This is a genomic window from Tardiphaga sp. 862_B3_N4_1, from assembly GCF_051811085.1.
In the GTDB taxonomy this organism is placed as follows: Bacteria; Pseudomonadota; Alphaproteobacteria; order Rhizobiales; family Xanthobacteraceae; genus Tardiphaga; species Tardiphaga robiniae.
In genome coordinates this window covers 2,309,331-2,366,033 of the sequence record NZ_JBPWQB010000002.1, presented here as the reverse complement: position 1 = coordinate 2,366,033, position 56,703 = coordinate 2,309,331, and the positions used below count along the sequence as shown (strand labels likewise).

General features: G+C 61.7%; 55 protein-coding genes, 1 tRNA gene, 1 other RNA gene and 1 pseudogene (2 of these 58 running past the window's edge). 29 read left to right on the top strand and 29 right to left on the bottom strand.

The genetic code is table 11. The annotated features are described in order from the left end of the window. Positions 1-105, top strand: the 3' portion of a protein-coding gene (locus AB8B02_RS28445) for a slipin family protein (RefSeq protein ID WP_439065801.1). The gene continues 660 nt to the left of window position 1, outside the view; only the last 105 of its 765 coding nucleotides appear in the window; its start codon lies off the left edge, out of view; the stop codon is at positions 103-105. Positions 106-203: 98 nt separating this feature from the next. Here the strand turns inward: AB8B02_RS28445 and AB8B02_RS28440 are convergent, their stop codons facing one another. The 7 genes from AB8B02_RS28440 to coxB form a co-directional block, all read right to left on the bottom strand. Then, positions 204-407 carry a hypothetical protein gene (locus AB8B02_RS28440; RefSeq protein ID WP_089262760.1) on the bottom strand — a complete coding sequence of 68 codons (204 nt, stop codon included), beginning with the start codon at positions 405-407 and terminating at the stop codon, positions 204-206. 136 nt (positions 408-543) lie between these two features. After that, positions 544-837 carry a GYD domain-containing protein gene (locus AB8B02_RS28435; RefSeq protein ID WP_089262762.1) on the bottom strand — a complete coding sequence of 98 codons (294 nt, stop codon included), beginning with the start codon at positions 835-837 and terminating at the stop codon, positions 544-546. A gap of 36 nt (positions 838-873) precedes the next feature. Further along, positions 874-1,239 (bottom strand): cytochrome C oxidase subunit IV family protein, encoded by a 366-nt coding sequence (locus tag AB8B02_RS28430; protein ID WP_175368598.1) that lies wholly within the window; start codon positions 1,237-1,239, stop codon positions 874-876. A 9-nt stretch (positions 1,240-1,248) separates the two neighbouring features. Next, complete coding sequence (locus AB8B02_RS28425) at positions 1,249-1,971, bottom strand: heme-copper oxidase subunit III family protein (protein ID WP_093759781.1); 723 nt, start codon at positions 1,969-1,971, stop codon at positions 1,249-1,251. Between the two features lie 16 nt (positions 1,972-1,987). Then, positions 1,988-2,692, bottom strand: a complete 705-nt coding sequence (locus AB8B02_RS28420; RefSeq protein WP_439065800.1) for a cytochrome c oxidase subunit 3 — start codon at positions 2,690-2,692, stop codon at positions 1,988-1,990. After that, positions 2,689-4,464, bottom strand: a complete 1,776-nt coding sequence (locus tag AB8B02_RS28415) for a cbb3-type cytochrome c oxidase subunit I (protein WP_439065799.1) — start codon at positions 4,462-4,464, stop codon at positions 2,689-2,691. The genes AB8B02_RS28420 and AB8B02_RS28415 overlap by 4 nt, the downstream gene beginning before the upstream one ends. An 80-nt stretch (positions 4,465-4,544) precedes the next feature. Then, entirely contained in the window at positions 4,545-5,378 is an 834-nt protein-coding gene (coxB, locus tag AB8B02_RS28410) for a cytochrome c oxidase subunit II (RefSeq protein ID WP_089262772.1), read from the bottom strand. A gap of 255 nt (positions 5,379-5,633) precedes the next feature. On the opposite strand from coxB, the gene AB8B02_RS28405 reads away from it, so the two are divergent. Together AB8B02_RS28405 and AB8B02_RS28400 are read left to right on the top strand one after the other, a co-directional pair. After that, the gene (locus AB8B02_RS28405; protein WP_439057040.1) at positions 5,634-5,819 is read left to right on the top strand and encodes a hypothetical protein; all 186 of its coding nucleotides are present in this window, start codon (positions 5,634-5,636) and stop codon (positions 5,817-5,819) included. 160 nt (positions 5,820-5,979) lie between these two features. Beyond that, positions 5,980-6,891: a DUF2189 domain-containing protein gene (locus tag AB8B02_RS28400; protein WP_320446564.1), complete on the top strand. Its 912-nt coding sequence runs from the start codon at positions 5,980-5,982 to the stop codon at positions 6,889-6,891. 152 nt (positions 6,892-7,043) lie between these two features. Here the strand turns inward: AB8B02_RS28400 and AB8B02_RS28395 are convergent, their stop codons facing one another. The 6 genes and pseudogenes from AB8B02_RS28395 to AB8B02_RS28370 all read right to left on the bottom strand — a co-directional run bounded on the left by AB8B02_RS28395 (position 7,044) and on the right by AB8B02_RS28370 (position 11,676). Continuing rightward, on the bottom strand, positions 7,044-7,916 hold the full coding sequence (locus AB8B02_RS28395) for an amidohydrolase family protein (RefSeq protein WP_231078253.1): 873 nt from the start codon (positions 7,914-7,916) through the stop codon (positions 7,044-7,046). A gap of 12 nt (positions 7,917-7,928) precedes the next feature. Continuing rightward, the gene (locus AB8B02_RS28390) at positions 7,929-8,321 is read right to left on the bottom strand and encodes a RidA family protein (RefSeq protein WP_439065798.1); all 393 of its coding nucleotides are present in this window, start codon (positions 8,319-8,321) and stop codon (positions 7,929-7,931) included. 22 nt (positions 8,322-8,343) lie between these two features. Beyond that, positions 8,344-9,153, bottom strand: a complete 810-nt coding sequence (gene hpaH / locus AB8B02_RS28385; RefSeq protein ID WP_374725708.1) for a 2-oxo-hept-4-ene-1,7-dioate hydratase — start codon at positions 9,151-9,153, stop codon at positions 8,344-8,346. After that, positions 9,150-10,010, bottom strand: coding sequence for a fumarylacetoacetate hydrolase family protein (locus AB8B02_RS28380; RefSeq protein WP_439065797.1), 861 nt, complete (start codon positions 10,008-10,010; stop codon positions 9,150-9,152). Before AB8B02_RS28380 ends, hpaH begins: the two co-directional genes overlap by 4 nt. Before the next feature lie 89 nt (positions 10,011-10,099). Beyond that, complete coding sequence (locus AB8B02_RS28375; protein ID WP_068732840.1) at positions 10,100-10,708, bottom strand: flavin reductase family protein; 609 nt, start codon at positions 10,706-10,708, stop codon at positions 10,100-10,102. Between the two features lie 3 nt (positions 10,709-10,711). Beyond that, positions 10,712-11,676: pseudogene (locus AB8B02_RS28370) on the bottom strand (Bug family tripartite tricarboxylate transporter substrate binding protein). Positions 11,677-11,810: 134 nt separating this feature from the next. Here AB8B02_RS28370 and AB8B02_RS28365 point away from each other — a divergent pair. Further along, complete coding sequence (locus tag AB8B02_RS28365; protein ID WP_414716817.1) at positions 11,811-12,599, top strand: IclR family transcriptional regulator; 789 nt, start codon at positions 11,811-11,813, stop codon at positions 12,597-12,599. 436 nt (positions 12,600-13,035) lie between these two features. Then, positions 13,036-17,862: an NAD-glutamate dehydrogenase gene (locus AB8B02_RS28360; RefSeq protein WP_439065796.1), complete on the top strand. Its 4,827-nt coding sequence runs from the start codon at positions 13,036-13,038 to the stop codon at positions 17,860-17,862. A 453-nt stretch (positions 17,863-18,315) separates the two neighbouring features. Here AB8B02_RS28360 and AB8B02_RS28355 read toward each other — a convergent pair. Both AB8B02_RS28355 and AB8B02_RS28350 read right to left on the bottom strand, forming a co-directional pair. Then, positions 18,316-18,392, bottom strand: a tRNA-Arg gene (locus AB8B02_RS28355). Positions 18,393-18,542: 150 nt separating this feature from the next. Beyond that, positions 18,543-19,970 (bottom strand): ATP-binding protein, encoded by a 1,428-nt coding sequence (locus AB8B02_RS28350; RefSeq protein WP_089263645.1) that lies wholly within the window; start codon positions 19,968-19,970, stop codon positions 18,543-18,545. Between the two features lie 446 nt (positions 19,971-20,416). Between AB8B02_RS28350 and rpmH the strand changes: the two genes are divergently transcribed. The 12 genes from rpmH (at position 20,417) to AB8B02_RS28290 (ending at position 30,127) form a co-directional block, all read left to right on the top strand. Then, a complete protein-coding gene (gene rpmH, locus AB8B02_RS28345; protein ID WP_011471298.1) occupies positions 20,417-20,551 on the top strand; it encodes a 50S ribosomal protein L34 in 135 nt (44 codons plus the stop codon). A gap of 24 nt (positions 20,552-20,575) precedes the next feature. Continuing rightward, on the top strand, positions 20,576-20,938 hold the full coding sequence (rnpA, locus tag AB8B02_RS28340) for a ribonuclease P protein component (RefSeq protein WP_089262790.1): 363 nt from the start codon (positions 20,576-20,578) through the stop codon (positions 20,936-20,938). 73 nt (positions 20,939-21,011) lie between these two features. Beyond that, on the top strand, positions 21,012-22,880 hold the full coding sequence (gene yidC / locus AB8B02_RS28335) for a membrane protein insertase YidC (protein WP_439065795.1): 1,869 nt from the start codon (positions 21,012-21,014) through the stop codon (positions 22,878-22,880). A gap of 135 nt (positions 22,881-23,015) precedes the next feature. Then, positions 23,016-23,666 carry a ribosome biogenesis GTP-binding protein YihA/YsxC gene (gene yihA, locus AB8B02_RS28330; RefSeq protein WP_089262794.1) on the top strand — a complete coding sequence of 217 codons (651 nt, stop codon included), beginning with the start codon at positions 23,016-23,018 and terminating at the stop codon, positions 23,664-23,666. Then, positions 23,666-24,043, top strand: a complete 378-nt coding sequence (locus AB8B02_RS28325; RefSeq protein WP_439065794.1) for a DUF423 domain-containing protein — start codon at positions 23,666-23,668, stop codon at positions 24,041-24,043. Before yihA ends, AB8B02_RS28325 begins: the two co-directional genes overlap by 1 nt. A gap of 92 nt (positions 24,044-24,135) precedes the next feature. Beyond that, positions 24,136-25,032, top strand: a complete 897-nt coding sequence (argB, locus tag AB8B02_RS28320; RefSeq protein WP_068732793.1) for an acetylglutamate kinase — start codon at positions 24,136-24,138, stop codon at positions 25,030-25,032. Positions 25,033-25,175: 143 nt separating this feature from the next. Further along, the gene (locus AB8B02_RS28315; protein ID WP_439065793.1) at positions 25,176-26,177 is read left to right on the top strand and encodes a DUF1036 domain-containing protein; all 1,002 of its coding nucleotides are present in this window, start codon (positions 25,176-25,178) and stop codon (positions 26,175-26,177) included. A 23-nt stretch (positions 26,178-26,200) separates the two neighbouring features. After that, positions 26,201-26,908 (top strand): pyrimidine 5'-nucleotidase, encoded by a 708-nt coding sequence (locus AB8B02_RS28310; protein ID WP_120288255.1) that lies wholly within the window; start codon positions 26,201-26,203, stop codon positions 26,906-26,908. Positions 26,909-27,009: 101 nt separating this feature from the next. Next, the gene (dapD, locus tag AB8B02_RS28305; protein ID WP_231078267.1) at positions 27,010-27,855 is read left to right on the top strand and encodes a 2,3,4,5-tetrahydropyridine-2,6-dicarboxylate N-succinyltransferase; all 846 of its coding nucleotides are present in this window, start codon (positions 27,010-27,012) and stop codon (positions 27,853-27,855) included. Between the two features lie 69 nt (positions 27,856-27,924). Beyond that, complete coding sequence (locus AB8B02_RS28300) at positions 27,925-28,401, top strand: DUF805 domain-containing protein (RefSeq protein ID WP_093759806.1); 477 nt, start codon at positions 27,925-27,927, stop codon at positions 28,399-28,401. Then, a complete protein-coding gene (dapE, locus tag AB8B02_RS28295; protein WP_439065792.1) occupies positions 28,401-29,570 on the top strand; it encodes a succinyl-diaminopimelate desuccinylase in 1,170 nt (389 codons plus the stop codon). Before AB8B02_RS28300 ends, dapE begins: the two co-directional genes overlap by 1 nt. Beyond that, entirely contained in the window at positions 29,567-30,127 is a 561-nt protein-coding gene (locus AB8B02_RS28290; RefSeq protein ID WP_089262806.1) for a phosphorylase family protein, read from the top strand. The genes dapE and AB8B02_RS28290 overlap by 4 nt, the downstream gene beginning before the upstream one ends. On the opposite strand, the gene truA is transcribed toward AB8B02_RS28290, so the two are convergent. From truA to def, 3 genes are read right to left on the bottom strand one after another with little or no spacing between them, the layout of a single operon-like run. Next, positions 30,124-30,864, bottom strand: a complete 741-nt coding sequence (gene truA, locus AB8B02_RS28285) for a tRNA pseudouridine(38-40) synthase TruA (RefSeq protein ID WP_184513178.1) — start codon at positions 30,862-30,864, stop codon at positions 30,124-30,126. The genes AB8B02_RS28290 and truA overlap by 4 nt on opposite strands. Next, complete coding sequence (gene fmt, locus AB8B02_RS28280) at positions 30,864-31,796, bottom strand: methionyl-tRNA formyltransferase (protein ID WP_439065791.1); 933 nt, start codon at positions 31,794-31,796, stop codon at positions 30,864-30,866. Before fmt ends, truA begins: the two co-directional genes overlap by 1 nt. Positions 31,797-31,835: 39 nt before the next feature. Then, complete coding sequence (def, locus tag AB8B02_RS28275; RefSeq protein WP_089262812.1) at positions 31,836-32,357, bottom strand: peptide deformylase; 522 nt, start codon at positions 32,355-32,357, stop codon at positions 31,836-31,838. Between the two features lie 231 nt (positions 32,358-32,588). Between def and AB8B02_RS28270 the strand changes: the two genes are divergently transcribed. Further along, a complete protein-coding gene (locus AB8B02_RS28270) occupies positions 32,589-33,803 on the top strand; it encodes a DNA recombination protein RmuC (protein WP_439065790.1) in 1,215 nt (404 codons plus the stop codon). Positions 33,804-33,997: 194 nt separating this feature from the next. Here the strand turns inward: AB8B02_RS28270 and AB8B02_RS28265 are convergent, their stop codons facing one another. Then, positions 33,998-34,294 carry a GIY-YIG nuclease family protein gene (locus tag AB8B02_RS28265; protein WP_120288249.1) on the bottom strand — a complete coding sequence of 99 codons (297 nt, stop codon included), beginning with the start codon at positions 34,292-34,294 and terminating at the stop codon, positions 33,998-34,000. Positions 34,295-34,525: 231 nt separating this feature from the next. Between AB8B02_RS28265 and AB8B02_RS28260 the strand changes: the two genes are divergently transcribed. Next, complete coding sequence (locus AB8B02_RS28260; protein WP_439065789.1) at positions 34,526-35,893, top strand: AmpG family muropeptide MFS transporter; 1,368 nt, start codon at positions 34,526-34,528, stop codon at positions 35,891-35,893. Positions 35,894-35,904: 11 nt separating this feature from the next. Here AB8B02_RS28260 and AB8B02_RS28255 read toward each other — a convergent pair whose 3' ends face one another. The 5 genes from AB8B02_RS28255 to ffs form a co-directional block, all read right to left on the bottom strand. Beyond that, complete coding sequence (locus tag AB8B02_RS28255) at positions 35,905-36,351, bottom strand: hypothetical protein (protein ID WP_439065788.1); 447 nt, start codon at positions 36,349-36,351, stop codon at positions 35,905-35,907. Between the two features lie 16 nt (positions 36,352-36,367). Then, on the bottom strand, positions 36,368-36,970 hold the full coding sequence (gene recR, locus AB8B02_RS28250) for a recombination mediator RecR (protein ID WP_089262818.1): 603 nt from the start codon (positions 36,968-36,970) through the stop codon (positions 36,368-36,370). 1 nt (position 36,971) lies between these two features. Further along, positions 36,972-37,292 carry a YbaB/EbfC family nucleoid-associated protein gene (locus tag AB8B02_RS28245; protein WP_089262819.1) on the bottom strand — a complete coding sequence of 107 codons (321 nt, stop codon included), beginning with the start codon at positions 37,290-37,292 and terminating at the stop codon, positions 36,972-36,974. 21 nt (positions 37,293-37,313) lie between these two features. Continuing rightward, on the bottom strand, positions 37,314-39,191 hold the full coding sequence (locus AB8B02_RS28240) for a DNA polymerase III subunit gamma/tau (protein WP_439065787.1): 1,878 nt from the start codon (positions 39,189-39,191) through the stop codon (positions 37,314-37,316). A 170-nt stretch (positions 39,192-39,361) separates the two neighbouring features. After that, positions 39,362-39,458: signal recognition particle sRNA small type (gene ffs / locus AB8B02_RS28235), an RNA gene on the bottom strand. A gap of 180 nt (positions 39,459-39,638) precedes the next feature. Between ffs and AB8B02_RS28230 the strand changes: the two genes are divergently transcribed. The 6 genes from AB8B02_RS28230 (at position 39,639) to AB8B02_RS28205 (ending at position 44,629) form a co-directional block, all read left to right on the top strand. Beyond that, a complete protein-coding gene (locus tag AB8B02_RS28230) occupies positions 39,639-40,061 on the top strand; it encodes an HIT domain-containing protein (protein WP_068732762.1) in 423 nt (140 codons plus the stop codon). Positions 40,062-40,066: 5 nt separating this feature from the next. After that, the gene (gene nudC / locus AB8B02_RS28225; protein WP_439065786.1) at positions 40,067-41,005 is read left to right on the top strand and encodes an NAD(+) diphosphatase; all 939 of its coding nucleotides are present in this window, start codon (positions 40,067-40,069) and stop codon (positions 41,003-41,005) included. A gap of 16 nt (positions 41,006-41,021) precedes the next feature. Beyond that, positions 41,022-41,954 carry a sugar kinase gene (locus AB8B02_RS28220; protein WP_439065785.1) on the top strand — a complete coding sequence of 311 codons (933 nt, stop codon included), beginning with the start codon at positions 41,022-41,024 and terminating at the stop codon, positions 41,952-41,954. 78 nt (positions 41,955-42,032) lie between these two features. Then, positions 42,033-42,542: an Lrp/AsnC family transcriptional regulator gene (locus tag AB8B02_RS28215; protein ID WP_089262825.1), complete on the top strand. Its 510-nt coding sequence runs from the start codon at positions 42,033-42,035 to the stop codon at positions 42,540-42,542. Positions 42,543-42,687: 145 nt separating this feature from the next. Next, a complete protein-coding gene (locus tag AB8B02_RS28210) occupies positions 42,688-43,722 on the top strand; it encodes a YeiH family protein (RefSeq protein ID WP_439065784.1) in 1,035 nt (344 codons plus the stop codon). A gap of 10 nt (positions 43,723-43,732) precedes the next feature. After that, positions 43,733-44,629: a LysR substrate-binding domain-containing protein gene (locus AB8B02_RS28205; RefSeq protein WP_439065783.1), complete on the top strand. Its 897-nt coding sequence runs from the start codon at positions 43,733-43,735 to the stop codon at positions 44,627-44,629. Between the two features lie 59 nt (positions 44,630-44,688). On the opposite strand, the gene AB8B02_RS28200 is transcribed toward AB8B02_RS28205, so the two are convergent. From AB8B02_RS28200 to hrpB, 3 genes are all read right to left on the bottom strand, one after another. After that, the gene (locus tag AB8B02_RS28200; RefSeq protein WP_439065782.1) at positions 44,689-46,188 is read right to left on the bottom strand and encodes a phosphomannomutase/phosphoglucomutase; all 1,500 of its coding nucleotides are present in this window, start codon (positions 46,186-46,188) and stop codon (positions 44,689-44,691) included. Between the two features lie 144 nt (positions 46,189-46,332). After that, the gene (locus AB8B02_RS28195; RefSeq protein WP_093759832.1) at positions 46,333-46,851 is read right to left on the bottom strand and encodes a TIGR02281 family clan AA aspartic protease; all 519 of its coding nucleotides are present in this window, start codon (positions 46,849-46,851) and stop codon (positions 46,333-46,335) included. A gap of 141 nt (positions 46,852-46,992) precedes the next feature. Beyond that, complete coding sequence (gene hrpB / locus AB8B02_RS28190) at positions 46,993-49,467, bottom strand: ATP-dependent helicase HrpB (protein WP_439065781.1); 2,475 nt, start codon at positions 49,465-49,467, stop codon at positions 46,993-46,995. Between the two features lie 202 nt (positions 49,468-49,669). Here hrpB and AB8B02_RS28185 point away from each other — a divergent pair, with 202 nt between their 5' ends. Beyond that, positions 49,670-50,734, top strand: coding sequence for an acyltransferase family protein (locus tag AB8B02_RS28185; RefSeq protein ID WP_439065780.1), 1,065 nt, complete (start codon positions 49,670-49,672; stop codon positions 50,732-50,734). Between the two features lie 3 nt (positions 50,735-50,737). On the opposite strand, the gene AB8B02_RS28180 is transcribed toward AB8B02_RS28185, so the two are convergent. Continuing rightward, complete coding sequence (locus AB8B02_RS28180) at positions 50,738-51,343, bottom strand: hypothetical protein (protein ID WP_439065779.1); 606 nt, start codon at positions 51,341-51,343, stop codon at positions 50,738-50,740. Between the two features lie 139 nt (positions 51,344-51,482). Here AB8B02_RS28180 and polA point away from each other — a divergent pair, with 139 nt between their 5' ends. Continuing rightward, positions 51,483-54,518, top strand: a complete 3,036-nt coding sequence (gene polA, locus AB8B02_RS28175; RefSeq protein WP_439065778.1) for a DNA polymerase I — start codon at positions 51,483-51,485, stop codon at positions 54,516-54,518. Positions 54,519-54,637: 119 nt separating this feature from the next. Continuing rightward, positions 54,638-55,273: a LysE family translocator gene (locus AB8B02_RS28170; protein WP_439065777.1), complete on the top strand. Its 636-nt coding sequence runs from the start codon at positions 54,638-54,640 to the stop codon at positions 55,271-55,273. 219 nt (positions 55,274-55,492) lie between these two features. On the opposite strand, the gene AB8B02_RS28165 is transcribed toward AB8B02_RS28170, so the two are convergent. Next, on the bottom strand, positions 55,493-56,119 hold the full coding sequence (locus AB8B02_RS28165) for a glutathione S-transferase family protein (protein ID WP_439065776.1): 627 nt from the start codon (positions 56,117-56,119) through the stop codon (positions 55,493-55,495). A gap of 176 nt (positions 56,120-56,295) precedes the next feature. Here AB8B02_RS28165 and pyrE point away from each other — a divergent pair, with 176 nt between their 5' ends. Next, positions 56,296-56,703, top strand: partial view of an orotate phosphoribosyltransferase gene (gene pyrE, locus AB8B02_RS28160; protein ID WP_439065775.1) — the 5' portion only. Its footprint extends 156 nt past the window's final position; the window shows 408 of its 564 coding nt (coding positions 1-408); it begins with the start codon at positions 56,296-56,298; its stop codon lies beyond the right edge, outside the window.

The following is a 56,703-nucleotide window of genomic DNA, read 5'->3' as shown; positions in this document are numbered from 1 at the left end:
GCGGCGTTGCACGACATTGCAGGCGAGCGGTCATCGACTGTGGTCTTTCCGTTGCCGATGGATCTGCTCAGCCATATGACGCTGCGGCCGGGCAGAGTACCGTGAGTTTATTTCTTGTGCTTCTGCGCCAGCTTCAGCTTGAGTCTGTCATGGCCCGAACGAACCATGGCTTGCGCTGGCTTGCTCATCACCCCAGTTTACCATCAATGAGTATCCTCGGCGCGCTCGTCGACAGGCACATGTGACGGGTGTCGTGCGTCGCCGCGCCGGTTTTGTGGACGCACGTACATTGTCATCGCTTCCGGGAGCTCCGCCTTGACTTTCAGAGCGGCGACAAGCGCGTCCTCGGCGTCCACGACGACATGGCCCGCCTTGCCCTTCAGCTTGAATCCAACGGTAAATTGCATCTGCGCATCACCTCGTCTTCACTGCAATTGTGTCCTCGCCTACTTTCTGCCAGCGGGCGCCATCTCGGCCGTCGTTCCTGTCGACATATCATTTGACCGGCGCGTAGCACCTCGCGGACGCGTTTCCGATCCGCAATCAGTCCAGCGACTTGATGATCTCCCGGTAGGCCGTTTCGGGAAACGCTTTCAATGTATGCGTTCGAATGTTTCCCAGCATACCCAGCTGCAAGTTGAATCGCGCGGCGACGGCATCGTCCGGCGCTTCGTAAACCGCGACGATGTCATAGTCGCCCATGGTCAGAAAAAACGATTTGAACTCGCCGTCCATATCCTTGAGCGCTTTCTTCGCCAAGTCGAGACGACGCGGCGAGTCCTTGACATGCTGAACACCTTGATCAGTCCAGTTTGCAAGCATGATATATGTGGTCATGGAAGTCCTCCTTACGCACGAGACCCCCGCTCATCTTCACGCCCCAGTCTTAAAGAAAATGATCCGACTCAACAACGTGTAGTCCGATTCAAACACCATGATCCCAACAAAAACCAACAACACCAACGGCGGGAGCAGGATGGCATAGGCCAAAGCCAGACGCTCCCACGCCATGTGCATGAAGACCGCAACAATCAAGCCCGCCTTCAACATCATGAACAGCACGATGAGAGACCACCTCAGATATCCCTGCAGGTTGAAGTAGTCGACGAGGTAAGAGCATGTACTCAAGACAAACAGCCATCCCCAGACCACGAGATAAAGCTTGATCGGGTGCTGGTGTCCCTCGGCATGTGCTGCGGGAGTTGCATGAGGTGTTGCATGTAGCGTGACTTCAGCCATGTTTTTCCCTCACCAAAGATAGAAAAAGGCAAAGATAAACACCCATACCAAATCGACGAAATGCCAATACAGGCCAGTGATTTCGACGATCTCGTAGTTCCCCTTCCTACTTGTAAAAAATCCCCGACGTTCAGTCTCGAAATCTCCGCGCCAAACCTTTCGCGCAATGATGATCAGGAAAATCACGCCAATCGTTACGTGCGTGCCGTGGAATCCTGTAATCATGAAAAAGCATGAGCCGAATTGCTCTGCCCCCCACGGATTTTCCCAGGGCCTCACCCCCTCCATGATCAGCTTGGTCCATTCGAAAGCCTGCATTCCGACAAATGTCGCACCGAACGCGGCGGTCACCAGCATCAGAATCGCCGTTTTGCGGCGGTCGTGGCGGTAGCCGAAATTGACGGCCATAGCCATGGTCCCGCTACTGCTGATCAGCACGAAGGTCATGATGGCAATCAGAATGAGCGGGATGTGTTGTCCTGCAATCGTCAGAGCGAAGACTTCACTCGGGTTTGGCCAGGGCACCGTCGTGGACATGCGCGCCGTCATGTACGACAGCAGGAAGCAACCGAAGATAAAGGTATCGCTGAGGAGAAAGATCCACATCATGGCCTTTCCCCAGGATACATTCTTGAATGCCCGTTGATCCGAGGACCAGTCGGCGACAATACCTTGCCAGCCTGCGGTCGTCGTTCGGCGCTTTTCGATGTTTGTCAGCACAGTCTCTGTCATCGCATCGATGCCTTCCCTATGTCAGCAACTGGCGACAGATGGTGACGAAGTCATCCGCCCAGCCTGTCAGCAGAGCGAGCAGGATCAACCAGACCAAAAGCAGGAAATGCCAATACATCGTGCACAGTTCCACACTCAAACGCAGGCGCGGGATTGCAACACCACGCCATGCCTTGACGATGGTTCTGCCCAGAGCGACGAGACCGCCGAGCAAGTGCAGCCCATGGACTGCGGTGATCAGATAGAAGAAGGCGTTGGCAGGATTGGCCGCCAGAAAGTAGCCCCCGGTGTTGAGCTGCTGCCACACCAGCAACTGACCTATCAGGAAAACAACGGCGGAAACGCCGCTTGTAAGCAGGCCGGTCAGCACATTTTCGCTGTCGTCGCGATGTGCGGAAACCTGCGCCCATTGCAGTGCGCCACTGCTCACGATCAGAACACCGGTATTGAACCACAGCAACCCGGGCACGGGCAGCGACCGCCAGTCGATCAGTTGCATGCGCATGGAGTAAGCGCTGACGAAGAGCGCAAATAACGACCCGACGACCGCGAGAAACACACCCAAACCTATTTTCGCCGCCGGCAACGACATCGAACTTCCGCCGGGAAAATCGCCGACCGCCCCCTCCTCCAGCCAGGGCTTGGCCGCAAGCCGTTGCTGCGAGAGCCACCATCCCGCAATGGCCGCTATTCCAGCCATGAACAGGACGATGGCCGTCATGGATGCGCTCCCTTCGGCGTCAAGCTGGCCGGCGGTTCATTCTGGGGGATGAAATCCCGTGCTGCGCCGGGCACGCTATAATCATAGGCCCAGCGATAGACGACCGGGAGTTCCTTACCCCAGTTGCCATGTGCCGGCGGCGTCTGCGGCGTTTGCCACTCGAGCGTGGTCGCGTTCCACGGATTGCCGCCGGCGTCCTCGCCCTTGGACAGGCTCCGGATCATGTTGAATACAAATACGAGCTGGGCAAAGCCGACGATGAGCGCAGCGATACTCATGAATGCATTCAGGTCATGGGCCGACGCCGGGACGAATGCTGTCCCGCCGATGTCGTGATAGCGGCGCGGCACACCCAGCAGCCCGAGATAATGCATGGGGAAGAAGATCGCGTAAGCTCCAAGGAACGTGACCCAGAAATGGAAGCGCCCCAGCGTCTCGTTCAGCATCCGTCCCGCCACTTTCGGATACCAGTGATAGATCGCACCAAACACGACCATGATCGGCGCAACCCCCATGACCATGTGAAAATGGGCGACCACGAACATGGTATCGGACAACGGAACGTCCACGACGACGTTGCCAAGGAACAGGCCAGTCAGGCCGCCATTGACGAACGTGATAATGAATGCGAGCGCGAACAGCATCGGAACGGTGAGGTGAATGTCGCCACGCCACAGGGTCAGGATCCAGTTGTAAACCTTGATCGCCGTGGGGATCGCGATGATGAGGGTCGTTGTTGCGAAGAAAAATCCGAACTTCGGATTCATGCCACTGACATACATGTGGTGCGCCCACACCACGAAGCTCATCGCTCCGATTCCGACAATCGCCCACACCATCATGCGATAACCGAAAATATTCTTTCGCGCATGAGTGCTGATGAGGTCAGAGACAATGCCAAAAGCAGGTAACGCAACGATATAGACTTCGGGGTGGCCGAAAAACCAGAACAGGTGCTGGAACAACAGCGGACTGCCACCGCCGTACTTCCCGAGCTGACCCATCTCCACGAGCGTTGGCATGAAGAAGCTGGTGCCAAGAAGCCGATCGAACAGCATCATCACCGAGGCGACGAACAAGGCTGGAAATGCGAGCAAGGCCATCACGGTCGCTGTAAAAATGCCCCACACCGTCAAAGGCAGCCGCATCAGCGTCATTCCGCGCGTGCGACCCTGCAGCACCGTCACGACGTAATTCAAGCCGCCCATGGTGAAGCCGATAATGAACAGGATCAGCGACACCAGCATCATGATGATGCCTGCTTCCTGTCCGGGGCTTCCGGAAAGAATGGCCTGCGGCGGATACAGCGTCCAGCCAGCGCCGGTCGGCCCACCCGGTACAAAGAAGGTCGCAACCAGCACCAGCACGGCAAGCAGATAGATCCAGTAGCTCAGCATGTTCGCATAGGGGAACACCATGTCGCGAGCACCGACCATCAACGGGATGAGATAATTCCCGAAGCCTCCGAGAAACAGCGCCGTGAGAAGGTAGATCACCATGATCATGCCATGCATGGTGATGAACTGAAGATACTGGCTCGGATCGATAAACGAAAACGTTCCGGGAAATCCGAGCTGCAGCCGCATCAGCCACGACAGCACCAGCGCGACCATACCGATGGCCATTGCTGTCATCGCATACTGGACCGCAATGATCTTGGCATCTTGCGAGAAGACATATCGCGTCCACCAGCTTCGCGGGTGATAGAGATCGACCTCACCCACTTCGGCCGGCGGAATTCCTGCGAGTACGTCAGACGGGACATCAACCATTAAAATGTCCTCCCGGATTTATCCTCTGATCGTCGCTCATCGTAAGTGTTACAACGTGCAACGCCGCCGCGCCGGTCCTGCTATTTGCCGCGGGTCTTGTAAGTCGCCTTCGTGATGGGTCGGTGGCCGGATAACGCTGCGAATGTCTGCTGCTTCTCCAGCCATGCATGATATTCGCTCTCTTCCTGGACGATGACGTTGCTCCGCATTTGCGCATGCGCGATGCCGCACAATTCCGCGCAAAGAACCTCGAATGTTCCTGTGCGCGTGGGAGTGAACCAGAAGTATGTGACCGAGCCCGGCACCATATCCATCTTCGCCCGGAACTCAGGCACGTAGAAATCGTGCAGAACGTCGATTGAACGGAGCAACACCTTGACCGGCTTCCCGATCGGGAGATGCAAATCGTCGTTCTCAACCACGACGTCGTCCTGACCATTGGGATCGTTCGGATTCAAGCCCAGTGGATTCTCGGCACTGACGTTGCGGGCATCGACCGTCCCGAGCCGGCCGTCTTTTCCTGGCAGCCGGTAGCTCCAGCGCCATTGCTGGCCCATGACCTCGATCTCTGTTGCATCGGACGGCACCGTCACAAACTGATGCCAGACAACCAAACCGGGCGCCAACATCGCTCCGACACCGATCGCGGTCCCTATGGTGAGCCACCATTCGAGCCTCTTGTTTTCGGGCTCATAGGCCGCTTGTCTTCCTTCCTTGTGATGAAAACGGAAGATGCAATAGGCGATGAATGCGACGATCGCGAAGAAGACCGCTCCGGTGATCCAGAACGTCATGGTGATCGTGTCGTCGATGTAACTCCAGTTCGATGCGATCGGCGTCCACCACCATGGGCTAAGGAGGTGAAACAGCACCGAAGCGACTGCGACCAAAAGCAGTATGAATGCTACAGCCATCCCTTGTTCATCCTTGCCTCTAGAGGCTGCGGACAAGACTTAGAAAAGGGCGCAGTTCACGTCTGCATCGATGGCTGATTTCGAACTCGCCATCACAATGCTGGCCGCCTTGCCCTCTAACCGGTCGCAACATCGAATTCGAAAAGTTGCGATCGCTGGTGTCATCGAACTACGGGCACTTGCCACTACAGGATGTTCCCCGGCAGGCTTGATTGTCAATAGACCGGCTTATTCCTCGCGACAGACGATAGCACCATGATCGAACCGCTGAGCAATGGCACGCACAACGGATTCCTATATCGCACTGCAATGCACGACGCCGTGCATCCGCACGACAGACAAAGTGATGCGTCAATTGCCATCAGCCAGGCGGTGAAACGTAAACCTTACAAAGGAAGAATTCACCGAACAGTGCGTGCTATTCTTTCCGGATTGCGCTAAACTTGCTGCACAGGTTGCGACAGGTTTTGCTCGGCAAAGCTCTCTTCGTTGAACTTGGCCGTCTTCCAGAACCAGTCGCGATTTCTGCGCACGAAGGCGAATGCTCGTCATTTGAAAATGACCCGATCTCGCCGGTGCGAACGCATGGGAGATCGTGACCATGGCTACTCCGTATTCTGACAAGATCTCGCAGACAGCACCTGGCGCTTCCGATAGCGTTGCCGCGCCCGTCATTCGCAAGATCGGGTTGTCCGATCTGCATGATGCGTTGCGGCTGGGCTGGGAGGACTTCAAGGCGGTTCCGAGTCACGCCATTATTCTGTGCGTCATCTATCCTGTTCTCGGGCTTGTGCTGGCCAGAATGACCTTGGGCTATTCGGTGTTACCACTGCTTTTCCCGCTAGCCGCGGGCTTTGCGTTGATCGGTCCTTTTGCAGCCCTCGGTCTCTATGAACTCAGCCGCCGCCGCGAACGCGGCGAAGAGGCGTCGGCGTGGCATGCACTCGGCGTGCTGCGCTCGCCGTCCTTTGGAGCCATGCTTGGCCTCGGCACGCTCCTGCTCATTCTGTTCGTGGTCTGGGTGACCACTGCGAATGCGATTTACGTTTCCAAGTTCGGCAATGCCCCTGCGGCCAGCATTCCTGATTTCGCATCGCGCATCTTCACAACCACAGAGGGGCACCAACTGATCGTCCAGGGCTGCGGCGTCGGACTATTGTTCGCTATCATGGCCCTGTGCGTTAGCGTCGTGGCGTTTCCGCTGATGCTCGACCGACATGCGAGCGTGACAGACGCAGTTCAGACCTCGCTGCGGGTCGTGATGAAAAATCCTGTGACGATGGCCGCATGGGGTCTGATTGTTGCCGCGCTGCTGGTGGTCGGTTCGCTGCCGTTATTCGTAGGTCTCGCCGTTGTTCTGCCGCTACTCGGTCATGCCACCTGGCATCTTTATCGCAAGGTGCTGGAACCAGACCCGAATCCTCGGCAGGACCCTCCCCGTCCGCCGAAAGGGCGGCGCTATGCGGCCGATTTTCCGGTCTCTCTCTTCCCGTGGGGCCGTGATAAGCCGTAGATCGAAACAAACGACCGGGACGCGCGTTCAGGCTTCGCAATCAGTCGAACCACCCGCGCCCGCGCGGATGAAACCCAGCTCGGATGAGGGGCGATCTCGGATATCCGCCGGAAGCGGACTCCGCTCCCGGCAGGGTGTCCGCCCACTATCTATTAAGAGAACCCAAACAGCTTTGCCGGATTTGTGACCAGTATCTTTTCCAGCAAGGCATCGTCCGGCGCGTAGCGATAGAGCAATTCAAGCAGGTCGGCGTCGTTCGGCGGCTGGACGACCGATACGGGGTGCGGCCAGTCGCTTGCCCAGACGCAGCGATCGGGCGCGGCTTCGAGATAGGCTTGCGCGATAGGAACGACGTCGTCCCACGGCGGGCCTTTTTTGGACGTCTTTTCGCCGAGCGAAAGCATCACCCAGAAATTGCCCTTAGACAGCAGATCGAGAACCGCACGCAAATTCGGATCGTTCTTGCCGAGGGTTGGATCCGGGCGGCCCATGTGATCGATGAGGACCGGTACCTTGAGAGACGCGATCTTGTCGAGATTGGCGACGATGCCGTCCTTCTCCGGCTGGAATTTAGCGTACCAGCCGAGTTCGGAAATACGTGCGATGGCGCGCTCGTAGTCGCTGTCCGAAAGCACGGCGCCGAGCTCCTTGCGGAAGCTGAACCGCGCCCCGCCGACGCCGGCGTCATTCAGCTTGGCGAGATATGCATCGTCGCGTTCGGCGAAAACCAGCGCATTCGCGCAGGCCTTGTAGTTCGGCCCCATCGCCGCCAGCCCGTCCAGAACCACCGAATGATCGGCGCCATATGTCGTCGTCTGCACGATGATGCCACGCTCGATACCAAGCGCCTTGTGTACCCGAAGTGCGGCCTCCCAGGTCGCCGTCGGCATCTGATAGGCAGCGCCGGACCGGACGGGATAGCGCTCCACGGGACCAAGCACATGGAACTGACTGTCGATGCTCTTCGGCGGCGGCTTGCGGGATGGCGTGCGCGGGTTTGGATCAAATGGAAGATAGTCGGGCATCTGTCTGCTCCTTTAATCGATCACCGCAGTGAAATCGCATTGCACCAGGGCGCCGCCCTCCATCTCCATGGAGAGCGCATGACGGGCCGGGCGCGAATGTTCGTCCGGAAACATCTTGAGCCACTCGACATTGACCGGCCCACGATTGCTGCGATCCTTGAGCCAGAGCGTCATCTTGATGATGTCGTCGGTGCTGCCGCCCCCGGCTTCCACGATCGCCTTCATATGCACGAACATGTTGGCGCACTGGCTTTCTAGATCGGGCGGCATCTCGCTTGTCTTGGGATCGCGGCCGAGGATGACGCCGGACATCAGCAGATTGTTGATGCGGCAGGCATTGGGAATCGGATTTGCGTGCTTAAACTCGCCGATATGAACGCTGCGGCGGCGCCTGGAAGATGTCATGGCTGCAGTCTCCGGATAACGGTCAAACGAATTGGCACGACACCGAGCCATACGGCCCGTAATCGGCATGTATCGTATCGCCGCGGCTGACCTCGATCGGACGCGTGAAGGATCCGGCGAGCACCACCTCGCCTGCAGCGAGATATTCGTCGTGCGGCGCAAGGCGATTGGCGAGCCACGCGATGCCGTTTGCCGGATGGTTCAGCACGCCGGCGGCGACGCCGGTCTCCTCGATCTGGCCATTCCGGAACAGCAGCGCGCTGACCCAGCGCAGATCGACATCCAGCGGACGGAATGGACGACCGCCGACCACAAGCGCGGCATTCGCTGCGTTGTCGGAGATCGTGTCCACCACCGTGCGGGGCTTCTTGGTTTGCGGATGCACGCGGTGCATGCGCGTTTCCAGGATTTCGAGCGCCGGAGTGACGTAGGCTGTCGCGTTCAGCACGTCGAAGATCGTACAATCCGGCCCGCGCAGATCGGTCTTGAGCACGAAGGCCAGTTCGACCTCGATGCGCGGCGCGAAAAACCGTTCATAAGGGATGCTGCCGGCATCTTGATAGAACATGTCGGCGAACAGCACGCCGTAATCCGGCTCGGAGATGCTGACCGCGTTCTGCATCGCCTTCGAGGTCAGACCGATCTTGTGGCCCTTGATCACTCGCCCCCGTTCAAGCTGCAGCGCCGTCCAGGTCCGCTGGATCGCATAGGCATCCTCGATGGTGAGATCGGGATAGTCGGCGGTGAACATGGTGATGAGCGTCTTGGTCCGCTCCGCCTCGTCGAGGCGACGCGCCAGCGTATCGATGACCGTCTGATCAAGCACCGTTATTTCTCCTCTGCGACGACGTTGCGAAGAATGCCGATCTGCCTGGACTCGACCTCGACGACATCGCCTGGCTTGAGCCAACGCGGCGGCGTGAAGCGGGCGCCGGCGCCGGTCGGCGTTCCGGTCGCGATCATGTCGCCGGGCTTCAAGGTGGCAAAAGTCGACAGATAAGAAATCAGATAGTCGAAGGTGAACATCAGCCGCTCTGTCGAGTCGTTCTGACGCTCCTCCCTGTTCACCCGCGTGACGATATCGTGCGTCCCCTGCGGATCGCATTCGTCGGCCGTGACGATCCACGGCCCGACGCTACCGGAACGATCGAAATTCTTGCCCTGGGTGACGTTGAACTTGCCGTGGTGCAGCCAGTCCCGCACCGAGCCTTCGTTGCAGAGAGTCATGCCGAAGATGTGCGACCACGCATTCTCTCGCGTAATGTGACGACCTTCCTTGCCGATGACGATCACGAGCTCGCCTTCGTAGTCGAGCTGCTCGGAGATCTTCGGCTTTTCGATCGGCTGATCGGAGCCGACCACCGACGACGGGTTGCGGACGAACAGGCTCGGATATTTCGGCAAATCCGAGCTGTCTTTGTATTCAGCATTGCGGTCCTTATAGTTGACCCCGATGCACCAGAGCTTCTCCGGCGCCGGGATCGGCGGCAGCAAGACCAGATCCGACAGTCGATGATCGGGCTTGCGGCCGGCGCTCACCTGTTTCGCCTTCGCCAGCCCGTTGCCGGCGATCAAGCTGCGCAGATCGGGAAACTCCGATCCAAGCAATGCACTGAGATCGATAACGCCGTCATCGGCCACCACGCCGTAGCGGCTGTTTCCGCCGGTCGAATAGCTGCATAGTTTCATGAAGGCTCCTGAATAATTCACTGGATCGATTGCCGCCGGATCGCGGTGCCGGACCGGCTGCTCGAGCTGCGCCCGCGGCGTTCTTCCAATTACTTCGATGTCTGGAATACGGACTTCAACGTGAAGATCTCGCCTAGCCGCGCGTAACGCGGACCGGCAATGCGGGCGATCGGATCGAGGCTCTCGGTTTCAATCTTGCCGTTGGCGAGCAGATCATCCTTGATGTGAAATGCGACCACTTCGCCGACGATCAACCGGCTGCGGGTATCGCCGAATTCGAGGCATTGCCGAAATCGGCATTCCATCGCAATAGGCGCCGCCGTCAGCCGCGGCACCCCGATATGGTCGCTGGGGGTCGTCTCGAGACCGAGGACTTCGACCTCACTCACCTCCGGCGGATGTTCCGCGGAGCTTTCGTGAACCGCCGACATCAACGGCGAATCCGCGATGTGAATGACGTATTCTTCGCGATCCAGGATGTTGCGCGCCGTGTCTTTGTAGACGCCTGATTTGCGGCCGACGCTGATTGCCAGCATCGGCGGCTTGGGCGAGACGAAGGTGAAAGCACTGAACGGCGCAAGGTTGACGGTACCTGCCTGCGACAGGCTGGTCACCCACGCGATCGGTCGCGGGACGACGATGCCGGTGAGCAGACGATAGGCCTTCTCGGCTCCAAGTTCAGCGGGATCGATCTTCATTCGTCAATCCGCCTTTACATTGGCCTTGCGCACGACCGGAATCCACTTGGCGTCCTCACGATCGAGATAGGTTCTGAACTCACCCGGCGTCATCGGGAGCGCTTCGGCGCCAAGTTTTCGAACTTGTCGACCACGCCTGGCTCTTTGAGGATCTCAGCCAGCGCCTTGTTCAATTTATCGGCGATGGGAGCGGGGGTGTTCGCCGGAGCAAACAACCCTGTGAAGGTCTGGCCGTCAAAATCCGGGTAGCCGAGCTCGGCGAAAGTGGGCACGTCCGGAAGCGTCTTCAGTCGATGAGGGCTCGTGACCGCCAAGGCGCGCAACATTCCACTCTTGATATATTGAAGGCTGACCGACAGTTGATCGAATGCGAACTGAACCTGGCCGCCGAGCAGGTCATTGGTCGCGGGCGCGTTGCCGCGATAATGCGCCGTCACCCAACGAATCTCGAGCTTGGACTGCATGAGTTCGCTGAGCAGGTGATTGGTGGTGCCCGGTCCCGGAGAGGCCATCGTCAGCTTGCCCGGATCGCGCTTCGCGAGTTCGAGCAATTCGGCGAACGACGTCGCCTTCACGGAAGGATGAACCTCGAGCACCAGCGGCGTCATCGAGATGCTCGAGATCGGCAGGAAGTCGCGCTTCCAGTTGTAAGCGTCGCGCTTGTTGATTTCGGGAGCGAAGAGAACCGGACCATTGGCGCCGACCATGAGCGTGTAGCCATCATTCGGCGCTTTCGCCAGCGCTTCCCCGGCGATCATGCCGCCAGCGCCCGACTTGTTTTCGATCACGAAGGGCTGGCCCAATTTCTCTTGCAGCCGATCCGCGACGATGCGCGCCGCGCTATCGACATTGCCGCCGGCCGGATAGGGCACGATCAGTTTGACAATGCGCGTGGGCCATTCCTGAGCCGTCGCCGCGCCATTAACCAGCGTCGCAACAATGGCTGCAGCGATCCATAGCGACCTCATCATTTCCTCCCGCCAGATGCGGCTTTCACGCCGCTAACCGTATGTTCGACGCCGATTGGACCAGCGCTCTTGCGGCGAACCATTGGTTCACCCGCTTTACTTGTCGATGCCAATGTGCCGTTATTGTCCACATTATGGACAACGGATTGCCGACAACACTCGACCCGGAGCCGCGACAAGGCGCGCAGGCGATCCGGCGCGCGCTCTTCCTCCTTCGCGTGCTTGCAGCGGGCGGTGAGAGCGGATTGCCGTTGAATGAAGTCGTCCAAGCGACACGTCTATCGCGCCCGACCGTTCACCGGATCATTCATGTCCTGATGGAGGAGGGGCTCGTCGAGCGCCACGAGCGCTCGGGTCGCTATGCAATCGGCACGCAGGTCCCTGAATTGGCACTCGCTCGCCCATCGCGCTCGCCATTGCTCGCCGCAGCGGACGACATTTTGCGCGAAACATCGCAACGGGTCGGCGACACACTGTTTCTAACGGTGCGCACCGGCAACGACACTTTATGCGTGGATAGGAGAATTGGCTCATATCCGATCCAGGTACTCTCGATCGCCGTCGGTGCGCGGCGGCCGCTGGGCGTCAGCAGCGCAGGCGTTGCCATCCTGGCCGCGTTACCGGCTCAAGAATCACGCCGGATCGCTATGACGAATGAGCCTCGATTTGCGGGATATCGGACCGATCGGCAGACTGTGTTGTCAGAGATCGCCGACGCCCGGCGCAGGGGCTATGGCGTGCGCGAAGTCGGGTTGGTCCAGGGCACGAAATCGATTTCGACCTGGATCAAGACAGCCGATGGCGATCCGGCGGCGGCCCTCACCATATCGGCCGTCCGAACACGGCTCGGCCCGCGACGCGAGCAGGAAGTTGTCGAAACGCTTTTGAAGGCAGCTTACGAGGTCGAGCAGAAAATCCGATAAGAAAGCAGGCGTCGCCCAATCCAAGGCAAAGGTCCGCTTTCGACATGGGCAGCGATTGAGCAGCCAATCGACGGTTGGCTGTTCTAATTTGAACGGAAAGTCTGGCGGGCCATTCGGGATAAAACTGCGCCACCCCTCCCGTTGCCCGCGCAAAATGGCGCGCCATTCGGAACACAACCACGAACTCATATATCGTTGAAATTGCTTGTGATTTTATAAGATGCCTCATGGCGCGAGGCTCGTCGCATCGATTCTGGCCTCAAGACACACCTCACAACTCCGCGCGCCACGGCGGCTCCGGGGTGCTAACATAGTCAAGACCGCACGACCGAAGATTTCACCTGTGCGATTGAAACGCGGTCGGGAAACGATGGCGCACGAAGAGATGCACTCCAAAAACAACCGCCGACCGTAATTGCGGTGAGTTGGCTGGGACGTGGAGGACGCTATGGCGTGGCGTGACGACAAGGCCCGGGCAACTCTGATCCGCGACGCGGCGGGAAGCGTGCAGCCGGGCAAGGCTCCCCGAACCTTTGCCGAGCTTATGTTCGGCTACACCAATGCCGAGGACCTCGCCAGTTACGATGCCTCCTCGCTTGCCTTCCTGGCGGAGCAAGCCTGGGAGCATGTACAGCGACGCACGGCGGGTCGTGCCGATATCCGCGTCGTCAATCCGATGATGCCGGACGGACGCGAGATGTCCGTGCTCGAAATTCTCAACGACGATATGCCTTTCCTGTTCGATTCCATCGTGGCGGAGCTCGCCGAGCAGGGCATCGAAGTCACCCTCGTCGCTCACCCCATCATCGCGATGGAGCGCGATGACCAAGGCAAGCTCCTGCACTTCCACGGTGAAGCACTGCCGGAAGGGGCAAAGGGCGCGCGCGAGAGCCTGATTCACCTCCACATCACCCGCCTCGACGCCGACGCTGACCGCGAGAGGCTGATTGACGGCCTCACCAGGACGTTAAGCGACGTGCGCGCCAGCGTCGCGGACTGGCGCGTCATGCGCGACCGCGTCGAGAACGCGATCAAGACTTTCTCTTCCAATCCACCGCCGCTGCCGATCGACGAGGTCGCCGAGGCCAACCAGTTCCTGCAATGGCTGTGCGCGGACAATTTCACCTTTCTCGGCGTGCGCGAGTATCGCTTCTCGCCCGACAGCGATGCGTCGGACGACATCACGACCGCTGAGGGCCTCGGCATCCTCCGCGACCCCGATGTAAAGGTCCTGCGCCGCGGCAACGAAATGGTGGTGATGACGTCGGAAATTCGCGAGTTCATGCGCGAGCCGACCCTACTCATCGTCATCAAGGCCAATGTGAGTAGCCGCGTTCATCGCCGCATCCGGATGGATTATATCGGCATCAAGCTCTATGCGCCCGACGGCCGGCTCGAGGGTGAACTACGAGTCGTCGGCCTGTTCACCTCAGGCGCCTATACGCGCTCGGCACGACAGATCCCCTATGTTCGCCACAAGGTATCGCGGGTGCTCCAGCGCGCCGGCTTTGATCCGAACAGCCATTCGGGCAAGGCGCTGATGCACATCCTCGAGGAATATCCGCGAGACGAACTATTCCAGGTCGACGTCGACACCCTGTTCAATTTCGTCATGGAGATCCTGATCCTCTATGAGCGCCCCCGCGTCCGGGCGCTCGCTCGGGTCGACAAGTTCGATCGCTTCGTCTCCATCCTCGTCTTCATTCCGCGCGACAAATACGACACTGATGTGCGCATGCGCGTCGGCGCCTTCCTGTCGCAGATCTACAAAGGGATGCAGGCCGCCTCCTACGTGTCTTTCCCCGAAGGAGCATTGACGCGCGTTCACTACATCATCGGACGCTATGAAGGTAAGACTCCTGCCGTCGAGCGCGCCACGCTGGAAGCCGGGATCAGCGCCATTGCCGCGACCTGGGCCGACAAGCTGAAGGCCGCGCTGACTGCGTCTACCGATGGCATGCGGGCCCGCATGCTCACCAATCGCTATGCCCAGGCCTTTACCGGCGGCTATACCGAGGTTTCCACGGCGGAACAGGCGATAGCCGATATCGCCACCATCGAAAGGCTCACGCCAACCCGCCCGGTGACGATTTCGGTTCATCGCTTCGAGGGCGAGGACGATCCCAAACGCTTCGGCCTGAAGGTGTTCTCGGATGCCGCGCCGCTGTCGCTGTCCTATCGCGTGCCGGTGATCGAAAATCACGGCCTGCGCGTCGTCGATGAACGTACCTATCAGATCGTGCCCGGTGCCAGGCCTGAGCCGGTGTGGCTGCACGACATGACGATCGAGACCAGCGACGGCCAGCCGATCGAGATCAACCGGGAATTCAGCCATCGGCTCGAAGCCTCGATCATGGCGGTGGTCGGTGATCGAGCCGAATCCGACGGATATAACGGGCTGATCCTGCGCACGGCCCTGGGCTGGCGCGAAGTCTCGACCATCCGGGCGCTGTCCCGCTATTTGCACCAGATCCGCGCGCCGTTCAGCCAGGATTATATGTGGGAGACTCTGCGCAAGAACGCAGCGATCACCGCCAACCTCGTCGCGCTATTCCAGGCCCGCCTCGATCCACGCCTCACCCTTACTGATGCCGAGCGCTCGGCCCGGGAGACCGCCCTCCTTGCTGATATCGAGGAGCAGCTCAAATCCGTCGCATCGCTCGACGAAGACCGCATCCTCCGCCGTTTCACCAATCTGGTGCAGTCCACCATCCGCACCAATTTGTGGCAGGTCGGCGAGGACGGACATCCGCGTCCGGTGATCTCATTCAAGTTCGACGCGCGCGGAATCGAGGACCTGCCCGCTCCACGACCGCTCTACGAGATTTTCGTCTATTCTCCCCGCGTCGAAGGCATTCACCTGCGCTTCGGCAAGGTTGCGCGCGGCGGACTGCGGTGGTCCGATCGGCCGCAGGATTTCCGCACCGAGATTCTCGGCCTGGTCAAAGCCCAGCAGGTCAAGAACGCCGTGATCGTGCCGGTCGGCGCCAAAGGCGGCTTCGTGCCCAAGCGCCTGCCGCCGCTCTCCAGCCGCGATGCGTGGCTCGCGGAAGGCACCGAAGCCTATCGCATCTTCGTTCGCTCGCTGCTCGAACTCACCGACAATCTCGACGGCGACGACCTCCTCCCGCCCGACTCGACATTGCGGCATGATGGCGACGATCCTTATCTGGTCGTCGCCGCCGACAAGGGCACCGCCACCTTCTCCGACATCGCCAACGCGATTTCGGCCGAGAAGAACCATTGGCTCGGCGATGCCTTCGCCTCCGGCGGCAGCCAGGGCTACGACCACAAGAAGATGGGGATTACGGCGCGAGGCGCCTGGGAGGCGGTCAAACGCCACTTCCGCGAGCTCGGCACCGACATTCAGACCATGCCTTTCACTGTAGTTGGCGTCGGCGACATGTCCGGCGACGTCTTCGGCAATGGCATGCTGCTCTCGCCCGCGACGAAATTGGTTGCGGCGTTCGATCACCGCGACATCTTCATCGATCCCTCTCCCGATCCGGCGATCAGCTACGCCGAACGCAAGCGCATGTTCGACATGCCGCGATCGAGCTGGCAGGACTACAACAAATCGCTGATCTCGCAAGGCGGCGGCGTGTTCTCGCGCTCCCTCAAGGGGATTCCGCTCGCACCGGAAGTGCGCACCTTGCTCGATCTCGACAAGCCGCAGGCGACGCCCTTCGAGGTGATGACGGCGATCCTGAAGACGCGCGCAGACCTACTGTGGTTTGGCGGCATCGGCACCTATATCCGGGCGTCGGTGGAGAGCGACGATCAGGCCGGCGACCGCGCCAATGATCCGATCCGCATCACCGGGACCGACGTTCGCGCCAGGGTGATCGGCGAAGGCGCCAATCTCGGCGTCACTCAGCGCGGCCGCATCGAAGCGGCGCAGACGGGCGTCAAGCTCAACACCGACGCGATCGACAATTCGGCCGGTGTGAATACGTCCGACGTCGAGGTCAATATCAAGATCGCATTGGCCCGCCCCGAGCGCGAGGGACGCCTCAGCCCGGCTGACCGTAACACCCTGCTTGCCGCGATGACCGACGATGTCGGTGCGCTGGTCCTGCGCAACAACTATCTGCAGACGCTCGCGCTCTCGCTCGCTGAACGCAAGGGCGTGGCCGAAACCGGCTTTCTCACTCGCCTGATGCAGTCGCTCGAGCAGCGCCGCCTGCTCAGCCGGGCAGTCGAATTCCTGCCCGACGACGCCGCGATCACCGAGCGCACACGACGCGGGCAGTCCCTGACGCGGCCTGAACTTGCCGTGTTGCTCGCCTACGCCAAACTGACGCTCTACGACGACCTGCTCGGCACCAGCGTGCCGGACGATCCTTATCTCGCCCGCGAGCTCTCCGGGTATTTTCCGGGCCAGGTTCAGGACAGGTTCCCGACAGCGGTAGAGTGCCATCGCCTCCGACGCGAAATCATCGCGACCAGCCTCGTCAATACGGTCATCAACCGCGGCGGCCCGGCGTGTATCGTGCGCCTGATCGACGAAACCGATGCCGATATCCCCACCATCGTCATGGCCTATGTGGCGGTGGATGAATCCTACGGGCTCAAGTGGCTAAATGATGCGATCGATACGCTCGACGCCTGCATCGAAGGGCAGTTGCAATTGTCCCTCTATGAGGCGGTCCAGGACCTTCTGCTTTCCCGCATGGTCTGGTACGTGCGCAATATTGATTTCAAGGATGGCCTCGAGGCGGTGATTGCACGTTTCGGCCCGGGTATCCGCGAGATCAGCGCCTCTCTCGACAACACCCTGCCACCGGACTTGCAGGCCGCGCGCGGCAAGCGCCGGCAGGAGCTGACCGATGCCGGCGTCCCGTCCGGCCTCGCCGGCGAACTGGCCGATCTCGACACCCTGGTCTCGGCGCCGGACATTGTGACGGTCGCCGAGCGCACCGGCCGCAGCATCGGCGATGCCACCGCGACGTTCTTTGCCGCCGAGGCCAATTTCCGTCTCGACCGCATCATCGCTGCCGCGCGCAGCGTGCCCGCCAGCGATCGTTTCGAACGCCTCGCCATCGACCGCGCCGTCGACCTGATCGCGGCTGCCGAAAGAGGCCTCGCTTCGGATATGTTGGCAACCGGCCAATCCGGCCAGCAGGCTGCGGAGACCTGGCTTGCAGCTCATCCCGAGGCGACGCGCATCCGCCGCGCAGTCGAGGAGATTGCTGCTGGCGGCCTGACGCTCGCCAAGCTGATGGTGGCGGCAAACCTGCTGGGGGACTTGGTCAAAGGCTGAGGCGTGCGGGGCAGCGATGTGAAACTCTAAAGAGCAATGCTAGCGTAGGTTGTTAGCCAGCGAACGGAGGACCCCAATGATCCACGCTACTTGCCATACCGCTGATAATGTCCGCTGCATCGAGTTCGATGCCACACCCTGGTTCAGCGAGGCTAACGCTCCGAGCATTATCGATTTGGCCGAACGCGGATGGGCCAGCACAGCGATTGCAGATTCCCTCGAGAGCCGACGAGGATACGAACGCTTGCACGACCTCGTTGAGTATGCAGCGAAGCGACTGCAACCGGAATCCCTGGAGGACCCCACCTGGGAAACTTTCGAGTGCGTCGTCGATGGACCCGAGGCCGTAGCCTGGCTCGAGAAAAACCGGCCCGACGTTGTGGCAAGGATCCCGTAAGCTACGAGAAGCGCAGCAATGGCGACGATGATTGGCGCATCACAATGAAGCGGAAATGGCGCGCCCGAAAGGATTCGAACCTCTGACCCCGTGATTCGTAGTCACGTGCTCTATCCAGCTGAGCTACGGGCGCGTGCCGCGATGTGGGGCCAAAGCCGCCAGCACCGGATGCGTTTCGGAAACGATGTTTGCGAAAGCGGGCCATAGCTACCGGGTCGAGCCCGGCTTGGCAAGCGCCCTGAGCCGCTTATTTCACTCCCGTGACATACCCGGAAAAGACGGCTCAGGCCCGCGCGCGTTCGTTGCGGATGCTGTGCAGTTCCACCGGCCTGTCCGGAAGGCTGATCCGGAAGGTGGCGCCCAAAGTGCCTTCCACAAGGTGAATATCGCCGTCATGGGCGCGGACCAATTCGGCCGCGATCGCGAGGCCCAGCCCACTACCACCGGGGCGGGACGAGCCCTGAAATGCCTCGAACAGGTGGTCGCGCGCCCGCTGCGGAACGCCGGGGCCGGTGTCAGACACTTCGAGAATCGTGACAGCGCCTTCGCGGCGCCCGGTGATGCGGATCTGCTGCGGGGCTACGTCGCTCTGCGGCTGCCCCTCCAGCGCCTGGGCCGCATTGCGGACCAGATTGAGCAAAATGCGAAACAACTGGTCGGGATCGGCATCAATCATCAGCCCGCGCTCGATGGCGTTGACCCAGCCGATCGACACGTCGGTCGCAAGCCCGGCCGATTCGCGGACTTCGTTGACCACCGGCTCAACGAGAATCATCTTGCGATCGGGGGCAGCTTCCTGCGCGCGACCATAAGAGAGTGTCGACTGGCAGAAGGCGATCGCGCGCTCCAGCGAGCGCATCAGCTTCGGCGCGAAGCGCTGCACGCGGGGATCGGGCACGCTGGCGAGCTGATCCGACAGCAATTGTGACGACGCAAGCAGGTTGCGCAGGTCATGATTGATCTTCGAGACCGCGAGGCCGAGCGCAGCGAGACGACTCTTCTGATGCAGCATCGAAACGAGATCGCGCTGCATGTCGGACAATTCGCGCTCCGCCACGCCGATTTCGTCGGCGCGCTGGCTCGGCACGATGATCCGCGCCGAGCTCTCGGGGTTTTCATGGAAAGCGACGAGATTAGCCGTCAAATTCCGCATCGGCCGCACGAACAGATAATGCAGCGCCAGATAGACCAGCCCGGCAGAGAGAATCGCCAGTCCGAGCGACACCCACAATAGATTGCTGGAGAAACGATACATCGCCTGCCGCAGCGGCAATTCATCGACCACTACTTCAATGAATTGCGCCCCGCCGGGCGCCGGCCCGATGATGCGCATCGTCTGATCGCCAGTTTCAAGCATGACTTCGAACGCATCGACAATCGCCGACCACACCGTCATCGACCGCATGTCGATGTCATGGTCGATCTGCGACGGAAGATCCGCGCTGGCGAGCAGGCGGCGCTGCTGGCCCATCTTGATGGCCACCGCACGGGCGCCGATGCTGCTCAGGATTTGTCGCGACAGCGATTCCGGGACCATGCCGAGCGGCGCGGCATCCAGCACCAGTGCTGCCGTATTGGCCGCGGCCAGCCTGTCGTTCAGCCTGTTGATCCGGAAATTGGCGATCGAAGGCACATAAATGAGAATTTCGGCAATCAGCACCAGCGGAATGGTGAGCAGCAACAACTTGCCCGACAGCCCCAGCCGTCGCATGGGGCCGAGCCTGAACGCGGGCTCGATGGGCTTTTCGCCGGCCGAAGACACAATATTGGCCTCTGATCTCACGGTCTGACGCTGAACTATCGAGAGATACGGGTCCAACGACGATTTGTTACGATGATGTTTGCGACCAGTTCTTAAATTTGTCCGCTGAGCGAACACGCTTAAGCCATAGAGCAATTTCACAACCGCCAAAACCTGAAAACACCGGGAAATTGGGATTAATCCCATGGTTCCAAGAATTTGGCGGATCAGAACACCGCTACAGGGCAACATTGACGAAAACAGGACGCTCCCGTATAAGCCCGCCAACTGTCCGCGATGACCCGGTTTTGGATCGGGTGCGGCTCGTCTTTGGGCCGGAAATGGCTCGTTGAGCCAACATCTTAGGACTTACCTCAAATTACTCGGCGAATTGCCCGGTCAGCGGAGAACGACCCGTGAAGCGGACTTATCAACCCAGCAAATTGGTGCGCAAGCGCCGTCACGGCTTCCGCGCTCGCTTGGCGACCGTTGGCGGCCGCAAGGTTCTGGCTGCGCGCCGCGCACGTGGCCGCAAGCGCCTCAGCGCCTGATCGGATCTCTTCCGAGAGTTCATCATGGACCGGTTACGGCAGCGGGCGGACTTTCTCGCCGCTGCCAATGGGCCGCGGGTGAACAGCCCTGCCTTTGTGATGCAAACCCGGCGACGTGACGACGACGGCCCGATCAGGGTCGGCTTTACCGTGACCAAAAAAAACGGAACCGCCACCGAGCGGAACCGTATCCGACGCAGGCTTCGCGAACTGGTGAAGCGCGTCGATGTCTTATCCATGCGACCCCACAGCGATTATGTGCTAGTCGGCCGTCGTGTCGCGCTCCAACGCGATTTCACGATGATGCTCGACGACCTCCGCTCGGCGCTACACCGCCTCGATCGGCAATCTTCTAAGACGCAATCTTCTAAAACCAGCGTGACCTGACGCTTTCAGCCTGCGACAAGCGCGCAGCCGGAAGCGAGAGCCGCACCCGCATTTGAATGACGAGACCTGAACGATGACCGACAATCGCAACACCATCATTGCCGTCATTCTGTCCGGCTTGGTGCTGATCGGCTGGCAATATTTCTACAACATCCCACAGATGGAGAAGCAGCGCGCACAGACCGCGACGCAGACCCAGCTCGCCAACCCGACCGCACAGCCAAACGCCACGCCCGGCAGCACGACGCCGACCGCGAATTCCACCGCCGCAGGCGGCGCACCCACGAATGTGGCGCCGGCCAACGCTCCGATCGTCAGCCGCGATAGTGCCATTGCAGCGTCGCAGCGCGTCAAGATCGACACGCCGCGTATCTCCGGCAGCATCGCGCTGAAGGGCGCGCGCCTCGACGATATCTCGCTGACCAAGTTCCGCGACACCGTGGATCCGAAGTCGCCGGCGATCGTGCTGTTCTCTCCCTCCGGCACTGCCGCGCCTTATTATGCCGAGTTCGGCTGGGTCGCCGCCGCCGGTGCAAACACCAAGATTCCCGACCAGAACACCCAGTGGCAGCAGGAAGGCTCCAACGCCCTGACGCCGACCACGCCTGTCGTGCTCAAGTACAACAACGGCGACGGCCTGACGTTCACTCGCACCATTTCGATCGACGACCGCTACCTGTTCTCGGTCAAGGATGACGTCAGCAATATCGGCAACGCGCCGGTGACGCTGTATCCCTTCGCGCTGATCTCGCGCCACGGCACGCCGCATGTCGAAGGCTATTACATCCTGCATGAAGGCCTCGTCGGCTATCTCGGCGACCAGGGCCTGCAGGAATACGGTTACAAGAAGATCGACGAAGCCAAGGCGGTGAATTTCAAGGTCACCAATGCCTGGCTCGGCATCACCGACAAATATTGGGCTTCGGCGCTGCTGCCCGACACTAATGCGCAGCTGCAGGCCCGTTTCTCGTCGAACCTGACCGGCACCCAGCGGACCTACCAGACCGATTATCTGCAGGACGCGCAGACCATCGCCATCGGCGGCACCGGCACGGCCAATGCCCGCCTGTTCGCCGGCGCCAAGGAAGCGGCCACTGTCGGCATCAACTTCCCGCTGGCGGTTGGCCTCGGCGGCTACAATCAGGCGCTCGGCCTCAACCACTTCGACCTTCTGATCGACTGGGGCTGGTTCTACTTCATCACCAAGCCGATGTTCCTGGCGCTCGACTGGTTCTTCCACCTGTTCGGCAATTTCGGCATCGCCATTCTGCTGGTGACGGTGCTGGTGAAGATCATCTTCTTCCCGCTGGCCAGCAAGTCCTACGCCTCGATGGCGAAGATGAAGGCCGTGCAGCCGCAGCTGGCGGCACTCAAGGAGCGCTTCCCTGACGACAAGATGAAGCAGCAGCAGGAGATGATGGAGATCTACAAGAAGGAGAAGATCAACCCGATCGCCGGTTGTCTTCCCGTCATGTTGCAGATCCCGGTCTTCTTCTCGCTCTACAAGGTTCTGTTCGTCACCATCGAAATGCGCCACGCGCCGTTCTTTGGCTGGATCAAGGATCTGTCGGCGCATGATCCGACCAATCTCTTCAATCTGTTCGGCCTGATCCCCTTCGATCCGACGACGATTCCGGTGTTCGGTCACTACCTCGCGCTCGGCATCTGGCCGATCATCATGGGCATCACGATGTGGTTCCAGATGAAGCTGAATCCGACACCGCCGGATCCGACGCAGAAGATGATCTTCGACTGGATGCCGCTGATCTTCACCTTCATGCTGGCCGGCTTCCCGGCTGGTCTCGTGATCTACTGGGCATGGAACAACACCCTCTCGGTGCTGCAGCAGGCCTACATCATGAATCGCAACGGCGTGAAGGTCGAACTGTTCGACAACGTGAAGTCGACCTTCACGAAGAAGCCGGCTGAAAAGAAGACGTAACCCTTGGAGCCCTCATCCTGAGGAACGGCCACTTGGCCGCGTCTCGAAGGACGAGGGCGGGGCGCTCATGGTTCGAGACGGCGCTTGCGCGCCTCCTCACCATGAGGGCCGGAGCAGCACAGAAAGCCACTTCGCATGACCACTGACACCGATGCGAAGCTGATCGAACAGGGCCGCCTGCTTTTTGCAGGCGAATGGACGTTCATCTGGGCCTCGCCCTCGATCGAGACGCTGCCGCCAATGGCAGGGATGGAAGTGGCCTTTGCCGGGCGCTCCAATGTCGGCAAATCCAGCCTGATCAACTCCCTGACCGGGCGCAACGCGCTGGCGCGGACCTCGCACACGCCAGGCCGCACCCAGGAGCTGATCTTCTTCGAAGGTCCCGATGGCTCCGACTTCCGACTCGTCGATATGCCCGGCTACGGCTATGCCTCGGCGCCCAAGGTCAAGATCGCGTCCTGGACCAAGCTGATCTACAATTTCCTCCAGGGCCGGGCGAGCCTCGCGCGCGTCTACGTCCTGATCGACTCCCGGCATGGCTTGAAGGATGTCGATCTCGACGTGCTCAAATCCCTCGATCGCTCGGCGGTCAGCTACCAGATCGTGCTGACCAAGGCTGATCAGGTGAAGAAGAGCGAACTCGAAAAGACCCTCGAAGAGGTCCGCACCGAGTTGCGGACTCACCCGGCAGCCTTTCCGGACGTGCTGGTTACATCGTCGCGCACCGGCGACGGCATGGCCGAATTGCGGGCTGCAATGGTCCGCCTGTTGAACGAGCGCAACTGATGACCCGCTTTAGCCTGTTTCGCATTCTTGTCATCCTGGCCGGCGTGATGGGCGCCGACGGCGTCATTCTCGCCGCCGCTTCGGCGCATCAGCCGGACGCGACGCGGCTGGCCTCCGCCTCCTCGATGCTGCTGTTTCATGCCGCCGCCATTCTCGGTGCCGTCGCCCTGATCGAGCGCGGCGTCGCCCATCTGCAGATCGGCCTGACAGCCGCGTTCGGCTTCGTCATTGCTGCCGCGATCTTCGCCGGCGACCTGACCCTGCGCCAATATGTCGGTCACGGCTTGTTCACAATGGCCGCCCCGACCGGCGGCACCCTGCTGATCCTGAGCTGGCTGGCGCTGGCGGTATCCGCAGCTTGGCCGCGCCCCGCCTGACGCCGGGCCACTGGACAGAGCAGCGATGCTTTGCGCGGCGGCAATCAATCGGCTAGAACGCGCCGCAGATTGCTCACCGTGAGATCCGCTTCATGACCGACGCGCCCATCATCAGTGCTCTCGACCAGGCCCGCATCCTGTCGGAGGCGCTGCCCCACATGCAGCAATATGACGAAGAGACGATCGTCATCAAATATGGCGGGCACGCCATGGGCGCCGAGGATACGGCCCGCGCATTTGCCCGCGATATCGTCCTCCTGGAGCAGACCGCCATCAATCCGGTGGTCGTGCATGGCGGCGGCCCGCAGATCGCGCAGATGCTGCAGCGTCTCGGCATCAAATCGGAATTCGCCGCCGGATTGCGCATCACCGATGCAGCGACCATCGAGATCGTTGAGATGGTGCTGGCCGGCTCGATCAACAAGCAGATCGTCAGCTACATCAACGAAGCCGGCGGCAAGGCCGTCGGCCTATGCGGCAAGGACGGCAACATGGTCACCGCGTCGAAGGCGACGCGCACCATGGTCGATCCCGATTCGAACATCGAGAAGGTGGTCGATCTCGGCTTTGTCGGCGAGCCGGAAAAGGTCGATCTCACGCTGCTCAACCAGCTGATCGGCTATGAGCTGATCCCGGTGCTGGCGCCGCTCGCAGCAAGCAAGGACGGCAAGACCTTCAACGTCAATGCCGACACCTTTGCCGGCGCCGTCGCCGGTGCGCTGAAGGCCAAGCGCCTGCTTCTGCTCACCGACGTGCCGGGCGTGCTCGACAAGTCGAAGAAGCTGATCCCGGAATTGTCGATCAAGGATGCCCGCAAGCTGATCGCTGACGGCACGATTTCCGGCGGCATGATCCCGAAGGTCGAGACCTGCATCTATTCGCTCGAACAGGGTGTCGAAGGCGTCGTCATTATCGATGGCAAGACTCCCCATGCCGTGCTGCTCGAACTCTTCACCAATCAGGGCACGGGCACGCTGATCCACAAGTGATGGACAGGGCAGACACACACTCTGCCCTGACTCCGCCCTTCATCCTGAGGAGCGCGCGAAGCGTGCGTCTCGAAGGATGGCCGCGGACTCTTCGCCAAGTCTGCTCATGGTTCGAGACGGCGCGGAAGACGCGCCTCCTCACCATGAGGGACGGGGTATTGGGCGGCTTCGCAGCTCTCCTCTTTCTCGTGGCCCTCACCTCCCCCGCCCGCGCCGACCTCAAACTCTGCAACCGCATGAGCTATGTCGTCGAAGCCGCCATCGGCATCGACGACAAGAGCGCCACCGCGACGCGCGGCTGGTTTCGCATCGATCCCGCGCAGTGCCGCGTCGTCGTACAGGGCACGCTGACAGCCGACCGCATCCTGCTGCATGCCCGCGCGCTCAGCATCTACGGCGCCTCACCCGTGGCGCAGAACGGCACCGACAACCTGTGCATCGCGCCGGATAACTTCGTCATCGCTGCTGCCCGGCAATGCCGCGCCGGACAGTCACAAGTGCCGTTCACGATGATCAAGCCGACGCAGACCGACGACGGCAATATGGTCGCCTATCTCGCGGAAGACAGCGAATATGACGACGAACAGGCCAAGCTCGCCGCGATCCAGCGCCTGCTGGTGATCGCCGGTTACGACGCCGCGCCCATCGACGGCGTGGATGGGCCGAAGACCCAGAGCGCGCTCTCGTCCTTCCTCAAGAGCCGTAGTCTTGCTGCCGATGTGGTTTCAACGCCGAATTTCTTCGACACAATGATCGCCGCCGTGCAGGCGCCCTCCGCAACAGGCCTCACCTGGTGCAACGACACCTCCTACAAGGTGATGGCGTCGGTCGCGACCGATGATGGCAAGGGCGTTGTCAGCCGCGGCTGGTATCGCATCGAGCCAGGCAAATGCCTGCGGCCCGACATGGTCGGCCAGCCCCGCCAGATCCTCAGTTTCGCCGAGGCTGTCGACGACAACGGCCGCGCCATCAAGCTCAACGACAAGCCCCTGAACTGGGGCGGCGTTCGCATGCTTTGCACGCGCGAGAGCAAGTTCGAAATTCGTGAACACAGTGACTGCAATACCCGCGGCCTCACCAGCGCCGGCTTCGCCATCGTCGATATGTCGGGCGGCGGCAGGACGCTGCGCTTTGGGACGCCGTGACGACCGGACAACAGAGACAATCAATGACCCTGCCGACCAAATCGCCACGTGCCTTCAACCATGTCGAGACCTGGGTGTTCGATCTCGACAACACGCTGTATCCGCACCACGTGAACCTGTGGCAGCAGGTCGATGGCAAGATCCGCGACTTCGTCGCGAACTTCCTCAGGATTTCGCCCGACGCGGCCTTCAAGGTTCAGAAGGACTATTACAAGCGCTACGGCACCACCATGCGCGGCATGATGACCGAACACGGCGTCCGCGCCGACGACTTTCTGGCTTTCGTCCACGAGATCGATCATTCGCCGCTGGAGCCTAACCCGGTGATGGGCGCCGCGATCGCACAATTGCCCGGCCGCAAACTGATCCTGACCAACGGCTCGGTCGCCCATGCCGGCGCCGTGCTGGAGCGCCTCGGTTTCGCCGACCAGTTCGAAGCGATCTTCGACATCATCGCCGCCGATCTGGAGCCGAAGCCGGCTCAGCAGACCTATGACAAGTTTCTTCGCCTGCACGGCGTCGATCCCTCCAAGGCCGCCATGTTCGAGGACCTGTCACGCAACCTCGTGGTGCCGCACAAACTCGGCATGACGACCGTGCTGATCGTGCCCGACGGCGCCAAGGAGGTCGTCCGCGAGGACTGGGAGCTGGAAGGCCGTGACGACGACCATGTCGATCACGTCACCGACGATCTGACCGGGTTTCTGGCGGCGCTGAACAAGGCCCGGTAGGGCGGGATGGCCGCCCGCGCGTCTTGACTCTCCCCAGCCGAATCCCGACAAAAGCTCCAAGAAATCACCTTTTTACCCACGATCTGTCCAAGGAAATCGCGATGTCGCTGACCGCCCTCGAATCCACCATCAATGCCGCCTTCGACGCGCGCGACAACGTCAACGCCTCGACCAAGGGTGAAGTCCGCGATGCTGTCGATCAGGCGCTGAACCTGCTCGACAAGGGCGAGGCCCGCGTCGCCGTGCGTGCAGACGACGGCAAGTGGACCGTGAACCAGTGGCTGAAGAAGGCCGTGCTGCTGTCGTTCCGCCTCAATGACATGGCGCAGATCTCTGGTGGTCCCGGCGGCGCGGCCTGGTGGGACAAGGTGCCCTCGAAGTTCGAGGGATGGGGCGACAACAGCTTCCGCGACGCCGGCTTCCGCTCTGTACCGGGCGCTATCGTGCGCAAGTCGGCCTTCATCGCCAAGAACGTCGTGCTGATGCCGTCCTTCGTCAATCTCGGCGCCTATGTCGATGAGAGCTCCATGGTCGACACCTGGTCGACGGTGGGCTCCTGCGCCCAGATCGGCAAGCGCGTGCACATTTCCGGCGGCGTCGGCATCGGCGGCGTGCTGGAGCCGCTGCAGGCCGGCCCGGTGATCATCGAGGACGACTGCTTCATCGGCGCCCGCTCGGAAGTCGCTGAAGGCGTGATCGTGCGCAAGGGTGCGGTGCTGGCCATGGGCGTGTTCCTGGGCGCATCGACCAAGATCGTCGATCGCGAGACGGGCGAAGTATTCGTCGGCGAAGTGCCGGAATATGCGGTGCTGGTCCCCGGCAACCTGCCCGGCAAGCCGATGAAGAACGGTCAGATCGGCCCCTCCACCGCCTGCGCCGTGATCGTGAAGCGTGTCGACGAGCGAACCCGCTCCAAGACCAGCATCAACGAACTGCTGCGCGACTGATTTGTCGTTTCGTCCGGTTTGCGCGTAGCATCGTGCAAACCGGACCGATCCGTTGAATTGAGGGCTGCCATGGACTGGACCACGCTGCTTTTCAGCTTCAAGGGACGGATCAACCGCGGCAAATACTGGCTCGCGATCCTGATCTACATAGTGGCCTGGATCGCCTTCGTAGCCGCTGCCGTGATGTGGCTCGGCGGCTTTGACACCGATCGCCTGTTCAGCATGGTCGGCGGCGCGTTGCTGCTGTGGCTGGCCGCCATTGTCCTCATCACCGCCGGTACATGGTCCGGCATCGCCACCGGCATCAAGCGGCTGCATGACCGCGAGAAGAGCGGATGGTGGATCCTGGTGTTCTGGCTTGGGCCGAGCGTCCTCAGCGGCATCGGCAGCACCAGCAGCGCGAGCACCAGCTTCGTCTTTCATATCGCCAGCTTCGCCGTGACCATCTGGGCCATCGTCGAACTGGGCTTCCTGCGCGGCACCGCCGGGCCGAACGAATACGGTCCCGATCCGCTTGCCGCGCTTGCCACTGCACCAAGGGTCTGATGTCCACCGACGCTCTCTCCATCGCTCAAGATCTTCTCCGCTGCCCCTCAGTCACTCCTGCTGACGCCGGCGCCCTCGGCGTGCTCGAGAGCATGCTGACGCCGGCCGGCTTCGAAGTCCATCGCGTCACCTTCAGCGAGGAAGGCAGCGCCGATATCGAAAACCTCTATGCCCGTATCGGGACTTCCGCGCCGCATATCTGTTTTGCTGGCCATACCGACGTGGTGCCGCCCGGTGATGAAGCGGCGTGGACCCATGGCGCTTTCTCCGGCGACGTGACGAACGGCCTGCTCTACGGCCGTGGCGCGGTGGACATGAAGGGTGGCATCGCCGCGTCAGTCGCCGCCGTGCTGGACTATCTGGCCGCGAATGACGGCAAGCCGCAAAAGGACGGCGGCGGTTCGATCTCCTTCCTGATCACCGGCGACGAAGAAGGCATTGCCGTCAATGGCACCGTGAAGCTGCTGCAATGGGCGGCCGAGCGTGGCGAAAAGTTCGATCATTGCATCGTCGGCGAGCCCTCGAATGTCGAGGAGATGGGCGACACGATCAAGATCGGACGCCGCGGGTCGCAATCAGGCACGCTGGTCGTCGATGGCGTGCAGGGCCATGTGGCCTATCCGCATCGGGCGTCGAATCCGGTGCCCGACATCGCTGCGCTGATCACAGCGCTGAGCAGCGACCCGCTCGATCAGGGCAATGCGCAGTTTCAGCCGTCCAATCTCGAATTCACCTCGGTGGATGTCGGCAACAAGGCGACCAACGTCATCCCCGCGCAAGCGCGGGCGAAGTTCAATATCCGCTTCAACGACCATCACACGCAGGCGTCATTGCGCGACCTGATCGATGCACGCGTCGCAACTGCCGCCGGCAATCGCATTCGCGCGCATGTGATTTGGGAGCCGAGCAATTCGGACAGCTTCGTCACAAAGCCCGGCGCCTTTACCGATACGGTCGTCGCCGCGATCAAGGATGTCACCGGCCGTACACCGGATCTCAACACGGGCGGCGGAACCTCGGATGCGCGCTTCATCAAGAACTACTGCCCGGTGATTGAATTCGGCCTGGTCGGGCAGACCATGCATCAGATCGACGAACACACGAAGGTTGCCGATCTGGAGAAGCTCACCCAAATCTATCGCGGCGTGCTGGATCGGTATTTCGCATGAACGGCAAGATTCTTGTCCTCACCGCGCTCGAAAGCGAGCTCGACAAATCACGCGCGCCTGCCGAGATCGAGGTGATTTTCACCGGCGTCGGCAAGATCAACACCACGATCGCAACGCTTCAGGCGGTGCAGGCCATGCAGCCCAAACTCGTCGTGAACTACGGCACCGCGGGCAAGCTAAACACCAAACTCAACGGCCTCGTCGAGGTCAGCGACGTGATCCAGCGCGACATGAATGCCGAGCCGTTGGCGCCGCGCGGCCGCACGCCCTTTGCGCCCGATCTCGACCGCCTGGTCTCGGGCCAGCGCGGCGTGATCTGCGGCAGTGGTGACAGTTTCGTCACCTCCACCGATCCTTGGCTGGTGTCGAACAATGTCGATATCGTCGATATGGAACTGTTTGCCATCGCGCAGGTCTGCCTGCGCCACGGCATTCCCTGGCGCGCCTTCAAGTTCATCACCGACGACGCCAATGATTTTGCGCATGAGCATTGGACGGCGAATGTCGCGAATGGACAGGATCTGTTCTGGGACGCGATGAAGGGCGTGAAGGTCTAGTAGTCGACCTTTACCAGATACAGCCCATCCGGCGGCGCCACGATGCCGCAGGCGCTGCGGTCCTTCGCGGCAAGCGCCGCAGCCAGATCGTCCGGCGTCCAGCGGCCGTTGCCGACCCAGACCAGTGAGCCAACCATCGAGCGCACCTGGCTGTGCAGGAACGAGCGTGCGGAGGTCGTGATAGTGATCGCCTCACCGTTCTGCACCACATCGAGCTGATCGAGCGTGCGGATCGGCGACTTGGCCTGGCATTCGGTATCGCGAAAGGTCGTGAAGTCGTGTCGACCGAGCAAACGCTTCGCAGCCTCGCTCATGGCAGCGACATCGAGCGGGCGCGGCACGCGCCAGACCCGGCCGGCATCGACGGCGAGGTTCGCGCGACGATTGGTGATGCGATAGACATAGTGGCGTTTGATGGCCGAGAACCGCGCCTCGAAATCATCCGGCACGATATCCGCCGACAGCACGCCGACCGGGTGTGGCCGCAGATGGGCATTCATGCCATCGCGAAAGCGACCGGGCACCAGCACTTTCGGCACGTCGCAATGGGCGACCTGGCCGAGCGCATGGACGCCGGCATCGGTGCGACCGGCGCCATGGACGCGGATCGGCTCGCCGCAAATGGCCTCGGCGGCACGCTCCAGCGCGCCCTGTACGGTCAGCGTCGCGTTGGCCTGCACCTGCCATCCGGAAAATGGCGCGCCGTCATATTCGATGATCATCTTGTAGCGCGGCATCAGCCCACCCGCAGAGGCGGCTTCAGCGGCGTGCCACGCAGAAATTCACTGGCCTTCATCGGCTGCTTGCCGGCGCGCTGCAGGTCGATGATCCGGATCGCGCCCTCGCCGCAGGCGATGGTGAGCTGATCGTCGATGATCTCGCCGGGCGCGCCCGCGCCCTTTGCAAGCTCGCAGCGCAGAACCTTCACGCGCACCGCCTCGCCCTCGATCGGCACTTCGCACCACGCGCCGGGAAACGGCGATAGGCCATGACAATGCCGAAGCACGTCGCGCGCCGGCTTCGACCAGTCGATCTTGGCCTCGGCCTTGTCGATCTTGGCCGCGTAGGTGACGCCGTCTGCACTCTGCGGGGTCAGGCTCAGCCGTCCCCTTTCCAGCGCGCCCATGGCACGCACCATCAGGTCGGCGCCGAGCGGCGCCAGTGCATCATGCAGGTCCAGCGCCGTCATCGCATCGGTGATCGCCAGCCGCTCGGCCATGGCGACATCGCCGGTGTCGAGGCCGACATCCATCTTCATCACCATGACGCCGCTCTCGGCGTCGCCCTCCATGATGGCACGATTGATCGGTGCGGCGCCGCGCCAACGCGGCAACAGCGAGCCGTGCAGGTTGAAGCAGCCGAGCGGCGGCACATCGAGAATGTTCTGCGGCAGGATCATGCCATAGGCGACGACGACCGCAGCCTCGGCCTCATGCGACCGGAACTCGACTTCCGCCTCCGGCGTCCGCAGCGTCTTCGGCGTGAACACGGGAATGCCGAGCCGTTCCGCCTCGCGCGCCACCGGCGTCGGCTGCAGCTTCATGCCACGGCCGGCGGGCTTTGCTTCGCGGGTATAGACGGCGACGATCTCATGGCCATGGGCCACGAGTTCGAGCAGCGTCGGCACCGCGAAATCCGGCGTGCCCATGAAGATCAAACGAAGCGACATAGGTCGGAGCCGATCTGTTGCAGCGTTGCGCGGAGAAACCTACTCCGCGCGCTTGGCGAGCTTGGTGAACTTCTTCAGCACACGATCGCGCTTCAGCTTGGAAAGGTAATCGACGAACAGCACGCCATTGAGATGGTCGATCTCGTGCTGAATGCAGGTCGCGAACAGGCCAGAGGCCTCTTCCTCGATGGTCTTGCCGTCGAGGTCCATATAGCGAATCCGCACCGTCGCCGGACGTTCCACTTCCTCGTAATATTCGGGAATCGACAGGCAGCCCTCTTCATAGACCGAGAGTTCTTCCGAGGCCGAGATGATCTCCGGATTGATGAAGACGCGCGGCTTCTTGCCGTCCTCCTCATCGTCCTTCTTGGCGATGTCCATGGTGATCAGCCGCAGCGGAACCGCGATCTGGATCGCCGCCAGCCCGATCCCGGGTGCGTCGTACATCGTCTCGAACATGTCGTCAGCGAGCTTGCGCACCTCCGACGTCACCTTCTCGACAGGTTTGGAGATCAGCCGCAACTGTTTGTCGGGCAGGATAATGATTTCACGAATGGCCATGGCGGCGATTTAATCTGCGCGCCGGTCCGGGTCAATCCGCTGGAAAAGCTGGACTTTGAAGGACGTTAACTCCCCGCTAACCATGAAAATTAAGGCGCGGTTAACGATGCCGGTTAAGGTCTGCTTAACCATATTTCTTAGGCTTGGGTTAACCAGGAAAATTCATCTTGCATTAACCATAAATGTTCCCTCTTCGTTCGCATGACCGACCGAATCGGCTACAAGGATGGGATGAACGAGATTCTTTTCATGATCGGCGACATGCCGGTCACCGCCGGCGTGGCATTGATGGGCTTTAGTGCTCTGGCGCTGGGTTTGCTGCTCGCCATCGCCATCATCATCGCTCGCTCCGGTAGCCGCGGCGCCGCCATGGCCATGGCCCAGGCGATCCGCGCCGACGAACTGGAAGAACGCCTCAGCGAAGTGCTGAAAGCACAGAACGAAGCCACCGGCCGCGTCGACGCCATGGGCCAGGCCTTGGCAGGCCGTCAGGCCGACATGGCACGCGCGGTGTCCGAGCGACTGGACTCCGTGACCCATCGCGTCGGCCAATCCATGGAACAGACCACGCGCAACACCATGGAAAGCCTGAGCGCGCTGCATGAGCGCCTGGGCATCATCGACAACGCCCACAAGAATCTCACCGACCTCACCTCGCAGGTGACGACCTTGCGTGACGTGCTCGCCAACAAGCAGTCGCGCGGCGCCTTCGGTCAGGCGCGGATGGAAAGCATCGTCAAGGACGGCATGCCGAGCGGCGCCTATGCGTTCCAGCACACGCTGTCGTCGGGTAAGCGGCCGGATTGCGTGATCTTCCTGCCGGACCAGCGCCCGCTGTGCATCGACGCAAAATTCCCGCTGGAAGCCGTCACGGCGCTGCATGACGCACGCAGCGACGACGAGAAGAAATACGCGGCGCAGCGCTTGCGCGCCGACGTGATGAAGCATGTTACCGACATCGCCGAGAAGTATCTGGTGGCCGGCGAGACGCAGGATACGGCGCTGATGTTCGTGCCGTCGGAATCCGTCTATGCGGAAATCCACGACGGTTTCGACGACATCATCCAGAAAGCCTATCGCGCCCGCGTCGTCTTGGTGTCGCCGTCGCTGCTGATGCTGGCGATCCAGGTAATGCAGCAGATCCTGAAGGACGCGCGGATGCGCGACGCCGCCGACCAGATCCGCACCGAGGTACTGAATCTGGGCGACGACCTCACCCGGTTGCGCGATCGCGTGATGAAGCTGCAGACGCATTTCGGGCAGGCCAATGAGGACGTCCGCCAGATCCTGATTTCCGCCGACAAGATCGAAAAGCGCGCCGGCCGCATCGAGGAACTGGATTTCAGCAAAAGCGAGCCGGCGGCCGAGATAGCCCCGGCCATCGCGAAGACCGCCGCCCCCGACATGTTCGCGCCGCTGCCGCGCAAGCTGCAGGCGGGGGAATAGCTCCAGAACTCCAACTGTCATCGCCCGGCCGAGCGCGCAATTGCGCGCTTGGACCGGGCGATCCAGTATCCGGCGGCGGTTGTAGTTTGCTATGAAGTATCAACGTTAAGGGCAGTGTATACTGGATCGCCCGGTCAAGCCGGGCGATAACAACTGAGAAAGTGGTGCCGAGAGGCAACTGAGTTATTGCGCCCTCACCGGCAGATGATCGGATACAGATCGTCCCAGTTCGGATTATCCTTCTCGATCAGCGCAATCTTCCATTCCCGCTTCCACTTCTTGAGCCGCTTCTCACGAAGCATCGCGTATTCGATATTGTCGAAGTGTTCGAAGTAAACGAGGCGATCCACACCATATTGCTTCGTGAATCCCTCTGCGGCTTTCGTTTTGTGTTCGTATACGCGGCGAATGAGATCGTTCGTCACGCCGATATAAAGCGTTCCGCCGATGTCGCTTGCCAGAATGTAGACGTAAAAGTTGTAGGCACGCATCGTCAGGACTCGCCACTGCCGTTGCACCAAACTCACTTGTCGTCACCCGGCTTGACCGGTTGACCCAGTATACACCGACCTTACGTTCGTACGACGCTGCCAAACACAACCAACGCCGGACTGGATCGCCCGGTCCTAGCGCGCAATTGCGCGCCAGGCCGGGCGATGACAACCGAGGGGAAGGATACGAAGCCACAGGCCGCTTTCCCCCGAATCTGCTAACCCTTCCCCATGACCAGCGCGCCTGACTCGTCCGAAGCCGCCCTCGCCTTGAAGCCCCGTGCCACCTGGCGCGAGAGCATGGCGGTGTATCTGCAGCCGCGGGTGCTGATCGTGCTGCTGCTTGGCCTGTCGTCGGGTCTGCCGCTTGCATTGTCCGGTTCCACGCTGCTGGTGTGGATGCGAGAATCCGGCGTCGATCTCGGCACCATCGGGCTGTTCGCTCTTGTTGGCACGCCCTACACGCTGAAATTCCTTTGGGCGCCGCTGGTCGATGCGCTGCATGTGCCGTTCTTCACGCGACAGTTCGGCCGCCGCCGCGGCTGGCTGGTATTTTCACAGCTGCTGCTGATCGGCGCGATCCTGCTGCTGGCGCTGACCGATCCCGCCCGCTCGCCACTGTTCGTCGCCCTTGGTGCGCTGCTGGTCGCTGCGATGTCATCGACGCAGGACATTGTCGTCGATGCGTTTCGTGTGGAGAGCCTGCCGGAGAGCGAACAGGCGGCCGGCATGGCGTCCTATGTCGCGGCCTATCGCATCGGCATGCTGATCTCGACCGCCGGCGTGCTGTTTCTAGTCAGCGCCTTCGAGAGCACGGGCATCGCGCGCTCCACCGCCTGGATGTGGGGCTATGTGGCAATGGCGGCGATGGTGCTGGTCGGCACGGTCACAGCGCTTGCGGCCACCGAGCCCGAGCAATCCGCGCAGGCCGAAGCCGCCACGCGCGGCGACAGCGCCTTCACGCGCGTGCTGCAGGCCGCAATCGGCGCGTTCTCCGAGTTTCTGGCCCGCAAGGACGCCTGGGCCGCGCTGGCCTTTGTCGTGCTGTTCAAATTCACCGACGCCTTTTCCGGCACCATGACAGCGCCGTTCGTGATTGATCTCGGCTTCACCCGCAACGACTACGCCGCCATCGTCAAAGGCGTCGGCCTTGCCGCCACGCTGATCGGCGGCTTCGCTGGCGGCTTCGTGGCGCGGCGCTATTCGCTGGCGGCGAGCCTGTGGATCGGCGCTGTGTTGCAGGCGCTGTCCAACCTGGCATTCTCGTGGCTCGCCATCGTCGGCGTCAATCAATGGGCGCTGGCACTGGCCATCTCGGTCGAGAATTTCACCAGCGCCATCGGTACGGTGATCTTCGTCGCCTACCTTTCGGCGCTGTGCAAAAACCCGCTGCACACAGCCACGCAATATGCGCTGCTCACGGCGCTCGCTGCGGTGGGGCGGACCTATCTGTCAGCAGGTGCAGGTTACGTCGCGCAGGCGACGGGATGGCCGATGTTCTTCGTCATCAGCGTGGTCGTCGCGGTGCCGAGCCTGATCCTCCTGATCTGGCTGCAGCGCCGCGCGCATTTCGAGATGCTGGGGCCGGTACGGGTTTAACCGAAGCGACCTCAGTTCGGCTTCGTCACCACGCTCCATTTCGTCACCAGCGCTTCACTCATCTGCCCGGCCTGCTCGGCGCAGGTGACTTCAGCAACCTTGAGCGCAACTTCCCTGCCGACAAGCTTCTTCAGCTGCGTGGCCTGCACGTCATTGGCAACGACGATCTCGAATGTCTCGGGACCGGTCTCAAGATTACACAGCCCTGCAGGCGCCGGCAGCCGACGCGGCTCGCTGACCACTTGATACACATTGGTGCGCTTGCCCTTGGCATCGCGGCTGCGCATGGCGTTGAGCTGCCCGGTCAGCACATCACCGATCTTCATGGTCTTCGGTGCCACCGGTGCGGCTGGCGGAGCCGGCGTTTCGGTCGCGCCTCCGGCAGCCGTAGCAAACAGGCCGGCCGCACAAATCGCAGCGGCCCAGGTCGGCAAAGCCTTCAAGTCATATCGTGTCATCAATGCTCTTCCAGTCTTAAAACAGCGTCCGCTGTCGCATTGCTGCCGACAGCGTGCCTTCGTCGAGATAATCGAGTTCACCACCAACCGGCACGCCATGTGCCAGCCGCGTCACCTTCACATTGGCCTCCTGCAGGAGGTCGGTGATGTAATGTGCCGTGGTCTGCCCATCAACCGTCGCATTCAGCGCCAGGATGATTTCGCTCACCTCTGAATCATGCGCACGTGACACCAGCGCGTCGATGGTCAGATCCTGCGGGCCGACGCCGTCGAGCGGCGACAGCGTTGCACCCAATACATGATATTTGCCCGTCGTCGCATGGGCGCGTTCGAGCGCCCACAAGTCCGCGACATCGGCGACCACCACGATGGTCGAGGGATCGCGGCGCGGGTCCGTGCAGATCGTGCAGGGATTCTGCGTATCGATATTGCTGCAGACCTTGCAGACCTGAATACGGTCGATCGCCACCTGCAACGCACCGGCTAGCGGCGTCATCAGCGCCTCGCGCTTCTTGATCAGATGCAGCGCGGCACGCCGGGCCGAGCGCGGGCCGAGACCGGGCAGCCGCGCCAGCAGTTGAATCAGGCGCTCGATTTCCGGACCGGCCGTGGATGCCATCTCAGGTAAGGCCCATCCCCGGCGGCAGACCGAGGCCGCCGGTCAGCGCCTGCATCTTCTCTTGCATCGCAGCTTCCGCCTTGCGGCGCGCATCACCGAGCGCTGTGACCAGCAGATCCTCAAGGATCTCGACTTCGTCGGCTTTAACCAGCGAGGGATCGATCTTCACGGCCTTCACTTCGGTCTTCGCGGTCATCCGCACGGACACGAGGCCACCGCCGGAGATACCTTCGACCTCGACATGGTCGAGCTCGTCCTGCATCGCCTTCATCTTCGATTGCAGCTGCGCTGCCTGTTTCATCATGCCGAGAAAATCAGCCATGAGTTTTCCTTCGCAGTTCGATTAATCGTCGTCGTTGAGACCGTCGGTCGCGTCATCGCTGATCAGGTCGCTATCGCTGCCGTTGAAGTCCGGCGGCTCAGGGGCGATGACACGAACCTCGACCTTCGCACGCGGAAACCGTGCCAGCACTTCCTTGACCCGCGGATCGGCTTCCGCCGCGCGCTGGCGTTCGTTCTTCTGCTCGAGCTGCTGATCGCGCAGCGTCGGCTGTCCCTGCTCGTTGGACACGATCACGGCCCAACGCCGGCCGGTCCACTGTTCGAGCTTCCGCGACAGATCGTTGATCAGCGTGCGCGACGCCGTGCGCTCCATCGCCAGCTCAAGCCGCCCGTCTTCGATCTTGATCAGGCGCACATCGGCTTCGAGCGCCCCGCGCACCATCAGGTCGCGTTTCTCGCCGGCCAGTGCGACGAGTTCAGGGAAGGTGGAAATCTTCAGCACCGCTGCGGGCGGTACATCTGCCATGCCGACTTGCGGCCGCGGCGATGGTTCCGCGCCGCCGCGCTGCATGGTCGGACCACGCGACGCACTCGCTGACATCGTCGGCATGGCGGACGGCATCTGCGCTGACGGCAAAGATGCCGACGGAGCGGACGATGGCGCGGCACGGCCTCCACCATTCGTTGGGATCATCGGCGACGTCCCGCCATTCTGGTCGAGCATCCGGATCGCTTCATCCGGCGTCGGCAGATCGGCAACGTAAGCGATGCGCACCAGCACCATCTCTGCGGCAGCGGCGGGACGCGTCGCGCCCTGCACCTCGGTGATGCCCTTGAGCAGCATCTGCCACATCCGCGACAGCACCCGCATCGACAGCTTCGAGGCGAAATCGCGCGCGCGCAGACGTTCGGTCTCTCCAAACGCGACATTGTCGGCGGTTGCCGGCACGATCTTCACGCGGGTGACGAAATTGACGAACTCGGCAAGGTCGCTCAGCACCACGATCGGATCGGCGCCGACATCGTATTGTTCGCGAAATTCCTTGAACGCGCTGGCGATGTCGCCACGTGCCAGCGAATCGAACAGGTCGATGACGCGAGTACGATCGGCGAGGCCGAGCATCTGCCGGACCGCATCCGCGCGGACCGTGCCTGCGGCATGTGCGATGGCCTGATCGAACAGCGACAGTGAATCGCGCACCGAGCCTTCGGCGGCGCGGGCGATGATGCCCAGCGCTTCCGGCTCGACCTCGACGTTTTCCTTACCGGCAATATTCGAGAGATGCGTCATTAGCACATCGGCATCGACGCGACGCAGGTCGAAGCGCTGGCAGCGCGACAGCACCGTCACCGGCACCTTGCGGATTTCGGTCGTGGCGAACACGAACTTGGCGTGTTCCGGCGGCTCTTCCAGCGTCTTCAGGAACGCGTTGAAGGCGGCGGTCGACAGCATGTGGACTTCGTCGATGATGTAGACCTTGTAACGCGCGCTGGAGGGCGCATAGCGCACGCTGTCATTGATCTGGCGGACATCGTCGACACCGGTATGCGACGCGGCGTCCATTTCGAGAATGTCGATATGCCGGCTTTCCATGATCGCCTGGCAATGGATGCCCGGCGTCGGCATATGGATGGTCGGGCCTTTGACCGAGCCATCAGCCATTTCATAATTCAGCGCGCGCGCCAGAATACGCGCCGTCGTCGTCTTGCCGACACCGCGGACACCGGTAAGGATCCAGGCCTGCGGAATGCGGCCGGTCTCGAACGCGTTGGAAACGGTGCGGACCAGCGCTTCCTGGCCGATCAGATCGTCGAAACTGCCGGGGCGGTATTTACGCGCGAGCACGCGATAGGGCGCGGCGGCAGCAGGCGCCGGGGCAACGCCCATATCGAAACCGCTCTGGTGATCATCAGGAGGGGACGTGCCAGCGTCGGTCATCGAGGAATCCGCAATGTGTTGTCTCGTAAAGCCGGCTTGCGGAACATCTGGCGCATCATAGGCGGAACGGGACACAAGTTCCGGCCTTCGATGCTGCCTCACTCATCGAACAAGGCGCCCACCGAGCAAACGACCCATGTGCAGGACGCTGAATTTGCTCGATAAAACAAGTAGGAGACTGACGAGCGACCCGATCCGGATCTCGTTAGGGCTGCTTCCTTCCGGACCTGACCCGATTGGCGAGTGGCTCGTCCACCGCCAATCTCCCGGTGCTTATTTGGGGCCAAAATGGTCGGAAAGCAAGCGCGGCGCGTGTCGCAAGTCCGCCGCAAGTTTTGCGCAGGAAAGTCGCAAGAAAACGTGGTCCAGACGCGCAAAACGGGCCATGACGGGAGTTGTCTGCGCAGCCGCTTCCTGCGACGCTGTGCGCCTTAATCGAGAGTCAGAATGGCCGCTCCCTCCTCCTGGTCGCTGCACGAGCAGCTGCAACAAGACACCATCGACATCGGCGACCTCCCCCTCAGCCGCGTGCTGGTGGTGAAGGACGCGCACTACCCCTGGCTGATGCTGGTGCCGCGCCGCGCCGACACGACCGAGATCATCGATCTCGACGAGGTCGCGCAGGGCCAGTTGATGACCGAGATCAACCGCGTCGGCCGCGCGCTCAAAGAAATCACCAAATGCGACAAGCTCAATGTCGCGGCGCTCGGCAACATGGTGCCGCAGTTGCACGTCCACATCATCGCGCGCCGCAAGACCGATGCCGCCTGGCCGCGGCCGATCTGGGGCGTGATGCCACCACTCGCCCATGACGCGGCAGAAGTGCAGCGCTTCATCTCAGAACTCCGCCGCAAGATCTGGCTCGGTTGACCATCATGACAAGCAAGCTGTTTCCGCTCGGCCATCCGGCCTTCGTCTCTAACACGCTCGACCGCGCCGCGCATCTGCGCTTCAGCGACGAGAAACTGTTCGCGCTGGAGGGCAAAAGCTCCTCGCGCGCTTATGTGATCTACCGCGACTCGCTGGTCATGAAGAAGGATGGCGATGCCCAGCGCGCGCTGCTGACCATCGACGAGGCGCTGAAATTCGGCGCCAATCCTGGCACTGTCTTTCTGGGCCTACGTGATGGCGATGCGGTGTTCGGCATGGGCATCGGCGCACCCGCCGTCGAAAAGCTGTTGACCCGCGACGATGTCGTCGTCAGCGAACTCCGCGGCATGGCCATGCAGGGCATGGTGCCGCCGGAACAACTCTCGGCGGTTGCACAGGCCAAGTCGCTCGTCTCCTGGCATCAGCGCCACGGGTTTTGCGCCAATTGCGGCGCCAAGTCCTCAATGGCCGAAGGCGGCTGGAAGCGCATTTGCCCGAGCTGCAAGACCGAGCATTTCCCGCGTACCGATCCTGTCGTCATCATGCTGGTGGAGAAGGGCGACAAATGCCTGCTCGGCCGCCAGAAGCAGTTCGCGCCGGGCATGTATTCGTGCCTCGCCGGCTTCGTCGAAGCGGCCGAGACCATCGAGGACGCGGTGAAGCGCGAGATCTTCGAGGAAGCCGGCATTCGCTGCACCGACGTCACCTATTACATGACGCAGCCCTGGCCCTACCCGTCATCCCTGATGATCGGCTGTTCGGCGCGCGCCATCAGCGACGAGATTACCGTCGACAAAATGGAACTTGAGGACGCCCGGTGGTTTGACCGTGACGAGGCGATGCTGATGTGGAAACGCGAACACCCGGACGGGCTCGCGGGGCCGCACCCATTCGCCATAGCGCATCATCTGCTCGGTCGCTGGCTGCATCCCGACCAAGCCTGACCACGGGGAATCCTTCATGAGTGCCAAGCCTGTCCACGTATTGTGTATCGGCCTGCCGGTTCGCGACCTGACCTTTGCCGTCGAAGCCGTCCCGGGGCGTGGCCAGAAATTCCCCTCCCAACGTTTCGCCCAGATCATCGGCGGCAATGCGCTCAATGCCGCCATTGGCGTCAGCCGGCTGGGCGGCCGGGCGTCGATGACCGGCCCGATGGGCGACAAGAACGAGACCGCCGATCAGTTTGTGTTCGACGATCTTGCCAAGGAAGGCATCGACTCTGCGCATCTGGTGCATATGCCGGGCCTCGTGACGCCGATCTCGGCCGTCATGATCGACCCTTCGGGCGAGCGCACCATCGTCACCTTCCGCGATCCCGAACTCTGGAAGGTAAAGCTGCCTGACCACGACCTGCTGCTGCAGGACTGCAACGCCATTCTGGTTGAGAGCCGCTGTGCCGGCTTCGCCACCGAGTTGTGCATCGAGGCACGTCATCGCGGCATTCCCGTCGTCGTCGACATCGACAGCACGCTGTCGCAGCGCGAGGGCCTGCTGACCGCTTCCTCGCACCTGATCTTCTCGGACGATGCGCTGCAATCGACCGCCGGCATCACCGACAATCTCAAGGCGCTGCAGAAGATGGCGACGCTGACCTCGTCCTTCCTTGCCGTCACCCGCGGCCCGCGCGGTACCCTGTGGCTCGACGAGCACGGACATCCCAAGGAAACCCCGGCCTTCCCCGTTCACACCGTGGACACCCTCGGCGCCGGCGACATTTTCCATGGCGCCTTCGCGCTGGAATTCGCGGGCGGCAAGTCGGTACCGGAGGCGCTGCGCTTCGCGTCCGCCGCCGCGGCCCTGAAATGCACCCGCTATGGCGGTGCTTTTGCCTGCCCGCAACGTGCTGAAGTCGAACAGCTTTTGAGGGAATCCAGGGTCGGCGCCCTTAGCTGAGGCGGTACAGGGCTTGCTTTGGAAGAATGTTCTATATATGAGGTTACTCGACCCCATAATTAGAACAAAGTTCTTCCCATGACCGATGTCGCCGACCAGCCCCTTGAATCCACCCGCCGCCTCGATGCGATCGATCGCAAGATCCTGACCGTCCTGCAGGAAGACGCCTCGCTGTCGGTGGCCGAGATCGGCGACCGCGTCGGGCTTTCGTCTACACCGTGCTGGAAGCGCATCCAGCGCCTTGAGGCCGATGGCGTGATCCTCCGCCGGGTGGCGCTGGTCGATCAGAACAAGATCGGCTTGGGTATCTCGGTGTTTGTCTCGGTGGAGAGCGGCGACCATTCCGACGCCTGGCTGAAGAAATTCGCCGATGCCGTCAGCGCCATGCCCGAAGTCATGGAATTCTACCGGATGGCCGGCGACGTCGACTACATGCTGCGCGTGGTCGTGGCCGACATGCAGAGCTACGACATCTTCTACAAGAAGCTGATCAGTGCCGTAGCCTTGAAGAACGTCACCTCCCGCTTCGCCATGGAGAAGATCAAGTCGGTCACGGCACTGCCGGTGCCACCGATGCCGGCTGCTTGAGAAATACCGCGCTGTCGTCGCCCGGTCGGACCGGGCGACCACGCCGAAACAGATCAATCATATAATTCGATTGGATCAACAATAATGATCAATTAGATTTATTGATCAAACGGCATGAGGATGTGGCCAAACCGGAGTTTGGCCCATGACCGTTCTTGCCCAAGATGCCAACCGCACCAGCCCGCTTGCTCCTCGCAACCCGCTTCTTCCCGGATTGGCGCTCACCGGCGCCATCGCCGGCACTGCACTCGCCTTGCGTGAAATCCCCTATATCGGCCTCGCCAGTCCGATGATCCTGGCCATCGGCATCGGTATCGCGATCCAGAACTCATCCGGCGCGCCGGCTGCGGCCAAAGCCGGCATCAGTTTCTCCATGCGCAGCATCCTGCGCTTCGCCATCATCCTGCTCGGCCTGCAGCTCACCGCGGCGCAGTTGCTGGAAGTTGGCGGCATCGGCTTCGCGGTGATCGCGGCGACGCTCCTTGCAACCTTCATCTTCACCACATGGCTTGGCCGCGCGATGGGTATCGACCGCAGACTGGTCGAACTGATCGCCGCCGGCACATCGATTTGCGGCGCGTCCGCCGTGATCGCAACCAACACCGTGACCCGCGCGCCCGATGAGGATGTCGCCTACGCGGTCGCCTGCGTCACCATCTTTGGCTCGATCGCCATGTTCGTCTATCCGCTACTCGGTAGCGTGCTGCAGCTCGACCCACATCATTTCGGGCTTTGGGCTGGCGCATCGATCCACGAGATCGCGCAGGTGGTCGCGGCCACCTTCCAGCAGAGCCGCGACGCCGGCGAATTCGGTACCGTCGCGAAACTCGCGCGCGTGATGATGCTGGCACCGGTGGTGATCACACTTGGCCTGCTGGCGACACAGCGCGCACGCGCCATCGGCGCGGAATCCGGCAGCGCCAAGGTGCCGATGCCGTGGTTCGCCTTCGGCTTCGTGGCGATGGTGATCCTGAATAGCCTCGTTGACGTGCCGCATGCAGCTATGAGCCTGATCATTCCGATCACGACCTTCCTGTTGACCATGGCGCTCGCCGCAATGGGGCTGGAAACCAATATCCAGAAGCTGCGCGCCAAGGGCCTGCGCCCGCTGCTGCTCGGCGCCGCAGCCTTCCTATTCATTGCCGGCTTCAGCCTCATGCTGGTGAAACTGACTACCTGACGGAGATGCCATGACGCTCGAACAGCTCCGGATATTCGTCGCCGTCGCCGAACACGAGCACATGACGCGGGCTGCCGAGAGTCTGCATCTCACCCAATCGGCCACCAGCGCCGCCATTGCGGCGCTGGAAACGCGCTATGCGACGCAGCTGTTTCACCGCGTCGGCCGCCGCATCGAATTGACCGAGATTGGCCGCGCCTTTCTGATCGAAGCCCGGGCCGTGCTGGCACGCGCTGCCGCCGCGACGACCGTCCTCACCGATATGGCCGGCATGACGCGCGGCTCCCTTGCGCTGGCCGCGAGCCAGACCGTCGGCAACTATTTTCTACCACCCATCATGGCGCGCTATCGCCAGCACTTCCCCGGCATCGACCTCAGCCTCCGCATCGGAAATACCGAACAGGTGGCCGACTGGGTGCGCGATGGCGAAGTCGATCTCGGCATCGTTGAAGGCGCGGTTGACGATCCGGCGCTCGCGACCCAGCCCGTGGGCGACGACGAACTTGTGCTGGTGGTCGGTCAATCGCATCCATGGGCGAAGCAACATGCTGTCGTACCGGGTCAGTTCGCCGAGGCAGACTGGGTGCTGCGTGAAGCCGGCTCCGGCACGCGCGCCATCGCGCAATCGGTGCTGGACCAATCAGGAATCGCGCCTGACCACATTCGCGTTGCCATGGAGCTGCCATCGAACGAAGCCGTCTGCGCGGCCGTCGTGGCCGGCGCTGGTGCGAGCATCATCTCACGCCTGGCTGCCGCCGCCTTGATCGGCAGCGGTGATCTCATCGCCATCAAAGCCTCGCTGCCGACACGGCGCTTCGTCCAGCTGCGCCACAAGGAGCGCTATGTGACGCAGGCGGCAAGGGAGATGTCGGAGATGATTGCGGCGGATCAGGCAGCCAGAACGTAACTCGCACGATTTTCCACCAACTGTCGTCGCGCGGCTTGGCCGGGCGACGACAGCAGAAATCAAATCGTCTGGTTATACGCGCCGACTTCCGGATGCGTCCGCAGTACCACATTCATGGCTTCGAACATGTCGTGCATCCGCGCTTCGGAGACCGGGCTTTCGACCACGACCACCAGCTCCGGTTTGTTCGATGACGCCCGCACCAGACCCCAGCTGCCGTCCTCGCAGGTGACGCGCACGCCGTTGACCGTGACGAGATCGCGGATCGATTGTCCGGCGACCTTGTCGCCTTTCTTCTGCGCATCCTCGAAATGCTTCACCACCGCAGCGACGACGCCGTATTTGGTCTCGTCGGCACAATGCGGCGACATGGTCGGCGACGACCAGGTCTTCGGCAACGCCTCCTTGAGATCGGCCATGGTCTTGCCGGGCGCGCGGTCCATCATTTCGCAGATCGCAATCGCCGAGACGAGGCCGTCGTCATAGCCACGGCCCACCGGCGCATTGAAGAAGAAGTGACCGGACTTCTCGAAGCCGGCGAGCGCCTTCAGCTCATTGGTGCGGCGCTTCATGTAGGAGTGGCCGGTCTTCCAGTAGGTCGTCTTGGCATTCTGCTTCTGCAGCACCGGATCCGTCACGAACAGTCCGGTCGATTTCACGTCGACCACAAAGGTCGCATCCTTGTGAACCGCGGACATATCGCGGGCGAGCATCACGCCGACCTTGTCGGCGAAGATTTCCTCGCCGGTGTTGTCGACGACGCCGCAGCGATCGCCGTCGCCGTCGAAACCGAGGCCGACATCGGCCTTGTGTTCGAGCACCGCATCGCGGATCGCGTGCAGCATCTCCATGTCTTCCGGATTCGGATTGTATTTCGGAAAGGTGTGATCGAGCTCGGTATCCAGCGGAATCACCTCGCAGCCGATCGCTTCCATCACTTGTGGTGCGAAAGCACCCGCGGTGCCGTTACCGCAGGCCACGACGACCTTCAGCTTGCGCTTCAGCTTCGGGCGGTTGGTGAGGTCGGCGATATAACGCGCCGGATAATTTTCGTGGAATTGATAGGAGCCGCCAGCCTTGTTCTTGAACTCGGCATTGAGCACGATTTCCTTGAGCCGGGTCATCTCGTCCGGACCGAAGGTCAGCGGCTTGCTGGCACCCATCTTCACACCGGTCCAGCCATTGTCGTTATGCGAGGCCGTCACCATGGCGACACAGGGCACATCGAGATCGAACTGCGCGAAATAGGCCATCGGCGTTACCGCGAGGCCGATATCATGGACCTTGCAGCCGGCGGCCATCAGGCCCGTCATCAGCGCGTATTTGATCGAGGCGGAGTAGCCACGGAAATCATGTCCGGTGACGATTTCCTGCTTCTGGCCGAGTTCTGCAATCAGCGCGCCGAGCCCCATGCCCAGCGCCTGAATGCCCATCAGGTTGATTTCCTTGCCGAACAGCCAGCGCGCGTCATATTCGCGAAAACCCGTGGCCTTTACCATCGGCTCGGATTCGTAAGCGTAGGTATTCGGCACGAGCAAGGGCTTCGGCTTCGGAAACATCGCAGGACCTCGCATCAATTGGGATCAATCTTGAATGCGCAGGCTTAGCCTTTGCGCACGCCTGTGGGAAGGAGCACGGGCATTCAAGAATGCGAGTTTGTTTAGAATTGGGCTGCGGCGTGAATGCGTGGGGGATATGAGGTACTACTGTTCGAGTACCATCCGGCCATTTGCATATTCGAAGCGTTTCAACTTCGAGAGAAACGACAGGCCGAGCAGATTCTCGGACAGTGCCTCATCGGGCAGCACCATCGCATCGACATCACGCACGGTCAGCTCACCGACCTGCACGACAGCGATTCGCGTGCGCGCAGCCTTCAGCGTTCCGTTCGCCGTTGTCACCGTGGCGTTATAATCAGCACGCGACGGACGCAAACCAAATCGTGCCGCCGACTTTTCATTCAATGCGATGACGGACGCGCCAGTATCGACCATGAAACCGATGCGCTGGCCCTCGATACTCCCCTCAGTCTGGAAGTGACCGCGCGCATCGCGCGCAATCGACAGGCTGCGGACACCGGCCTTTGCATTGGCCTGTGTGGTGGGTGCGGGGGATGACGCCTTCGCCATGGCCGGCGTCGTCGCCGTCATCTTGTCGGCCATCTGCGCCATCACGGTGCCCAGACCGATCAGGATCGCCGCGAAGAACATGATACTACGCATACGCAACCTCACTGAACGCAATCAGGGGAACCGCGAGTTCATCACACGGGCTCACCACCGTCCGTTCAGGACGGTCTTACAGACTGCTATTTTCGCGAAAAGGATGAGCGAAGCGTTAATGAGCGGCACTTTGCCTGATGATCACGTCCCGCGCGGCTTCACGCGGCGCGTCGGCAGCGCATTGGCGGGATCTTCCGGCCAGGGATGTCGCGGATAGCGGCCGCGAAGGTCCGAGCGCACGTCGAGGTAGCTGCCCCGCCAGAAGCCCGGTAGATCGCGCGTCACCTGCACCGGCCGCTGCGCCGGCGACAGCAATTCCAGCACCAGCGGCACCTTGCCCTTGGCGACCGACGGATGGGTGTTGAGCCCGAACAATTCCTGCAGACGGACCGCAATGGTCGGCCCCTGCTCGGCTTCGTAATCGATCGCCAGTACCGTCCCCGTCGGCGCCTCGAAATGCGTTGGCGCTTCCTTGTCGAGCCGCGCGCGCAGATCCCAGGGCAGCAGGCCCATCACGGCGTCGGACAGATCGCCCGCCGAAAAGTCCTTCAGCGAGATCTTGTCGAACAGCGCCGGCATCAGCCAGCTTTCGCGCGTCGCGGCAAGCGCAGTGTCGGACAGATCGGGCCACGCGTCGCCTTCCGACGCACGCAGGAACATCACGCGTCCGCGCCACTGCTGCAGCGCCTTGGACCATGGCAGGCGGTCGATACCCGCGGCGACCAGACCGTCGGCGAAGACACGCGCGGTGTCTTCGGACGGTTTCAGCGTGAACGGTGCTTCCGACAACGTGATCGCATGCAGCACACGCTTGCGACGGCCACGCAGCGACATCGATGCGCGATCGAAACTGACATCGTCGGTATTCTCGATCTGATCGGCGAAGCGCGTTTCGATATCGGCCTGCGCGATCGGCGCTGCCAGCAGGATGCGGCCATTGGCGGCGGTTCCGGTGAGTTCGGCAACGGCGATGTAAGGCGCCCGCGCAAGCGCGGCGCTTTGTTCGATCGACGCCCCGCGACCATTGGCCAGCACGAAACTGCCATTGCCGCGGTTCTTGGCCATGCGATCCGGGAAGGCGAAAGCGAGCATGGTGCCGGTGGAAAGCTCCTCGTTCTCTTGGGCAGAAGAGGATTTTTCAACCTGCGACGCCCAGCGCTCCGCGAGCTGCCGGGCGCTGCCGGCGCGCTGCGAGCGGTCGCGGCGGAATTGATCGAGTCTGACATCGAGATCGACACTGTCGCCACCAAGCCCGCGCTCGGTAAGGATGGCAGCGATCTCGGCAGCTTCCTCGCCATAGCCGAAGCGCGCCGAATCCACGATCATGCGCGCCAGCCGCGGCGGCAGCGCCAGCGCGCGCAGCGCATGGCCTTCTTCGGTGATACGGCCATCGCCATCGAGCGCGCCGAGTTCGCCGAGCAGGCCGCGCGCTTCCTTCAGCGCTGGCGCGGGCGGCGGATCAAGGAAGGTCAGTTGTGCGGGATCGCTGACGCCCCATTGCGCGAGATCGAGCACCAGCGTGGACAGATCCGCGCTGAGAATTTCGGGCTGTGTGTAGGCCGGCAATGAGGCGGTCTGCGGCTCGTCCCATAGCCGGTAGCAGATGCCGGGCTCGGTCCGGCCGGCGCGGCCGCGGCGCTGATCGACGGCGGCGCGCGAGGCCCGCACGGTCTCCAGCCGCGTCAGTCCGATGTCCGGCTCATAGCGCGGCACGCGCGCGACGCCGGAATCCACCACGATCCGCACGCCTTCGATGGTCAGCGAGGTCTCGGCAATCGACGTCGCGAGCACTACCTTGCGCTGTCCCTTGGGCGCGGGCTGGATGGCACGGTCCTGTACGCCGGCATCGAGTGTACCGAATAAAGGGACGATCTCGATGGACGCGTCCTGTACGCGCTCGGCGAGAAAGTTCTGCGTGCGACGGATTTCCGCGGCACCCGGCAGGAAGGCCAGCACCGAGCCGGGATCGGCACGCAAGGCGGTCGCGATAGCGTCGGCCATCTGCCGCTCGAGCTGGATGTCGGGCTTGCGGCCGAGATAGCGCGTCTCCACGGGATAAGCGCGGCCCTCGCTGGCAATGACCGGTGCATCGCCAAGCAGCTTCGCGATGCGTGCGCCGTCGATGGTTGCCGACATCACCAGGATACGCAGATCCTCGCGCAATCCGGTCTGCGCGTCGCGCGCCAGAGCGAGTCCCATATCGGCATCCAGCGAGCGCTCATGGAATTCGTCGAACAGCACCGCGCCTATATTCTTCAACTCGGGATCGTCGAGGATCTGCCGCGAAAAGATGCCTTCGGTGACCACTTCGATCCGGGTGTTGCGCGAGATCTTCGAGCCAAAGCGGACGCGATAGCCGACGGTCTCGCCGACGCGTTCGCCCAGCGTTTTCGCCATCCGCTCGGCGCTGGCGCGGGCTGCGATGCGCCGCGGCTCCAGCATGATGATCTTTTTGCCCTTCAGCCACGGCGCATCGAGCAAAGCCAGCGGCACACGCGTGGTCTTGCCGGCGCCCGGCGGCGCCACCAGCACCGCGGCGTTGCCGGCGTCCAGCACGCCTGACAGCTCATCGAGCACAGCATCGATGGGCAGGGATGTATCGAAGGTTCGGGTCAAATCAGGCTCTGTAATGGTCCGGGCTGTCATACGCGGCAGCGGAGCGGCGGACCATCCCACATTCCTTAACCTGCGTTAACCACCCCGCCAAACTCGCACTGCCGCGACCATTTGCGGGGCATATTTGGGGTTCAGAGAAAGGCAATTGAAACCGATCTCGTCTCATGATCCCGCCAAAAGAAGCGCCGAACAGGGGATACCGATGACCACCAGTGGCACATTCGCCGTCGCCGATCGTGCGGCGCTGTCAGGCACAGAGCGAATCGACTGGGTCGATTACGCCAAGGGTATCTGCATCATCATGGTGGTGATGATGCATTCGGTGCTGGGTGTCGAACTGGCCGCCGGCCAGACCGGCTACATGCATCTGCTGGTGGCCTTCGCCAAACCGTTCCGGATGCCGGATTTCTTCCTGATCTCCGGGCTCTTTCTGGCCCGTGTCATCGACCGTGACTGGCGGACCTATCTCGACCGCAAGGTCGTCCACTTCCTGTATTTCTACATGCTGTGGGTGACCATCCAGTTCGGCTTCAAGGCGCCCGGCTTTGCTGCCGAACACGGCTGGGCCTATGTCGCCAATCTCTATCTGATCTCCTATATCGAGCCGTTCGGCACGCTGTGGTTCATCTATATGCTGCCGGTGTTCTTCATCGTCACCAAGCTGGCGCGGCGCGTGCCGCCGCTGCTGATCTGGGGCATCGCCGCCGCGCTGGAGATGGCGCATATCAGCACCGGCTGGACGATGATCGACGAGTTCTGCGCGCGCTTCGTCTATTTCTATTCGGGCTACCTGTTCGCGACGCAAGTCTTCGCGCTGTCCGATCGCGCACGGGCCAAACCAGTGATGGCGCTGGTCGGCCTTGCGGCCTGGGCACAGGTCAATGCCGCTCTCGTCTATGACGGCTGCAGCGAATGGCCAGTGATCTCGCTGATGCTCGGCTTTGCCGGCGCGGTCGCGATCATCGTGATGGGCACGCTGCTGGCGAAGATGCAATGGCTCGGCTTCATCCGCTTCTTCGGCGAGCATTCCATCGTGATCTATCTCGCCTTCTTCCTGCCTATGGCGACATCCCGCGCGCTATTGCTGAAATTCAGCCCGTTCGACATCGGCACGATCTCGCTGCTGGTGACACTCTGCGGCGTCATCGGCGCGCTGGTGATCTGGAGGCTCGCGCTGATGGTCCGTGCGAACTTCCTGTTCGAGCGCCCGGCAGCGTTCTGGATTGTGCCGAAGAAGAAAAGCGCGACGCTGCAGGCGGCGGAGTAGAACTTACACCGCCGTCGGCGACCTTCCGTCATCGAGCTTCACGCCGTCCTTCATGCCCTCAATTTTGGCGCGGAAACCTTCCGCATCGCCGAAATCCGCAAATCCGACATAATGCGGATGCGGGCCGAGCACGCGGCGCGCATGCTTGATCGGACACCAATAAACCTCGGTGCGCGCGGCAACCTCGCGCACGAAGGCGGCCACGCCGTTACAGTATGAGCAATAGGCGCAGTTCACCTTCTCGATGATGTTGAGATAGGCGAGATGATGCCGGTCGAATACCAGATAGTCGCGCCGCCGCACCTTGGGGATGCCATAAATCGGAAAGCAGACCGCCTGATAGGCCATCACCCAGAGATCGATCAGTACGAAGGGGATGATCAGTGAATAGATCACCGGAGCGGACAACACGATCAGCGGATTGGCGCTGAAGAGGTATTTCGACGCCCCCACCTTGATGGCGCGCTGCAGCTTCTCGATATCCTGCTCGAAGACAATCTTGCGCCGCTCGAAACGGAAGCGCAGCTCTTCCCGCCGGCGGGTCAGCTCGGCCTCGATCTCGGCCTCCACGCCCTTCAACTTGTCCATCAGTTCAGCGAGCTCGGGCATGAATGGTCCTTCGATTGGCAATGACCGGCGCAAGGGCACATGGAACAGGGCGCGACGCAAGCCGGGCGGCATCACAAAAACCGGCGGGATGACTGGCTGACAGACTGTCATTTCCGGCGAAAATCCTTAAGTTGCGGCCATGCCGAAAACCTCAGAAACAGCCGCCGCCAAGCCCGCCACCGTCAAGGCCCTCGCGAAGGGTGACCATGTCTTTCTGGTCGACGGCTCGTCCTATATTTTCCGCGCCTATCACGCACTGCCGCCGCTGAACCGCAAGTCCGACGGGCTGCAGGTCAATGCGGTGCTGGGCTTCTGCAACATGCTGTGGAAGCTGATCCGCGACATGCCGCCGGACAACCGGCCGACGCATCTGGCGATCATCTTCGACAAGTCGGAAGTGACCTTCCGCAACAAGCTCTACCCCGAATACAAGGCGCACCGGCCACCGGCGCCGGACGACCTGATCCCGCAATTCGCGCTGATCCGCGACGCCGTCCGCGCCTTCGACCTGCCGAGCATCGAGCAAGGTGGGTTCGAAGCCGATGACCTGATCGCGACCTATGTCCGCGAGGCCGGTGAACGCGGCGCCACCGCCACCATCGTATCCTCCGACAAGGATCTGATGCAGCTCGTGACCGAACATGTCACCATGTACGACACCATGAAGGATCGCCGCCTCGGCATCGCCGAGGTGATCGAGAAATTCGGCGTGCCGCCGAACAAGGTTGTCGAAGTGCAGGCACTGGCCGGCGACAGCGTCGACAACGTGCCCGGCGTCCCCGGCATCGGCATCAAGACCGCTGCGCAACTGATCACCGAGTATGGCGATCTCGAAACGCTGCTGAACCGCGCCGGCGAGATCAAGCAGCCGAAGCGCCGTGAGTCGCTGATCGAGCACGCCGAGAAGGCGCGCATCTCGCGGCAGCTCGTGCTGCTCGACGACAAGGTCGCGCTCGACGTGCCGCTCGATGACCTCGCAGTGCATGAGCCCGACGCACGCAAGCTGATCGCGTTCCTGAAGGCGATGGAATTCTCGACGCTGACGCGCCGCGTTGCCGAATATGCCGAGATCGATCCGGCAGATGTGGATGCCGACAGCGCAACGAAGAGCAGCTTCGCGCCCTCCGCTCATAAGGCAGGCGGCGATCTGTTCGGGAACACCGAATCTGCACCCCCTGCATCTACACCCACTGCGAAAAGCAAAACAGGCGCAACCGGCCCAGTGAGCGGTAGCGCCCATGCGACCGGTCCAGGCAGCAAGGATGTGCTCACCCCGATCTCGCTGGCCAAGGCACGCGCCGAAACCGCACGCAAGATGCCGGTGAAGCGCGACAACTACCGGTCCGTGCGCACGCTTGCCGAGCTCAACACGTGGATCGCCAGGATTGTCGATACCGGTCACGTCGCATTCGAATGCAAGGCGTCGTCGATCGATCCGATGCAGGCCGATATGGTCGGCATCGCGCTGTCGCTCGGTCCGAATGATGCCTGCTATGTGCCGCTGGCCCATCGCCAATCCGGCGACGGCGCAGGCCTGTTCGCCGCCGATCTAGAGCCCGACCAGATCAAGGCTGCCGATGCGCTTGAAGCGCTGAAACCGGTGCTGGAATCCGCGGGCCTGCTGAAGATCGGCTTCAACATCAAGTTCACCGCGGTGCTGCTCGCACAGCACGGCATCACGCTGCGCAATCATGACGACGTGCAACTGATGTCCTATGCGCTCGACGCCGGGCGCAACGCCCATGGCCTCGATGCGCTCGCCGAAATCTGGCTCGGCCATGCCATGTTGACCTTTGGCGAACTGATCGGCTCCGGTAAGGGCAAGCTGACGTTCGAGCAGGTCAAGATCGACCGCGCCACGGCCTATGCCGCCGAAGACGCCGACGTGCTGCTGCGGCTGTGGAATGTGCTGAAGCCGCGGCTGGCGGCCGAGCACATGACCACCGTCTATGAGACGCTGGAGCGGCCGCTAATCTCCGTGCTCGCCCGCATGGAGCGCCGCGGCATCTCCATCGACCGTCAGGTGCTGTCAAAACTCTCGGCCGACTTCGCGCAGACCGCTGCGCGCATCGAAGCCGAAATCCGCGAGATTGCCGGCGAAGAGGTCAATATCGGCAGTCCCAAGCAGCTCGGCGATATCCTGTTCGGCAAGATGGGTCTGCCGGGCGGCAGCAAGACCAAGACCGGCGCATGGTCGACGTCGGCGCAGGTGCTCGATGACCTCGCCGAACAAGGCCACGAATTCCCGCGCAAGATTCTCGACTGGCGTCAGGTCTCGAAATTGCGCTCGACCTATACCGACGCGCTGCCGAATTACGTGCATCCGCAGACCCACCGCGTCCACACGACTTACGCGCTGGCGGCGACGACGACGGGACGCCTCTCGTCCAACGAACCGAATTTGCAGAACATTCCGGTGCGTACCGAGGACGGCCGCAAGATCCGCCGCGCCTTCATCGCCGCTGATGGACACAAGCTGGTGTCCGCCGACTACTCGCAGATCGAATTGCGACTGCTGGCGGAGATCGCCGATATCCCCGTGCTGAAGCAGGCCTTCCAGGACGGCCTCGACATTCACGCCATGACGGCGTCGGAAATGTTCGGCGTGCCGGTGAAGGACATGCCGGCGGAAATCCGCCGCCGCGCCAAGGCGATCAATTTCGGCATTATCTACGGCATTTCGGCGTTCGGCCTCGCCAACCAGCTCAGCATCCCCCGCGAGGAAGCCGGAGCCTATATCAAGAAATACTTCGAGCGCTTCCCGGGCATCCGCGCCTATATGGACCAGACGCGCGATTTCTGCCGGGAGCACGGCTATGTGCAGACCCTGTTCGGGCGTAAATGTCATTACCCGGACATCAAGGCCTCGAACGCCTCGATCCGCGCCTTCAACGAACGCGCCGCAATCAACGCCCGCCTGCAGGGCACCGCTGCCGATATCATCCGCCGCGCCATGACGCGGATGGAAGACGCGCTGGCGGAGAAGAAACTCTCAGCCAAGATGCTGCTGCAGGTGCATGACGAACTGATCTTCGAGGTGCCCGACGACGAAGTCGCGGCGACGCTGCCGATCGTGCAACACACCATGCAGGACGCGCCGTTCCCGGCGGTGCTGCTGTCGGTGCCGCTGCAAGTCGATGCCCGCGCAGCGGATAATTGGGAAGAGGCGCACTAGTTTTACCGCCCAAATCGGCGCCGCAGATGGATTTCGACTATCTGCGATGCCGAATCTGAAATGGTTCGACGCCATCCCATGGGCTAAACAACGACCATTCCCAGCCAGCGAATGGTCCCATGCCCCATCTCACATCCCTGCTCGGTTTTGCCCTCGTCTCGCTCGGCATGGTGCTGACGCCGGGACCGAACATGATCTATCTGATCTCGCGCTCGATCACGCAGGGGCCTGCGGCCGGCATGGTGTCGCTCGGCGGCGTGGCGCTGGGCTTCATTTTCTACATGCTCTGCGCGGCCTTCGGCATCACTGCGCTGCTGTTCGCGGTGCCCTATGCCTATGACGCGCTGCGCATTGCCGGTGCGGCCTATCTGCTGTGGCTGGCATGGCAGGCGCTGAAGCCGAACGGACGCTCGCCGTTCCAGGTCAAGAAGCTCGCCATCGACAGCCCGCGCAAGCTGTTCGTCATGGGCTTCGTTACCAATCTGCTCAATCCGAAGATCGCGATGCTGTATCTGGCGCTGCTGCCGCAATTCATCGATCCCACGGCGGGCAGCGTGCTAACGCAGTCGCTGGTGCTGGGATCGACGCAGACGATCATCAGCGTCGGCGTCAACGGACTGATCGCGCTCGGCGCCGGGTCGATCGCGCTGTTTCTCGGCGAACGACCGACCTGGCTCAAACTGCAGCGCTGGTTGATGGGCACGGTGCTCGCCGGCCTCGCCGTGCGGATGGCGCTGGAAACGCGGAAGGCGTGATCTTCCTAACCTCGCCCCGCTCTTTGCGGGGAGAGGTCGCGCGCAGCTTTGCGCGCTGGTGAGGGGCAGGACACCGGGCCTGCCTCACGAACAGTCTATCGGATCGGAAAGTCGAACCACGCGTTGAGTAATACGCGAGTAGCACGGACGTTGTGACGTCAGCGCCATGCCCCTCACCCCAGCCCTCTCCCCGCAAAAGGCGGAGAGAGGGAGCCGACCTCAATCCAGCTTCGCGTCCATGCCGCGCTTCACACCCGGACGCGCCATCAGCGTGTCGTACCAGCGGCCGACATTCGGGAAATCGGCGAACGACACCTTGTGGCGCTCATGCCGCCAGGCCCAGCCGAGGATGGCGAAATCGGCCACCGACAGCGCGCCGGCAACGTATTCATGGTCAGCCAGGCGACGATCCAGCACGCCATAGAGCCGGCGCGTTTCGTCCGAATAACGCTTCAACCCATACGCGCGCTGGCTTTCGTCCTCCAGCGCGATGAAATGATGCACCTGGCCGGGCATGGGGCCGAAGCCCCCCATCTGCCACATCAGCCATTCCAGCACCGGAATCCGCTCGCCGAGAGATTTCGGCAGGAATTTGCCGGTCTTTTCGCCGAGATAGAGCAGGATGGCGCCGGATTCGAACACGCTGACCGGCTTGCCATCCGGCCCGTCGGGATCGACGACGGCCGGGATCTTGTTGTTCGGGCTGATTTTCAGGAATTCGGGCTTCATCTGCTCGCCCTTGCCGATATGCACCGGGAAGACCTTGTAAGGCAGGCCCATTTCCTCCAGTGCGACGGAGATCTTGCGGCCATTCGGCGTATTCCAGGTGTGCAGCTCGATAGTCATGCGATTCCTCTTCCGGTCTTGCCCGATCTTGTTGCCCGGTCTGTAGCATCGTCGCGATGGGCGGTAAAACGGTCTGGAGAGTGTTGACGAGGCCCGCGCCAGTCTGGAATGTGCCGGAAAGCGCCGGTAGATTGCGCCCGGTTCAGCACAGAGACCGTTTCAGCAGAGACATGCCATTGACCAAATCAGCCGCCCGCGCCCGCCTGTTCGAGATCATCCGCGACCGTTCGTTCGGTTATGGTGAGATCACTTTGGCTTCAGGCCGCAAGAGCAATTTCTATTTCAACCTGAAGCCAACCATGTGCGACCCTGAAGGTGCTGCGCTGCTGGCCGAGCTGACCTATGACGCGCTGCGCGACGACAATCTCGATTATGTCGGCGGGCTGGAAATGGGCGCCGTACCGCTGGCCGGCGCGCTGGCGCAGCTCTCATGGCTGAAGAACCATCCGATCGCGGCCTTCTTCGTCCGCAAGAAGCCGAAGGAACATGGCGCGCGCCTCGCCGTCGAAGGCCTCGCCAAGGGCGAGACGCTGGAGGGTAAGCGCATCGTCATCGTCGAGGACGTCACCACCACTGGTGGCTCT

Coding starts and splice junctions, on each gene's coding strand:
- AB8B02_RS28440 (WP_089262760.1), bottom strand. CDS start 407: ATGCAATTTACCGTTGGATTCAAGCTGAAGGGCAAGGCGGGCCATGTC.
- AB8B02_RS28435 (WP_089262762.1), bottom strand. CDS start 837: ATGACCACATATATCATGCTTGCAAACTGGACTGATCAAGGTGTTCAG.
- AB8B02_RS28430 (WP_175368598.1), bottom strand. CDS start 1,239: ATGGCTGAAGTCACGCTACATGCAACACCTCATGCAACTCCCGCAGCA.
- AB8B02_RS28425 (WP_093759781.1), bottom strand. CDS start 1,971: ATGACAGAGACTGTGCTGACAAACATCGAAAAGCGCCGAACGACGACC.
- AB8B02_RS28420 (WP_439065800.1), bottom strand. CDS start 2,692: ATGACGGCCATCGTCCTGTTCATGGCTGGAATAGCGGCCATTGCGGGA.
- AB8B02_RS28415 (WP_439065799.1), bottom strand. CDS start 4,464: ATGGTTGATGTCCCGTCTGACGTACTCGCAGGAATTCCGCCGGCCGAA.
- coxB (WP_089262772.1), bottom strand. CDS start 5,378: ATGGCTGTAGCATTCATACTGCTTTTGGTCGCAGTCGCTTCGGTGCTG.
- AB8B02_RS28405 (WP_439057040.1), top strand. CDS start 5,634: ATGATCGAACCGCTGAGCAATGGCACGCACAACGGATTCCTATATCGC.
- AB8B02_RS28400 (WP_320446564.1), top strand. CDS start 5,980: ATGGCTACTCCGTATTCTGACAAGATCTCGCAGACAGCACCTGGCGCT.
- AB8B02_RS28395 (WP_231078253.1), bottom strand. CDS start 7,916: ATGCCCGACTATCTTCCATTTGATCCAAACCCGCGCACGCCATCCCGC.
- AB8B02_RS28390 (WP_439065798.1), bottom strand. CDS start 8,321: ATGACATCTTCCAGGCGCCGCCGCAGCGTTCATATCGGCGAGTTTAAG.
- AB8B02_RS28380 (WP_439065797.1), bottom strand. CDS start 10,010: ATGAAACTATGCAGCTATTCGACCGGCGGAAACAGCCGCTACGGCGTG.
- AB8B02_RS28375 (WP_068732840.1), bottom strand. CDS start 10,708: ATGAAGATCGATCCCGCTGAACTTGGAGCCGAGAAGGCCTATCGTCTG.
- AB8B02_RS28365 (WP_414716817.1), top strand. CDS start 11,811: ATGGACAACGGATTGCCGACAACACTCGACCCGGAGCCGCGACAAGGC.
- AB8B02_RS28350 (WP_089263645.1), bottom strand. CDS start 19,970: ATGCGACGGCTGGGGCTGTCGGGCAAGTTGTTGCTGCTCACCATTCCG.
- rnpA (WP_089262790.1), top strand. CDS start 20,576: ATGGACCGGTTACGGCAGCGGGCGGACTTTCTCGCCGCTGCCAATGGG.
- yidC (WP_439065795.1), top strand. CDS start 21,012: ATGACCGACAATCGCAACACCATCATTGCCGTCATTCTGTCCGGCTTG.
- yihA (WP_089262794.1), top strand. CDS start 23,016: ATGACCACTGACACCGATGCGAAGCTGATCGAACAGGGCCGCCTGCTT.
- AB8B02_RS28325 (WP_439065794.1), top strand. CDS start 23,666: ATGACCCGCTTTAGCCTGTTTCGCATTCTTGTCATCCTGGCCGGCGTG.
- argB (WP_068732793.1), top strand. CDS start 24,136: ATGACCGACGCGCCCATCATCAGTGCTCTCGACCAGGCCCGCATCCTG.
- AB8B02_RS28315 (WP_439065793.1), top strand. CDS start 25,176: ATGAGGGACGGGGTATTGGGCGGCTTCGCAGCTCTCCTCTTTCTCGTG.
- AB8B02_RS28310 (WP_120288255.1), top strand. CDS start 26,201: ATGACCCTGCCGACCAAATCGCCACGTGCCTTCAACCATGTCGAGACC.
- dapD (WP_231078267.1), top strand. CDS start 27,010: ATGTCGCTGACCGCCCTCGAATCCACCATCAATGCCGCCTTCGACGCG.
- AB8B02_RS28300 (WP_093759806.1), top strand. CDS start 27,925: ATGGACTGGACCACGCTGCTTTTCAGCTTCAAGGGACGGATCAACCGC.
- dapE (WP_439065792.1), top strand. CDS start 28,401: ATGTCCACCGACGCTCTCTCCATCGCTCAAGATCTTCTCCGCTGCCCC.
- AB8B02_RS28290 (WP_089262806.1), top strand. CDS start 29,567: ATGAACGGCAAGATTCTTGTCCTCACCGCGCTCGAAAGCGAGCTCGAC.
- truA (WP_184513178.1), bottom strand. CDS start 30,864: ATGCCGCGCTACAAGATGATCATCGAATATGACGGCGCGCCATTTTCC.
- fmt (WP_439065791.1), bottom strand. CDS start 31,796: ATGTCGCTTCGTTTGATCTTCATGGGCACGCCGGATTTCGCGGTGCCG.
- def (WP_089262812.1), bottom strand. CDS start 32,357: ATGGCCATTCGTGAAATCATTATCCTGCCCGACAAACAGTTGCGGCTG.
- AB8B02_RS28270 (WP_439065790.1), top strand. CDS start 32,589: ATGAACGAGATTCTTTTCATGATCGGCGACATGCCGGTCACCGCCGGC.
- AB8B02_RS28265 (WP_120288249.1), bottom strand. CDS start 34,294: ATGCGTGCCTACAACTTTTACGTCTACATTCTGGCAAGCGACATCGGC.
- AB8B02_RS28260 (WP_439065789.1), top strand. CDS start 34,526: ATGACCAGCGCGCCTGACTCGTCCGAAGCCGCCCTCGCCTTGAAGCCC.
- AB8B02_RS28255 (WP_439065788.1), bottom strand. CDS start 36,351: ATGACACGATATGACTTGAAGGCTTTGCCGACCTGGGCCGCTGCGATT.
- recR (WP_089262818.1), bottom strand. CDS start 36,970: ATGGCATCCACGGCCGGTCCGGAAATCGAGCGCCTGATTCAACTGCTG.
- AB8B02_RS28245 (WP_089262819.1), bottom strand. CDS start 37,292: ATGGCTGATTTTCTCGGCATGATGAAACAGGCAGCGCAGCTGCAATCG.
- AB8B02_RS28240 (WP_439065787.1), bottom strand. CDS start 39,191: ATGACCGACGCTGGCACGTCCCCTCCTGATGATCACCAGAGCGGTTTC.
- AB8B02_RS28230 (WP_068732762.1), top strand. CDS start 39,639: ATGGCCGCTCCCTCCTCCTGGTCGCTGCACGAGCAGCTGCAACAAGAC.
- nudC (WP_439065786.1), top strand. CDS start 40,067: ATGACAAGCAAGCTGTTTCCGCTCGGCCATCCGGCCTTCGTCTCTAAC.
- AB8B02_RS28220 (WP_439065785.1), top strand. CDS start 41,022: ATGAGTGCCAAGCCTGTCCACGTATTGTGTATCGGCCTGCCGGTTCGC.
- AB8B02_RS28215 (WP_089262825.1), top strand. CDS start 42,033: ATGACCGATGTCGCCGACCAGCCCCTTGAATCCACCCGCCGCCTCGAT.
- AB8B02_RS28210 (WP_439065784.1), top strand. CDS start 42,688: ATGACCGTTCTTGCCCAAGATGCCAACCGCACCAGCCCGCTTGCTCCT.
- AB8B02_RS28205 (WP_439065783.1), top strand. CDS start 43,733: ATGACGCTCGAACAGCTCCGGATATTCGTCGCCGTCGCCGAACACGAG.
- AB8B02_RS28200 (WP_439065782.1), bottom strand. CDS start 46,188: ATGTTTCCGAAGCCGAAGCCCTTGCTCGTGCCGAATACCTACGCTTAC.
- AB8B02_RS28195 (WP_093759832.1), bottom strand. CDS start 46,851: ATGCGTAGTATCATGTTCTTCGCGGCGATCCTGATCGGTCTGGGCACC.
- AB8B02_RS28185 (WP_439065780.1), top strand. CDS start 49,670: ATGACCACCAGTGGCACATTCGCCGTCGCCGATCGTGCGGCGCTGTCA.
- AB8B02_RS28180 (WP_439065779.1), bottom strand. CDS start 51,343: ATGCCCGAGCTCGCTGAACTGATGGACAAGTTGAAGGGCGTGGAGGCC.
- polA (WP_439065778.1), top strand. CDS start 51,483: ATGCCGAAAACCTCAGAAACAGCCGCCGCCAAGCCCGCCACCGTCAAG.
- AB8B02_RS28170 (WP_439065777.1), top strand. CDS start 54,638: ATGCCCCATCTCACATCCCTGCTCGGTTTTGCCCTCGTCTCGCTCGGC.
- AB8B02_RS28165 (WP_439065776.1), bottom strand. CDS start 56,119: ATGACTATCGAGCTGCACACCTGGAATACGCCGAATGGCCGCAAGATC.